This window comes from Paenibacillus xylanilyticus (assembly GCF_013359935.1).
GTDB classification, from domain to species: Bacteria; Bacillota; Bacilli; order Paenibacillales; family Paenibacillaceae; genus Paenibacillus; species Paenibacillus xylanilyticus.
This window is the reverse complement of record NZ_JABMCB010000173.1, coordinates 57,672-115,132: the sequence shown is the minus strand read 5'-3', so window position 1 is coordinate 115,132 and position 57,461 is coordinate 57,672. Positions and strand designations below refer to the sequence as shown.

The following is a 57,461-nucleotide window of genomic DNA, read 5'->3' as shown; positions in this document are numbered from 1 at the left end:
CTCCATGAACCTGCTCTGCAAAAGGCCGGATCTCCACGAAAAGTTCAATTTCCGAAATACCGTGAACATTCTCAGGCGCAACGTAGGAGGCCGTATATGTACTGAACTCCGGATGACCATAGGAACGTGGGACATAGGCAGGATCAAATTCCCCAAATTCGGCGGCTACCTTGCCGTTAATGGTGACCCGGGAGGCAGATTGAATCTTGTTGAACCAAAATGTGTATACCTCATCTGGCTTAAGATTAACAAGCATTCGCAATCTATAAGTACCCGGCTCGGAGGCACTTCCTTCCTTGTAGACATCTTGCTTTTTCCAGTCCCCTGGTACTTGTATGGATTGCGGTTTTTTGAATAATTCCGGGGAGGTTCCTATGTCCGCTTGTCCCGGATAAAAATCCCATTCTCCATCCAGGGTAATAGGTTTCGAAGAACTAAGATCCAATGAAGACAGATCCAAAACGCCTTTATCAATCATCGGCCGCTCAGCGGGCTGTGAGTAGTCAAACCACACTAGTCTGAGGGCGGTGAGGATAACGATAAAAGAAATCAGGAGCATTATACTTTTCGGTTTTAAAACAAATGTTGTCCTTTTCATAACTTCTCATATTCGACAAATTTCCCGAAAAACCTTTATAAAAACATGTATTGCATTCGGTAACCTTTCAGTTGAATTTAACGGTATGAACGCTGCCACGCCAAAGGAAATTGCCAAAGCAACGACGGGCAGTAATGGTCGATTCGATATTTGAATATAATGGTTAGTATTGTCTTTGTGCGACCATTTCCTTTCGCAAATTGAGGGGATATAAAAAAACCTCCCGGATCCTTAACAAGGGGTCCAGCAGGTTTTTTAGGTTGTTGATGCTAGGCTTTATTCAAGGGTTAAACCATGTCTCCTCTCCGAAACGGCACGTTTCCTATAGTAGACCGCAATAGTCATGAGGACAAGCATCTCAGAGAGCGGTACAGCAAGCCATACACCAGTTACACCCCAGAATGATGGAAGGACTGCGATTAATGCAATCATGATGATCATTTCACGTGCAGCTGTAATCCAGATTGCCATTTTAGCATTTCCAACCGATTGGAAGTAGGTGCTCATAACAAAGTTAATCCCCATAAACAAGTAGGCAAAAGTAAATATTTTTAACCTGTATACAGCGCTATCGGTGACACTGGTACTAAAGTTTCCGAAGATTTGCACAAAATAAGGCGCTCCCCATTGGACGACAAGCAGCAGAATGACACCACAGGCCAGAGCCGTTCGGGAGGCTATGCGAATGGTTTGTTTTTCTCGCACCAGCTGTTTCGCCCCGTGATAGTAACTGATCAGCGGCTGTGCAGCAGATGCCAGACCCAGAAATGCCAGCAACACTACTCCGTGGATATAATTCAGTACTGTAAAGGATGCCACGCCATCCGTACCCGCAATGCGGTCCAGTGAAATGTTGTGTGAAACGGAGAAGACAGACATGCCGAGTTCGGCAAGAAAGCTGGGAAAACCAATAAGAACAATGGTGCCCAGCAGTTTGGTATTCCAATTGAACCGGGCGAAGGTAAGGTTATTCGATTTTTTGAAAAAGTGAGACAGCAGGACAAGCAGGGCAAGAGACGCCGAGACAATTGTACCGATGGCAACACCTTGCACTCCCCATTCGAGCACATATAGAGTCACATAATTGAGAACGATATTGGCTACAGCAAATGTAATCTGTGCGTACATGGAGGTATTGGGATCACCGTCGTTACGAACAAAAATGGTAAGTGCATTCTCAATGGTGAAAACAAAACCGAACAGCAGCAAGATATTCATATAGTCAGCAGCAAAAGGGAATGTTTCGGCATTCGCGCCCAGGGCATAGACCAATTGATCCTTGAAGGTAAACGCAGCATATCCTATAGCCATCGTTATCAGCAGAATAATTGTTATGGATTTCGTAAATATTTGTTTGGCCGTGGTGATATCCCTTTTGCCCATATAGGTTGAATACAGGGTTGCCCCGCCCATGCCAATCCACAGCGACATGGCAACGAAGAGGGTGTATACCGGTGAAGCAATGCCAATTCCGGCGAGCGCTGTAGATCCAAGTTTGTGTCCAACCATGATGCCATCGATAATAAAGTTAAAAGCTACGACCAGCATCCCCAGTATGGATGGCACAAGATAACTTACAAAAGCTTTTCCAACGGATTGCTTTTCCAGGGGATGCGTCCAATTCGTATTCATAATGACCTCCGTTTAGTAAACTGAATGTTCGTTTTGTAATAAATAATACTGAACGTTCGTTCTGTATAATAACACGGCTTGAATTTGCTTGGCAACTTTTCCAGAGAACCATCGTTTAGATAATAGAGTTAATCAGCGTTAATGCAATTTTATCGACAAAGAAAAGAGGGAACTGTGATATGAAGCAAAATAAATATGATGAAGCTGAGTTTTTCAGCGAATATAGCCAGATGGCTCGTTCCACTCAAGGGCTGAAGGCCGCAGGTGAGTGGCATGAGCTTCAAACGATGCTGCCCGAGCTGAAGAACAAAAACGTGTTGGATCTGGGATGCGGCTTCGGATGGCACTGTCGGTACGCACGAGAGCAGCAGGCAAAATCAGTTATTGGGGTAGATTTGTCTGAGAAGATGCTGGATCGTGCACGGGAGATGACGGATGACCCGCAGATCGAGTTTAGGCAAATGGCGATTGAGGATATTGCGTTTGAGCCTGAACAATTTGATGTGGTGATTAGCTCACTTGCACTGCACTACCTTGAACGTTTGGACCAGGTATATGCTCAAATCAATACATCCCTCGTCCAGGGTGGTACATTTGTATGTTCAGTGGAACATCCGATCTTTACGGCCCGTGCTGCTCAAGACTGGCATTATGGTCCCCAAGGCGAAATTATGCACTGGCCCGTGGATGACTATCATCAGGAAGGCAAGCGCGTTGCCAATTTTCTGAATCATGACGTGGTTAAATACCACAGAACATTGGCGACCCACCTGAATGAACTGATTAAGGCAGGATTTGTGATTCAACAGGTGGCCGAATCCAAACCTTCACCTGAGATGATGAACCAATATCCTGGCATGCGAGACGAGAATCGTCGCCCCATGTTTCTTATGATTGCTGCGGTCAAGGCTTGAGATGTCTGCACGATTGATTCGAAAAGTTAGTCCCAAGCGGCATCGCTTGGATATGGATTGACCAGTATGGTTCGGCTCGTTGGAACCCTGCTGGTTTATTTTTATTTAGAAAGAGAAATGAGAAAATGATCAGACCGGGAACCAAACTGGAAATGAACCAGTCTTATTAAGTGAGGTGAACATCCGTTGGACTATCAATTTCTGGCCCAGGCCCAGACGATCGACAATTACACACTCAGCAGCATGATGGATGACTATGGGAATGATGTGTGGAACTATGCTTACTTTTTGACCAGAAGTACAGAGCAGGCAGACGAAATATCACAGCAAGTATTTATTCAGGCATATTCCGGGATTAAACACTTTCGCGGGGAGTGTTCCCTGAAAACCTGGTTGCTCACCATTACCAGAAATACGACATTTACATACCGGAAATCGAGGTTTTTTCGCAGCAGTTTATGGGGGGAGACACTACCGATTGAATCAGAACAGGGTCCTTCACATATTCGTGAGATGACGCCTGCACAATATGCCCATCCCTCAGCTGAAGCCGAGGTAATAAGTAGGGAGCATGTACATGAAATATGGGACATCGTCATGGCTCTGCCGGATAAGTTTCGTGAGATCTTGTTGCTGCATCTAAAATACGAGCTCACCATGAACGAAATTGCTGAAATGCTGAGAATCAGTACAGGCACGGTGAAATCGAGGTTATCACGGGGCAAAGATAAAGTGCGGAAGCAATGGGAGGAGAGAAATAGATGAGGTTCAAGGATGAGGACTGGGAAAAAGAAATCCGCAAGGAGCCATTTGCATCGTCTCCTTTTCAAGACCAGCACAAGCAGAATGTACTTCGTCAGGTGGAATGGATGAAAACGGGTGAGGAACATGTCAATGATGCTCCAGATCACAAACAGAAACAACATATTATGAAGCGGAACCGTCGAACTGCTCGTTCACGTCCCCGGAAAGTTGTTGTAGTGACGACAGTTGCGGCAGTAGCTGCAGCAGCTATCTTATGGAATGGACAGGTTCTGGAACCCATTGTAGAGAGGGTGTATCCTCTATCTGCTCTGCAGCTCTCGGATGACCCTAGCATGAACCTGCTAACAAGTGAGATGAAGCAAACTGTGGCTATGTCGATGAGAGACTATCTAGGTAAACAACTGGAAGTCCATTATGCTAAGAAAGGGCCAATTACCGGCTGGGTATATATCGAGGCTGGCGACGTGAATAAATCAGAGTATGCCAAGATGTGGCTGGATGGGAAGACTGGAGCACTGGTGGAAGCCGATATGCGAAGTGAGATGTCTGGCAACGAGCTGGAGCACCGATTTTTGCGTCAAGTCCCTGGTCTTCTTAAAGGAATTAACAGTGATCCAACGTTGAAGCCGATCTCAGCCAGACGTTATGTGAAGATGAAGCAGGGTCAGGAGAAGCCTGTATGGTTCACCACATTATTTTTGGAGAACGGGAAGGGCAGTGGCAGCATTGAGTGGACACGGGATGAAGCAGTTTCGGTTTCTGGTACGGTGAGTAGCGACACAGTATCCACAGATCTGATAACCAATGCGAGAAGCTCGATTGAAGCCTTGTCTGGTGAGCCAGCACCAGCTTTGAAAAGTGTAACGTTTACTCAAAATGATAAGCAGCTTGAAGAAACAACGGCCCTCTATTTTGGTGATCGGTATTTGGTAAGGAGTGTTGGTGGGAGATATAGCAATGAATATACTGTAATGGATTTTCAGAGGGGCGTTCCAGAACTAGTCACCATAGAGGATCAAGAGCAATATATTGAGAAATTACTTACCTTGGACGAAAAAATAATCAGGCAGAATGCAGAACCCATAATCCAAAAAATGTTCGGTATTGATCTTGATAAATATGTCTTTGAGCGGAATACAAACAATATTGGCATGGCAACATTCCGCTTGGAAGAGATGGCCAATACGATTCAAGTTCGTTATGAAGAAGATGCACGCATTACCATGATTACAATATCAGATCTATAAGTTTAATCCGTATGGTACAATCCTAATAGCTGAGGAATTGAACATAAGGAGAGCATAATGAAATATTTGGTGAGTTCATGTCTGGCAGGAGTAGCTTGCCGTTACAACGGAACAGCGAGTCTGGATAAGAAGATTCAGGAGCTCGTAGCGCAAGAGCAGGCCATGATGGTCTGTCCGGAACTGCTCGGTGGATTCTCCACCCCGCGGGAACCGGCAGAAATTATCGGAGGTACAGGTAAGGATGTGCTCGCAGGCACAGCCCAGGTGATTGAGAGAGGTGGCAGGGACGTTACAGATCTGTATATTAAGGGAGCCTATCAAACGCTGGAATGGGCCAAAAGACTGGATGTTACTTGTGTAGTGTTGAAGGAATTCAGTCCTTCCTGCGGCACACAAGCCATCTATGATGGTAACTTCGCTAATCACAAGGTACAAGGTGAAGGCGTCACATCCGCTCTGCTTCGGCAAGAAGGCTATGAAGTCATTTCGGAAATTGAATTCATGGAACAATTATAAAAGCATTCACATATTTACTATGCCGCTTAGCCAGAACATTCAGTTTCTCAAGCGGCTATTTTCTTTATAACTACACATTGCTTACTTTTAGGAACTGAGGAACAATAATGTGCGTACTTTTATTTTGTGGATATAGATACTAAACTAATACTCAAGCAAATGAAATAAGGCAGCCCCCGTTGGTGCAGCATACAACCCCAAAATAGAAGAGAAGGGTGTGGAGTTTCGTGGAACCTACAATAAAAGCAATGACAAAGGAAGACATTTTAAAAGCATATCATTTCCGGCATGCGACAAAAGTATTTGATGACTCACGCAAAATTTCGGATGAGGATTTTGAATTTATTTTGGAAACAGGAAGATTATCACCAAGCTCAATCGGATTCGAACCATGGAAGTTTTTGATTGTGCAAAAACCGGAGCTCCGCCAGCGCTTGTCTGAAGTATCCTCTGGAGCGCAGAAGCAATTGGCGACGGCGAGCCATTTCGTGGTCATCCTGGCCCGGACCGATGCAAGTTATAATTCCCCTTATGCGGAGTACATGCTCAAAGAGATTAAGGGTATGCCGGATGATGTGTTTGAGTTAACAAGTGCGGCATATGGAAATTTTCAAAACAACCAGCATCTGCTTGAGAACCCAAAAACTCTATTCGATTGGGCATCCAAACAGACTTACATTGCACTCGGCAACATGATGACCTCGGCAGCTCTTATTGGCATCGATTCTTGCCCGATCGAAGGATTCAGCTACCAGGATGTACATCGCATTCTGGAAGAGGAAGGTTTGCTGGAAGATGGGGCATGGGACATCTCCATGATGGCGGCCTTTGGCTATCGAGCAGAGGATCCCAAACGTGAGAAGTCTCGGCAGCCCCTGGACAAGATTACACAATGGATTGAGTAAATAACTTCGTATAAAGTAGGCCTCTGTTGCCTCCCGTCACGTCAAGGAGAGGTATCAGGGGCCACTTTTGTAATGGCCAACGATTAGATAAAGCTCTACACTTAAAAAAATCTTGTATATACATAGATGTCTATGTATAATGAGGGCATGCCTAAATACAATGCTTTCGCACTAATCGCAAGGATCAGGGATCATGTGAACAAACGAATTATTCAGGAACTGGAGCAACACGATATTACAGGCATTGTTCCATCCCACGGAGATATTCTGATGTTCCTGTACCTTGAAGATTCACTATCCATCAAGATGGTGGCTGAACGCGTTCATCGGACACAGCCAACGGTGACTGTCCTGGTGAACAAGCTGGAGAAGCTCGGCTATGTGGAACGCAGCAAGAGTCCCGAAGACAGCCGGGTGACGTTTATTCGTCTCACAGAGCAAGGACGGCAGTTAAAGCCCATTTTTGAACAAGTATCGGAGACGATTCGTGACATGGTCTATGGCGATATGACGGATGAACAAGCAGAACAGCTGGAGAGTCTGTTGATTGGAATTGTTCATAGGCTATAAAAAAAAGAAAAATTTTTTTAGTTTAAAAACATAGATATCTATGTATAAAGTTGTGTACTATTGGGTCCAAATGCAGCAACATAATATAACACCAATCTGGAGGGATTTTATTCATGAAACATCTTATCGTATATGCACATCCACACGCAGACAGCTTCAATCGCGCCATTCTGAATACAGCAGTAGAGGCACTTGAAGGCCAAGGCCATGATGTTGTTGTTCGTGATCTGTACGCCATGGAATTTCAGCCGGTATTAAGCGCAGCCGATACGGCTTCCATGCGTGCGGGACAGATTCCACAGGATATTGCTGCTGAACAGCAGTATGTCACGGATGCTGATGCCATTACGTTTATTTATCCGATCTGGTGGACAGGTCTGCCAGCGATTATGAAAGGATACGTTGACCGGGTGTTTGCGTATGGTTTTGCTTATGCTGCAGGGGAAGCGGGGATCGAGAAATTGTTGAAAGGCAAAAAAGGACTGATTATCAACACTCACGGAACGCCTAGTGACATTTATGACCAGATCGGCATGACTGCGGGCATGAAAATGACCTCTGACATCGGTATCTTTGATTTTGTAGGCATTGAAGCGGTGGATCATCTGTTCTTTGGCAGTATCGGCTATCTGGATGCCGCAGCCTATCAGTCCATGCTGGAGCAAGTGAAGCAAACGGTAAGCACCAAGTTCTAAAGGGTAACCATACATTAATTGGCAGGTCGATTCGCGTGATGAATCGACCTGTTTGGTTTGCAAAATAGAAGAAAGGGGGTATAATCGTACGCATGGAACCTATACTCATATTTAAAGCCTTATCCAACGAGACACGCAGGCAGATACTGTCATGGCTCAAAGATCCAGAGCAGCATTTCTCACCTCTGGAATTGTCCCAGCATCCCGATGGAGGGAAGAGCGGGATCTGTGTCGGAACCATTCAGATGAAGGCTGGATTGGCTCAATCCGTCATATCCAGTTATTTGCTGACCATGCTCAAAGCCGGGCTGCTGCTCTCCGAGCGCAGGGGCCAGTGGACGTATTATCGCCGCAACGAAGAAACCATTCGTCAATTTGCCGAGTATGTACAGCACGAGTTATAAAGCCGGACGCCAGGACGGAAGCAAGAATGCAGCAGCAGGCGGGGATTCCGTCCGGATGTAAACGGCGAAGAACAATGCTGTTACTCCTATTTTTATGTGTTTTTACATCTATATATCTGGATATACAAAAATATATCTCACCAAAGGAGAACTTTCCATAATGACTACTGATAACCAAGTTTCATCCCCTAAACAACATATTGGCGACGTTAAGCTGTCCATCCTGGATCTGGCTCCTGTCGTTGTAGGTGCAACGCCTGCCGATGCGCTCCGTAACAGTCTGGATTTGGCGCAGCACGCCGAACGTTGGGGATACCATCGCTACTGGGTGGCTGAGCATCATAATATGCCCGGTATTGCCTCTTCCGCTACATCGGTAGTCATTGGATACCTGGCAAGTGGCACGAACACCATTCGTCTTGGTTCCGGTGGCATCATGCTGCCGAACCATGCCCCACTCGTTATTGCCGAGCAGTTCGGTACACTGGAATCGCTGTACCCGGGCCGCATCGATCTGGGACTGGGGCGTGCACCAGGGAGTGACCGCCGCACATCACTAGCATTGCGCAAAGACCTTAACAGCGGAGAAGATTTCCCGGAATTGCTGGCTGAGCTTAGAGCATACTTTGATGCTTCTGCCACTTCCTATCATGCACCTGTTCGCGCGGTGCCAGGTGAAGGGCTGAACATCCCGATCTACCTGCTCGGTTCCAGTGATTTCAGTGCACGTTTGGCAGGGCAGCTCGGATTGCCATTTGCTTTTGCCAGCCACTTCTCGCCGGATTACACCCGCATAGCGCTTGAAACATATCGAAGCAGTTTCCAGCCTTCTGACACGTTGAAGGAGCCGCACGTTATTGTGGGCGTAAATGCAGTTGTTGCTGATACGGACGAAGAAGCCGCATGGCTGGGTACAACCATGCAGCAGCAGTTCCTGAACATCATCCGCGGGACGACAGGACTGGTGCAGCCACCAGCCGACATGGAAGGTAAATGGACTGACCGGGAGAAAGCCGGAGTGGAGCAGACGCTGAAAGCAGCCGTCAAGGGCTCGCCTGAAACGGTACGTAGACAGCTTGAATCGTTCATTTCCCAGACACAAGCGGATGAGCTTATTATTACATCCATGATCTATGAACATCAGGCACGTCTGCATTCTTATGAATTGATCGCGCAATTGGCGGGCAAAGCTTAAGTTTGGCAGCATCTGTACAGAGGCTGAAATAACGGATTCATGAACGGTTCGTCTCGCAAGGAGGCGGGCCGTTTTTATATATAATGGGTACATTCCAATAGATATATGAGGCAGTCCTGATTTTTTAGGGTAAAATGACATTACGGTCTATTTTGAAACGGTTAAAAGAGCCGTACGTATAAACCAAGAGCATTATACATATGTTGGCTGTACAAGCTGCTTTATTCGCCATACGAATGAGGAAGGCAGTTGGACTGCTTATTTTTTTATGATCATGATACATAAGAGAGGAAGACATGCCATGGAGCAACCCGAACAACCCCGCATTTGGCCGGATCGGTTTAAGCGGTTTTTTCTAAACAACAAGTTTGTCCTGTTTTTGCTCATTCTGCTGCTGGTCGGATTGAACGTGATGGTGCTAACGAAGATATCCTTTGTTCTGCATCCGTTAGCAGTGCTGATCAAGACAATAGTACTGCCGATCATCCTGTCCGGTATCCTGTACTACCTGCTGAATCCGCTGGTTGATGTAATGGAAAAGTGGAAGATCAAGCGCGGGTGGTCGATTTTGATCCTTTACCTCGCGATTGGCGGCATTTTGACGGTTGTGGTACTGGCAGTCATTCCGGTGCTTCGCAATCAGATTATGGGACTTATCGCCAATTTCCCGATGTACAGTGAGAATGTCAGACAGCAGTTCGAGGAGCTGACAGGCAGTCAGCTGTTCGGTCAGGTCCAGGAAACGGTGAATCTGAACTGGCAGGATTGGTGGGGAACAATCTCCGAGAAAGCAACGGAAATTCTGAATACCACCTGGAACAAACTTGGCGGTTTTCTTGGTGCCTTTACCGAGACGGTGTTATCCATTGTAACGGTTCCGTTTATTCTGTTTTACCTGCTTAAGGACGGCAAGAAGCTTCCGGAGAAAATCCTGTCGTTTTTGCCGATCAAGAGCCGTACCGGTGCCATGGACGTACTTCACGATATTAACCACCAGATCAGCTCGTTCATCCGTGGACAAATTATTGTAAGCTTCTGTATCGGTATCCTGCTCTATATCGGCTATATGATCATCGGTCTGGATTATGCACTGATCCTGGCGATTATCGCATCCTTTACCAGCGTGGTACCGTATTTGGGGCCTGCAATCGCCATTACGCCTGCACTGATTGTGGCTCTGGTCACTTCTCCAGTTATGCTGCTGAAAATGGTGGCTGTATGGACGATTGTGCAGCTGATTGAAGGAAAATTCATCTCTCCGCAGATTATGGGCAAAACGCTCAAAATCCATCCGATCACGATTATCTTTGTCATTCTGACATCAGGCAATCTGTTTGGTGTGGTGGGCATTCTGCTGGCCGTTCCGGGTTATGCGGTGCTCAAGGTTTGCGTATCCCATATCTTCAACTGGTTCAAAAGCCGTTCCGGCCTGTATGATCCGAATAACAACAACCTGCTGTAAGTGCGCTTATATGTGGAAAACGGTGCCCTTATTTAAACAAAACCCCCGCCTATCGGCTAAAAGCCGATGGGACGGGGGTTTTGTTTGATGAACAGGCTGGCCATAGCCTAGCCATGTTTAATATGCTGGAGCGTTTGCAGGAAGATCTGCTCAATATGCGTATCATCCAGGGAGTAATACACCGTCTTGCCTTCCTTGCGCCGCTTGACGATCCGCATGTTACGAAGTGATCGCAGCTGGTGTGAAATGGCCGACTGTCCCATATCGAGCAGCACCGTCAGATCATGAACACATAATTCCTTTTGCAGCAGCGCATCAATAATACGTAGACGTGTTGGGTCGCTGAACGCCTTGAACCAATCTGCCATCTCGGAAGAAGTCTCCCGATCTATAAGTGAAGTGCGAATGGACTGCACGTCCGCTTCCGTTCCCGAGCAGGCTGCATCACATTCACCTGGCGCTTTAACCGGTTGTTCCATTTCCTATCACCGCCTATGTTAACTCAACATTTTTTGCATATCAGGAACTGATGCATGATTGCAACTATACGCCTATTATATCCAAAAACCGTCTAAAGCGAAATGATTACTATTAGCATATTCTGTATGAAAAATATCACCCTCCATTGTTGACACTAAAGTTTTAAGGTGCATATAATAGGGGTAACAACACATATGAATGAATGCTCATATATTAACTTTATCCAATACGAGTCAGTTATAATCTTGTTTTCGTACTGCAAAGGGGAGAATTCACATGGGAACCGGACAGGAACAAGTGAAAAGGGAACTGCTGCTGGATGGATTGGACTGTGCCAATTGTGCGCTGAAGATTGAAAATGGTGTCAAAAAAATCAAGGGAATAACGGATTGCTCCGTTAATTTCGTAACCAAAACCTTGTCGATGCATACAACTTCCGATATGGATGAGCAGGTTGTGGAAGAAGCTAAGCGCAAGGTCCTGCGGCTGGAGCCGCATATTCGCATCTCGGAAAAGGGGAAACCATCGATTGGCAATCATGCTTCTGCCGAGGCGGTAAGCCGTTTAAACGGCCATAGGCACGCACAGGCAGGCACCGAAACCGAAGCCGATGGACAGGATCACGATCATGCGGGTCATTCTCACGACCATGAACATCATCATGGAACACATTATCATGGCGTTCAGGATCACGCGCATGACCCTGGCAAGCATGAAGGTCATACCCACAGCCATTCACACGGTCATGAACATGACGCGCATGCAGGGCACTCGCATGAACATGGTTCAGGACAGACGAAAGTACTGCTTGCACGGCTTGCTGCAGGTTCCGCACTGGTTGCTGCTGCGATCTGGTCCCCGCTGGAAGGTTGGGCACAGCTCGCGCTCTATGTGGTCGCTTATCTGATCGCAGGGGGAGATATCGTTCTCCAGGCGTTTAAAAATATCATCAGAGGCCAGGTATTTGATGAATACTTCCTGATGTCGGTGGCCACGATTGGTGCCTTTGCCATTGGGGAATATCCGGAAGGGGTAGCGGTCATGCTCTTCTATCAGCTCGGGGAGCTGTTTCAGGGTATGGCGGTTAACCGCTCACGCAAGTCGATTGAGTCACTTATGGATATTCGTCCGGACTATGCCAATATTCTGACCGGATCTGGCGACGAGACCAAACGCGTCTCTCCGGAAGAAGTGCGCATCGGTGATCGAATTGTTGTCCGAGCAGGCGAGAAGGTTCCACTCGATGGAATCGTGAAGGCAGGTCGGTCCATGGTGGACACGTCTGCTCTGACTGGTGAATCTGTGCCTCGTGAATTGGAACCCGGAAGCGATGTATTGAGCGGGTTTGTGAATAAGAACGGTATGCTGACGATTGAAGTGACCAAAACATTTGATGAATCGACGGTATCCAAAATTCTGGACCTGGTGCAAAATGCAAGCAGCCGCAAGGCAAAGACGGAGCATTTTATAAGTAAGTTCGCCCGTTACTACACGCCAGTTGTTGTTATTCTTGCAGCATTGATTGCATTCGTTCCGCCGCTGGTGCTTAGTGGTGCAACGTTTGCCGATTGGATCTATCGTGCACTGGTCTTTCTGGTCATTTCCTGTCCGTGTGCGCTGGTGGTCTCCATTCCGCTTGGATTCTTCGGCGGGATCGGGGCGGCTTCACGTAACGGGATTCTCGTGAAGGGCAGCAACTACCTTGAAGCATTGAATGATGTGAAAGTGGTTGTTTTCGATAAAACGGGTACACTAACCAAAGGTGTATTTAAAGTCACAGCTATTCGCCCTGAGGGCGGTCGTACGGAAGATGAATTGATGGAGCTTGCCGCAATGGCCGAAGCCCAGTCCAATCATCCAATTGCTGAATCCATTCGCGCAGCCTGGGCGAAAGATATTCGTACACAGGGTGTAGAAGATTATGACGAAGTTGCCGGACACGGGATCAGAGTCAGTGTGGATGGCCGTGAAGTACTTGCGGGTAATGCCAAAATGATGGATCAGGCGGGTATTCTCTACACCAAGCCAGAAACGGTGGGCACCGTCATACATGTTGCTGAAGCAGGTGTATATGCCGGTCATCTGATCATTTCGGATGAAGTGAAGGAGGACGCAGCAGCAGCCATTCAGGCACTGAAGAAACTTGGCATCCGCAAAACAGTGATGTTAACGGGTGACGCCAAAGCTGTTGGGGAGGCTGTTGGTCGTGAGCTGGGTGTGGATGAAGTCTACGCTGAACTACTGCCGCAGCACAAAGTCGAACGGTTGGAACAATTGGAAGCTGCCAAGTCTCCGAAGGAGAAGATGGTTTTTGTCGGGGATGGCATTAATGATACACCGGTGCTGGCACGTGCGGATGTAGGTGTGGCAATGGGTGGACTCGGTTCGGATGCGGCCATTGAAGCAGCAGATGTGGTCATCATGACCGATGAACCATCCAGACTGGCAAGTGCGATACGCATTGCGAAGCGTACACGAAGAATTGTATGGCAAAATATCGGGTTCGCATTGGGTGTCAAAGCCATCTTCCTGCTGCTGGGTGTGTTCGGCATTGCTACCATGTGGGAAGCGGTATTCTCCGATGTGGGTGTTACGGTCCTGGCAGTACTGAACGCCATGCGTGTGCTGCGTGTGAAGAACATCTAAGTTTCCGAAACGAACGACACGGCTCTTCGTATATACGTAGAGCCGTTTTTTTATTTTTATGGCTGCATGAGGTTTACAGGGAAGTTTGATGAGAAGGGGAGAGCATTTTGGCAGGAGCAATTGTAGGATTAATTTGCGGAGTATGCTATTTCGTGCTGGGCATCATGTTGTTTAAGAAACCACCGAAAAAGATTAATGGCATATATGGTTATCGTACCCCGCGCGCAATGAGTGATCCTGAATTATGGGACGAAGCGCAGCGTTATAGTGCCAATCTGATGATGCAGTTTGGTGTCATTATTACGGTGTTTGGAATTCTCGGGTTCTGGTTTACGGACGTGCAGGCACTGGTACTCAGTCTGTTTGCAGTGGCATTCTATACCATCAGACTGTTTACCAAAGTTGAAGGACGCTTAAAGGAATTGCAGCATGCTCAGCAGCGGAAGCAGAGTGAGCAAGGCGTGTAAAGGGATGCCGACATATTTTATATGATCTGAACCGAAGATCCGCGAAAGCGGGTCTTTTTGCGTTCGGGTAAAATGTGTTGATTTTCCATGTATAAAATCTAACGTTGACGTTAACGTTATAATTATATATAATTATGTACATAACATTATAGACATATAAAAGTGAGGTGAAGGAAATGAGTTTGTACAAAATCGACGACGTGGCCAAGGAATGTGGTTTGACGAAGCGCACCATTCGGTATTACGAGGAGATTGGTGTCATGCCTTCACCTCAGCGGACGGACGGTGGCACGCGGCTGTATACGAGAGAGGATATTGATTATCTGAAAAAGGTCGTGCGTGCCAAGGAAGTACTTGGCTTCTCGCTTCAGGAACTGCATACGTATATTGCAACGGCAGATGTACTAAATGAGCAGCGGTTTGATTACCAGCAGACAACCGAAGTCAGGGAACGGATTGAGAAACTCACCAGGATGGAAGACACGCTGGATGGTCAGCTTCAGCTGATCGAACAGAAACTCCAGAGCATTCACGCCGTACAGGAGGAACTGAAAGAACTGCGTGAACGGGTACAGAGCGGGATTCAGCGATTACAGAGTCATGAAGCTGCAGGCCAACCGGAAGGCGGATAAGGAAGTGGGTCAGCGTATAACTTAATAAAACAAATCGTACATGCACCGGAGATCCGGTGTCATTTTGTACCGTTTTGTTTCATCCACTTTTGAAAATGAAATGAAAATTTCATTGTTTACAATTCAAGCTGATAATTAACCAGGAGGTATCATGTATGAAAAGAGAACCATCATTACCTGACGAACTGCCGTCATCACGTGGAGGCTTACTGTCCCAACCAAGAGCCGTATGGGCTGTAGCCTTCGCGTGTATTATTTCGTTTATGGGACTGGGATTGGTTGACCCCATCCTGCCAGCCATTGCAGATCAGCTGCATGCATCCAAAAGCCAGGTTTCATTGCTGTTTACAAGCTATAACGCCGTTACGGGGATTGCCATGTTGATTACAGGCGTTGTATCCAGCCGGATCGGCGTCAAATGGACTTTGTTAAGCGGGATATTGCTTATCATTATTTTCTCCTTTCTGGGCGGGACCTCAGACACCGTAGGTGCACTGGTGGGTTACCGTGGCGGTTGGGGGCTGGGTAATGCCCTGTTTATCGCAACGGCGTTGTCAGCCATTGTTGGTTTGTCCACTTCAGGGACAGCCAAAGCAATTATTTTGTACGAAGCAGCGCTTGGTCTTGGTATCGCCGTAGGTCCATTGCTTGGTGGTGAACTGGGTTCCATCTCATGGCGCGGCCCGTTCTACGGTGTTGCTGTTCTGATGGCAATTGCCTTCATCAGCATTACGTTTATGCTGCCCAAAATGGCCAAACCGAAAACGCGCAGTTCCTTGTCCGATCCGTTTAAGGCGCTGAGTTATCCATCCCTGAAAACACTGGCGATTACCGCCTTCCTGTATAACTTTGGATTCTTCACATTGATGGCTTATTCACCTTATGTTATGGACCTGGATGAGCACGGACTCGGTTATGTGTTCTTCGGCTGGGGTCTGATGCTGGCAATTACATCCGTATTTGTAGCTCCAAGACTGCAGCGCCGATTTGGATCAGTACCTTCCATGAGTGTTATGCTTACTCTGTTTGCCATTGACCTGGTTGTCATGGCTGTGGGTACCGTGATGGGATCATCCACTACGGTTATTGTTGCGGTTATCGTTGCAGGGATATTCCTCGGAATCAACAACACGTTAATTACGACAGCCGTCATGGAAGCTGCGCCTGTAGAGCGCTCAGTAGCTTCGGCTGCTTACAGCTTCGTTCGTTTCCTTGGCGGTGCGCTGGCACCGTGGCTTGCAGGTAAATTGTCGGAATGGTTCCTGCCGGAAACTCCATTTTATTTTGGCGCATTGATGGTAATTATTGGTGTTATCGTTCTATTGGTACGTCGAAGACATTTGCGTGATATCGATGCAGCCATTACACATTAATATATGGGGGGAATTAAAATGCTGGAACAAATACTAGTCGCTGTCGATGGGTCGGATCATGCACATAAGGCGCTGCAAACCGCTGTTGAATTAGCTGAAAGTTTGAAGCATTCCGCCAAGTTAATTATCGTGCATGTGAATCCTTCCATATCACTGAATGAGCCGGCTTTGGGAGTGGATCTCGAGGCACGAATTGCAGAAGAAGGGCAGCATATTATCGCACCCGTAACAGAGCTGATGTCCGGACGTTCAATCCCTTATGAGACGCTGTTGATTGCAGGAGATCCGGTGAATGAGATCTGCCGCGTCTCGCGGGACAGGAAATGCAACCTGATTGTCATGGGGACAGGCGGTAAAAGCGTGCTGGCGGAAATCGCCGCTCCCAGTGTCAGCCATGGTGTATTGAAACATGCAGAGTGCTCAGTATTAACAGTTAAATAAGAACTCTACAGAATATGGGCTGGGTTGATGACATCACTGTAGTGTATAAATAGATGAGGGATGAAAGCGATTTGGAAGGTTGTTTCCTATCGTCATGACGACCCATTGAATTCATTAGTCAGTTCGCAGCAATTGTGGAATGGGAGGATCAATAATGAAAAAACAGCATCTGTTTATTGGTGGCAAACCCACAGCATCATTAGAATATAAAGCCCTTCAGGCTCCGTACTCCGGAGAAACCTTGGCAGACGTGTCATCCGCTTCAGCAGAGGAAGCGAAGACTGCAATTGAAGCTGCTGTTCAGGCTGGCAAGGAGATGCGCTTCATGCCTGCTCACCGCCGTGCAGACATCTTGTACAAGCTCTCCACCCTGCTGGAAGAGCGGAAGGAAGAAGCGGGACGGGTCATTGCGCTGGAGGCGGCCAAGCCGATTACGGCTGCACTTGCGGAAGTGGATCGTACAGTGGAAACATACCGTTTTGCCGCAGAAGAAGCGAAGCGATTGACAGGGGAGACCGTTCCCCTGGATGCAGCCAAGGGGGGTGAGGGACGCATCGGGTATACCATGCGCCAGCCTCTGGGCGTCATTGGGGCGATAACTCCATTTAATTTCCCGATGAATCTGGTGGCCCATAAGGTTGGACCTGCACTGGCAGCAGGCAATACCATTGTGCTGAAACCAGCTGAGCAGACGCCGTTGTCTGCCTACTATATTGCCAGTCTGCTTCAGGAAGCCGGATTACCGGATGGTGCATTGAACGTAGTGAGCGGGGATGGCAAAACGATTGGTGATGTGCTCGTGGCTGACCCGCACGTAGCCCATATTACATTTACGGGCAGTCCGGCAGTAGGGACGAGCATTCGCAGTAAGGCCGGATTGAAACGGGTGACCTTGGAACTCGGATCGAATGCTGCTGTTATTGTGGACCGGGATGCAGATCTCGACAAAGTGATCCCTCGGTGTGTGACCGGAGCATTTACGTATCAGGGACAGGTATGTATCTCTCTGCAGCGTATTTATGTGCACAGCGCTATTGCAGATGAGTTTACACGCCGCTTCGCTGAAGCCGCAAAACAGGTTGTGACAGGAGATCCAATGAACCCGGAAACCGTTGTTTCTGCACTCATTACAGCCAAGGATGTACAGCGGACACTGGAGTGGATTGATGAAGCGAAGCAGGCAGGCGCTGCGGTGGCAGCAGGCGGAGAAGCAGAAGGAGGCGTGCTGCGTCCAACCGTGCTCGTTAACGTGCCGCATGATGCCAAGGTGTCTTGTCAGGAGGTCTTTGCTCCCATCGTCGTGATTAACACCATAGATTCGGCCCAAGAAGGCATTGAGCGCGTGAATGATTCCATCTACGGCCTTCAGGCGGGTGTGTTTACGAACGATATTCATACGGCACTCCATGCAGCTGATCACATTGAAGCCGGAGGCGTAATGATTAACGACATTCCCACGTTCCGTGTGGATCACATGCCGTACGGTGGCGTAAAGCAGAGCGGAATGGGCCGTGAAGGTGTTAAATATGCAGTCGAAGAAATGACGGAACTCAAGTTTGTTATGTTTAATAAAAATTAAAGATGTTTCTGAAAGTCAGCTGATATCTGATCTAACATATTTAACATGCAGTAATTAAAAAGGGTCCTGTACCAATGAAAATTGGTGCAGGATTCTTTCTTATCATTATCAAAAAAAATTGAAGGAATGTCTTTAAATTCTCTACTGACCCCAGGTTCACTTTGAATGAGAAGGGTATAAATACTTTACATACCGCAAATCTAACCAATATTGCTGTTTATAGTACAAAAGCATGTGTCTCCTTCTCCCTTAGACGAAGGGGCATAGCATTGCTGAATGTATATTGTCACTAACTTATTTCACATAAAAAGCAGTATGAATAAGCCTGGATTAAAACTTAGCAGGCCAGACAGGAGGTGTTTCGAATGGCGTATACAATGGCTGATGTATCCGGCATGTCCGGTATAAGCTTGAATGAGCTGGGCCAGTATGTGAAATCGGGTTGGCTGACGCCTGCATTTGTGGGTAAAGACACGAATGACATTTATGTTGAGCAACCGGAACTGTTGAAACTCCAGCAGATTTTGTTCTGTAAGGAACTGGGGGTAGAGCAGGAAGAAATCGGTTCAATGCTTCAGGAGGATCCTCGTGATATCATTCATATGATGCAGCAGCAGCGCATTCAATTGCTGGAGAAGACGCTCCATCTTCATGGTTTGATCCAGACTCTGGACAAAACGATCTCCCATTTGCAGGGAGAGCAGGAGCTTGAGGTTTATGATCTATATCAGGGTTTTGTTAAAAAAGGACATCACAGCATGCTGCCGGAGTCACCAACCAATGAGTCGGTTGCCACTCACGGATGGCATCGTGCAGAATCCGAGTCAGCCATGTCGTATGATGGTGAAATCAAAACAAAAGAAGATTACCTGGATTCTCAGGAGAAAATAGACCGAATCAACCGTGACTTGCAGCAGGCGATTGAAGATGGCCTGAGACCTGAAAGTCCGGAGGTCCAGCAGATTATTGGCAGACATCTGGAATGGATTAAGGATTATTACACACCTACTGCCGAGATTTATCGGGATTTGGGCAATCTGTATGTTGAGCATCAAAATTTTCGCCAGATGTACGATGGTTACCATCCGAAGCTGGCCGAATTTCTGCGAGATGGAATGATGATCAAAGCGGAACAGGATTTAGCCTGATTGCATAAAGTAACCATGGGCGAGCAGAACATGGATGTGTATGGCATAACGAAAAGCACAGACCTATTAGGTCTGTGCTTTTCGTTATAAGCAGGCCCGGATTGTTGTAACATCCTGTTTATTTGGATACGAGACCTCTGGCAAGTGTTTATAGCTGCTCGGTGAGCAGTTTCACTGCCTGTTCCAGGAAGAGGCGGTCTTCGTCATCGAAACGGTTCTTGATCGGGCTGTCGATATCGAGCACCCCGTACAATTCGCCGTTTTTGATTATGGGCACGACAATTTCACTGTTCGATGCGGCATCACAGGCGATATGGCCTGGGAAGGCATGAACATCGTCAACAACGAGCGTACGCCGCTCCGCAGCAGAAGTGCCGCATACTCCGCGTCCAAGCGGAATACGGATGCAGGCAGGCAGTCCCTGGAACGGACCAAGTACAAGTTCTTTTCCATCATACAGATAGAAGCCGACCCAATTGGTATCGGTCAAAAATACGTTGAGCAGCGCCGCAGCGTTTGCCAGATTGGCAATGGCGCTTGGTTCATCGCGGATCAGAGCACTTAACTGTCCCAGGACGGCGGTGTGCTGCTCGCTTCGTGTTCCTTCATAGGAAACAGCTTGAAACATGATGAATCACCCTCCCGAGCAAAAATGGTACTTATTTTTTAAGATAGTGCAGTGCTTGCCTTTAGTCAAGCGGAGGAATTCGGCAAAATTTTTACTTATAAAAGAAAACCCATGTAAATACATCCTGTTTCTCAGCTTCTCGCACGGGGTAATTACTTAGCAATCACGGAGGGCTATAACCCTGGAAGGAGCTTGGATTATGCACGCAGAGGTACAGAATCTTTTTGTACGGATTCATCTTCTCTATTTGGCCCAAAATCAGGATTTAACCGTTGGTGACGCACTGCCTTTATTGGAAGAGCGCGGTTATCGCGTCGGCGAGCGAGAGATCAAGCAGGAGCTTGAGCATCTGACTCAGGAGAACTTCCTGACCGCCCATGGGGACCAGTGGAGCCTGACAGGGACAGGCATTGAGGAGTTTAAGGAGATTACGGCTGTACTGGGCCGGGTTAGCGATGAGCTGCTGGCGGTGGATGAGAAGGCTTCAACCGCCTGAGGATGATTCTCTGGCAGGACAAGCTATGGCTGGACATGCTCGATTGAATCATACGTACAACAAGACCGGGACCCCATGCGGCCCGGTTTTTTTGACGTCAAACGGATGATTGAATGGTTGCCATTCGGCGCAGGTTATGTTTAGATGACTATTGAATCTTATGGTCTGCAGAGATGGATCGGATCGGAGTGTCTTTTCATGTATAAATCCAAAGGGAGAATTCCCGAACTCGAGACAACACGTCTCCGTTTGCGCAAGATGCGCCGCCGGGATGCGGCTCAGATGTTCGCATACTGGTCAGACCGGGAGGTGACCCGCTATATGAATCTGGCACCGATGATCGGGACAAGTGAAGCTGCGGATATGATTGGATTGCTTAACCATATGGCAGGGGAAGAGGAGGCGATTCGCTGGGGCATTGAACTTAAGGAAACAGGCCGGCTCATAGGAAGCTGTGGGTACAATACCTGGCAGCTTGAAGGCGCATTCCGCGGGGAGATCGGTTATGAGCTGGGGCGTGATTATTGGCGGCATGGCTATATGACTGAGGTTTTTTCGGTGATGCTGCCCTTCGGGTATGAGACCATGGGGCTCAATCGGATTGAGGCGCTGGTGGATCCACGGAATGCCGCTTCAGGAGAGTTCCTGATCAACAACGGCTTCACGCAGGAAGGTCTGCTTCGTCAGGTACAGCATACGTCTACCGGATTTAAGGATATGGTGATGTATTCCCTGCTGTACGATGAGTGGCAGCGCAAGCATCGTAAATAAACAGAGAACGAAGAGAGAAGGGTTTGTGTGAATACAACCGGAGGTTTGAAACGCAGTTTCATCTTGGCGGGATTGTTGCTGGCAACCTTTTTGTCAGCGATAGAAGGTACGGTCATTGGTCCAGCGGGACCGACCATTGTCAGTGAACTGGGAAGTGTTCAGCTGCTTAGCTGGATCTTTACCGCGTATCTGCTCACGATGGCTGTCAGCACACCGATTTTTGGCAAAATCAGTGACCTGTACGGCCGAAAGCCTGTGTTCCTGATTGGCTGCGCGCTGTTTTTGCTCGGCTCACTGCTCTGCTGTTTGTCACAGAACATGGAGCAGCTGATTATTTACCGTGCAATTCAGGGGATTGGGGCAGGGGCGGTAGTGCCTGTTACATTTACGATTATTGGAGACATCTACCGTATTGAAGAACGAGGCAAGATTCAAGGCTGGATCAGTTCGGTATGGGGCATATCTTCCCTGGCAGGGCCGCTGCTTGGCGGTTACTTCGTCGATAATCTCGGCTGGCAGTGGATTTTTGGATTCAATGTGCCATTTGGCTTGCTTGCCATGTGGTTTGTGTTTCGTTATTTGAAAGAGGACGTATCCCCACGTACCGCCAAAATCGACTATGTGGGTGCGTTAACATTTACTGTTGGCATAACCGCATTGCTCTTTGTATTGTCGGCAGGTGGACAGTATTACGCATGGAGTTCTCCGCTCATTATGGGACTGAGTGCGGTGGCCGTTGTGTTCATGATCTTGTTTTTCGTTGTGGAAAAAAGAGCCCAGGCTCCGATGGTTCCCCTGCATCTGTTCCGTATTCGGGATATCCGTGTCGCTAATATTGCCGGACTGCTGACCAGTACGTTAATGATCGGCCTGACCAGTTATTTGCCGCTATGGGTGCAGGGGGTTCGGGGAGGCAATGCAACTGAATCCGGGCTGCTGCTGGCACCGATGTCTGTAGGCTGGTTAATCGGAAGCGTGCTGGCGGGTCGTCTCCTCATGAAGATTGGTTCACGCTTAACTGCTCTCATTGGATTAACCGGAATTGCCATCGGCTCAGGAGGACTTTTCCTGGTAGGAGGAACATCGCCGCAGGCCGTGCTGTTTATTTTAACCTTTATCTATGGGCTTGGCTTTGGCTTTGCGTTTACGATATTCACCATTATTGCACAGTCCTCCGTCGGATATCAGGAACGTGGTTCTTCAACAGCACTGCATACGTTCATGCGTACACTGGGCCAAACCATTGGTGCAGCCGTTTTCGGCACATGGTTGAATTACCGAATTTCGAAGTTGTCCAGTGAACAGAACTTGGCTGATGCCGGCATTTCTGATCGTGACCTGAATGAGCTGCTCGCACCGCATACGGATGCCGCCCTGTCTGGTGAAAAGTGGGCACTGCTCCGAAATGTGTTGGAAGGCAGTCTGCATTCCCTGTTTGTCATCATGTTTGTCATCGCAATTGTATCGTGGTTAACGACAGTAGCATTACGCAAACGTCTCATTGTACCGGAAGAGGGAGAGGTAAATATGCCGAAGCCGAAGCAGGCCCAGGTTGCTGGAAAATGAGCGTACAACACCGTGCGGTACATATCAAAGTTCTATCAACTGGTTAAATCATCTAGATAACAGAATGAATTTTCACGTCAAAGCAGCTGGTAATCAGCTGCTTTTTTGGTTATTTCCAGAAATGAATTTGATATAATTACAAGAAGTTATTATGTATTAATGAATTTATTTAAAATACTCATTTCTATAGATGGGGGGCCGGTATATTGAATAAGCCATGGACTCGATCTGTTTGGTTCGTTCCATTTCCCATTAAAATACTCGCAGCGATGCTGAGCGGAATATCCATTTCCCTGTATGTTGGAATCTCAAGATATGTAAAATTGGCGGACCGGGTTGAAGATACATATTACTATCCATTGTGGTATACATCGGTCATAAGCCTGCTTATTAACGCAGCCACAATTCTATTCCTGATTATGCCGTTCTCCTTGTTCGTAGACGGTTTGCTTGCTGCAAGAAAGAAGAGGGGACTGGAGATAAGGGCGATGGATGTGATCGTTTCTTATTTTCTGCTGGGTGTGGGATGTGGACTTGTATTTTCGATATTTGTATATAAGATGAGTGCTTTTCAGTATTTCGGTCCGTATTTATATGTACTGACCACTACGTTTGTCTTTTTGGTGTGGCAAACCAGTCTAGGATGGATATTCAAGCCCCGGAAGCACGGAAGAGAATAATACAGGATATGATGTTAAAATATAGGATATCAATTGGTGAAGGAGGTGGGGATTTTGTTTCCCAATAATCTGAATTCGGCCAAGGAAGATGAAGCCAGGCATAAGTACGAAGAGACGCTTAGGGAGATTGAAGGCCACAGTGAGTCCAGCATGTCCAGATACATTGTACATTTGCTGATTGCAGGAGGACTTGTCATTGCAGCCCTCGCGGTATTGATGTGGATTCTATATAGTTGATTCAACAGGAATAACCGGTTGCGCCGCAGGATGGCGAACCGGTTATTTTACTTTCCATATTCATCAAGGTGTCCTTCAACCATTCGCAGATAAACGGTCTGCGCTATGCGCGAGCCTTTCCAACAACTCAGACAGCAACGTTTTGTCCCCCTCGCTCAGATCACTGACTGCACGATCAATCTTGTGTGCATACCCAGGGTAGATATCATCCATGGTTCGGTGGCCTTCCTCTGTCAGTTCCACAAATATAATCCGTCTGTCCTGTGGACAGTGTTTGCGATGTAAAAGTCCTTTTTGTTCCAGCTTATCAATGACATAGGTCACATTCCCACTCTGCAGCAGAAGCTGTGCGCCTACCTGTTGAATCGGCTGTGCTCCCTTGATATACAGTACTTCCAATACTCCGTATGCTGTTGGGTTGAAGCCATGCACTTTGCTACCGGATACAGCGTGTTCATTCACGCTCTTGAATGTTTTGGCCAAGGTGCGGTACAGATGAAGTGAACGTTCGGTTCCGATTTCTTGTAATTCCAGCATGCTGATCCCGCCTTTTCAGATTAGTGATATAAGTTGAAATGAGTAGGGTTACGTTTGACGATTCAGAATGTCGCCATGTCCTTATTGTAAGCCTCTGTTTCCACGAAAAACATGCGATATGTCACAAGATTTGCATTTTTAGCATTTAAAATTTAATCATTTGCCTCCGGCCCAGGCAGCCTGTCCTGGAAATATCATCCTTCAGATACGGCCTCCTCTCCGTCTCTGGAAGGAGGTTGGGACAAGTACTGCCTTCTATAATTAAATACATATCAATATTCCGGTAAGGGTGGAGGAGAAGCAAAATGGAAATGACAATAAAGGGACAACATGAATTGAAGAATAACCGTCCTTTTGTAACACTGATGGTGGCACAGGCCGTCTCCAATCTGGGCGATTGGTTGCATCTGTTGGCCATTTTGACGTTGGTTGGCATCCGTTGGAATGCAACGCCATGGGAAATTACATTTACAACACTTTGTGCGGCTTTACCTGTACTGCTTACGGGTCCTTTTGCAGGTGCGCTGGCGGATCGGCTAAACCGAAAATGGTTGATGATTGTTGCGGACGGCGCACGAATTGTTATTGTAGCCGGGTTTATTTTTGCCGATCAGATCTGGCATGTGTATGTGCTGCTGATTCTCAAATCCTTGTTCGACGTTGTATTCTCACCCGCGAAGAACGGGAAGCTGAAGGAGATCGTGCCGCATGGCCAGCTGGCTCAAGCTGTTTCCATTAGTTCGGTTATCGAACAGATGTCCAAAATTATCGGCCCTGCGCTTGGAGGGCTGCTGGTAGCGGCCTTTGGGATCACCTGGTGTTTTGTTCTGGATTCAGTCTCGTTCCTGCTTTCGGGTATTATTCTGCTGTGGATTCCTGGCTCGCGGATGATCCAATCGGCCACACAGATCGTACAAGAAGGTAAGGATGATTCAGAAGGGGATATTGAGACCCGCCAAAATGGTACATTTTTAAACGATACATTGGAAGGCATTCGTATGCTTGCTTCTCTTCCACAGGTAGGCACTACTCTCGTTCTGCTTGCATCTGCCATTCTGTTTCTGCAATTTGCGGACTCCCAGACGGTTGTCCTGTTCAGGCAGCTTCCCGGGATTTCAAGTGATTTACTGGGATGGTGCGTTGCAGCCAGTGGTGTTGGGACGTTAATCGCTGCGATGAGTGTGCGGAAATGGAAAAGAGCAGGACATGTGCTCAAAATGGGGCTCGGTACGTCGGTAACGGGGCTCGTTATTGGCGTAGCAGGAATGGTTGTCGGATTTTGGCCGCATGCTGGTCTGGCTGCTAATCTGCTGCTGGTGTCACTGTTTGCTCTAGCGGGGATCGGAATTGGGTTCGCTGTGGTACCCTTCCAGATTCTGCTGCAGGAACGGACTCCTGAAGCGATGACAGGACGTGTGTTTGGGACTGTAGGCAGCGTCATGACAGCAAGCAATATTATGGGCCCGGTTGTCGGTGGTTTTCTGGTCTCCTCTTTTGGTGTTATCCCGGCTTTTGTATGCTCTGGCATTTTGCTGACACTGCTCGGATTGATTTATGTATTGAAACGCAAACAGAGTAAGATCGATGGAAAGCTGGTGACTGAAGCGGTAACTGCAGGAGAATAATTAATGAGGAGCAGGCAAAAATTCCCTTAATTTTTACTAATCCGAAGGGGGAAATCATGAGATTTCACTCTAATTATAAAAAGCAGGGGCTTCGGAACCCCTGCTTTTTTGTGTGTAGTTATAGATATTTTTTTACCTTTCTAAATGTTCCCATAAAAACTTATCTATAATTCGATAGAAATGCTTAAATTGATCAAACCATTCAGCCAGCAACTCGATTACAATAAATGAAACAAACCAAAACAAGTGACCTGATCGGACAGGGAGTGAAAAATATGGAAATGGAAAACGAGGATACCGCATTGAAGCAGTCCATATTGGACGTACATATAACAGAGGCTGGATATGAATCCGGTCATTCGACGATACAAAGCATCCGAATCCAGGTGTACCCAGGTGAACTGGTGGGGATTATTGGTCCGAATGGTGCGGGCAAAAGCACGACCATCAAAACAATGCTTGGCTTGCTGGAGCACGCCGAGTATGAGATTGAAATCGGTGGAAAGGGCAGATATGCCTATATCCCTGAGCAACCGGTCTTTTACGAATATATGACGCTATGGGAACATCTTGATCTGGCCGCAGCCGCGTATGAAATGGAGGAAGAGGACTTTGTCGCGAGAGCGGAGGAGTTACTGGTTCGTTTCGGCATGGATCATGTGCGCGATGATCTTCCGGCCAGTTTTTCCAAAGGCATGCGTCAGAAAATGATGCTGATGATCGGATTTCTAGCCTCACCTGATGTCTATATTGTAGACGAGCCGTTTATTGGACTGGATCCGCGGGCAACCAAGGATTTTCTGCAGCTGCTCGATGATGAACGCCGGCACGGGGCGGGTGTATTAATGTCCACGCATGTGCTCGATACGGCGGAACGAATCTGTGACCGATTTATATTGATTGCCGCCGGCAGATCCGCCGCTGAAGGGACACTGGAAGAGATCCGTGCTGTGGCCGAACTGCCCAATGCATCCTTATTCGACTGTTTTGATATATTGACATCCTGATCGGAGAGGAGAGAGAACATGGGAAAGGCCGATAGATATACGCCACTTGGTTTATATAGACGCAGGAGCAGAGAACATTTTAACGAGCAGTTGAAGAATTTGAAACTGGCGGTTGACTGGACAGTATGGGTGTATCTGCTCGTTCCAGGACTGCTGTATCTCAGCGGGTGGTATTTGAGTTTATGGACCAAATCGCTGCCAACATGGGCGACTGAACTATCTTTGCCTATGCTGACAGGTCTGATTGACATCGTTATGCTTTCAGGCGGTGTACTGATCTTTGTGGAGGAAGCGGATGTACTGTTTTTGAAATCGAGACCGTTATGGATGCGGACTTTGATGAAGCAGGGGATTATCCGGGCTTGTATACAGCATCTGGGCAAAATGATTGTGATTACGGCCTTGATCGCTCCCCTGTTGTCACGTGTTTACGGTATGTCGCTCACCAATATGGTGCTCATTGCGCTCTGGTTCGGCGTGGTTGCTTCATTACAAGCTATGGCGCTGCACATAGTCAAGGTTCGATATACCGGATGGAGACGCTGGATTCAATTAACCTCTGCCGCAATTGCTATGGGGCTGTTTACAATTCATGCAACGACCTGGATGCACGGGGATATCTGGAGACAGCTTGCGGGAATCTTTGCCGCAATCCTTCTGCTTGTAACTTTGGCTCAAATGAGGTTAGTAATGAAAGGGACATTTGAAGGGGATGTACGAGAGGATTTACGTGGCAGATTGAAACTGACAGCACTTATGCTAAGTCGGTCTGTTTCCAAGCCAAAGGCGCCTCAAACACGAACGTTGATTTTCCGAAAACGGCGCAGACTGCTGCGTAATCGTTCCATCTCCAATCGGACAGCCGAAACAGCTTTCAAGGCCTTCTTTCGAGATTCATCCACGATGAAATTGTATTTACAGCTCGGTAGTCTCTCCACGGTAGCCGTAATGCTACCCCCTTTTCCCGTCAATGTTATTGTTTGCGGCTTATTGATCGTAATGCTGACCTTGCTGTTCTTCCGTTCATGGGATATTTTTGCGACTTCGGAATATGTTCAGCTCGTATCCTATGACCCGACAGCTTTGCACCGTGCAGGGTTGATGATGGTTCGGATGCTGTTTATCCCGCTGGGCATGCTCATGGGTCTTGCATTGGGAATAACCTGGCTCGGCTGGTTGGCAAGTGTCGTTGTTGCGGCAGCTGTTGTGGTCTTCGGACTCTTTTGTCTATATGTGGGGGGCTGGATTCGATTGACCCGTTCGGCTTGAAGTATTTCCTTTCAGAAGTTATCGCATATCGTTTCTCATAACTGACCATGCTATAGAAGATAGATCTCATGGATAAGAAAGCCAGGGATCAGCTGTAGCGAGGAGGAAGAGAACGAATGATGGATGATAGTGAACTGCAGGTACATTTTTCAGACGCTTCAGCATTGCTTGCTGCCGAAGACACGCTGAAGGAGCTCGGATATAAGCCGTATCAATCCGGGCCGCTGGAACTCTACATTCCGACCGATCGCCAGGACACACAGTCCGCGGTGGAGATTGTACAGTCACACGGAGGTAGCGCCGTATTCCTGTCGGAAACAGACGGGCTGGATCAATTTCAGGATATATCCATACCGGCTCATATTGTGAATGAGGACTGGCAGGAAGGTTATGCGAACGGAAACCAGGGTGGTGGGCTCCAACAGGGATTGCATAATCGGGATGATGACCCCACATTTGATGATTCAGTCGATGGATTTTCCGGCAGTGTCAAAGCGTAATCAAGAAGAAGAAAAACCTCGAGTTCCATATCACGTGGATTCGAGGTTTTTTGCTGATTATGGTCCGGTGCGGACGCTATATACTGTCATTTTTGTACTCAGCCGCGTGCATGCCAGCCGTGTATCCGGTAGAGAATGCAGCCGTGATGTTATATCCTCCCGTGTAACCATGAATGTCCAAAACCTCTCCGCAAAAGAATAGACCATGCAGCAGCTTGGATTCCATTGTTTTTGGGTATATTTCCTTTAAGTGCACACCTCCGCCAGTGACGAAAGCTTCTTTGAGAGAACGTGTCCCATCCACGCGGAAGGTAAAAGCCTTCATTAGTCCGCACAGCGTGCTGAGCATGCCTTTGGGAAAATGGTGGAACGTCAGATCTTCGCTAATCTCGGCACGTTTCATCAATAATGGAATCATGCGTTCAGGCACCCATGTTTTCAAAATATTCTTAACCGCCTTGCGTGACTCCTGTTCCAGCACCTGCTGAACCTTTGTTTCCAGTGCAGCTGGTGACAGGTCAGGAAACAGATCAATACTCATCATGACCTGCGAGTTGCCTGATTTCATCTGTACCTTGCGAATGAACTGGCTGCAGCGCAGCGCAATGGGCCCGGATACACCGAAATGCGTGAAGATCATGTCGCCACGATGCGAAATCACGGTTTTGCCTTTGGCGTCCAGTACGGATAACCCCACATCCCGCAAAGACAACCCCTGCAGTTCTCTGGATTGGATCCAGCTCTCACCGGAAACAATAGGTACCTCCGTCGGGTACAGTTCCGTAATCGTATGCCCGGCTGATTCAGCCCAAGGATAACCATCCCCAGTTGAGCCGGTTTGAGGTACGGATTTGCCTCCGGTAGCTATAATGACCGCATGCGCCATAACGGTTTTCCCCGAAGCGAGTTTAACACCCTGAACGTGCTGCCCATTATGAATGAGCTGTTTCACGGGCTCTTTGGTTCGAATCTCCACACCAAGGGAAACCACCTTGCCTACCAGAGCATCAACCACCGTTTTGGCTTTATCTGTAACAGGGAACATTCTTCCGTTATCTTCTTCTTTCAGGGCAATTCCCAGGTTTTCAAAAAAACGCATGATGCCCTGATTGTCCAGGTTTTGAAAGGAGCTATATAAGAAACGCCCATTACCGGGAATATGCCTAATCAATTCATCCGTTTCTTTGGCATTGGTCACATTGCAGCGACCACCACCGGAAATCCCGAGTTTGCGGCCGAGTTGATCTCCTTTATCCAGCAGAAGCACAGAGGCTCCATGCTCGGCAGCAGCAACACAGGCCATCAATCCTGCGGAACCGCCACCAATTACAATGACATCATACATATTTTATTACCCTCTTTTTTTATTGATTTTGTCTGTTTAATTATTCTACATCCAACCCTGACAAATGGGACTAAATAAACCATATATAGATACCCAGGATAGTGCTTCTCTATATGTTGTACATAAAATCGAAATATGCAGGATTATGGCTTAAATGGTCCATATTTTTGACCATTTATGATGAAGCAACTGTTCTATTATGCGGTCTCAAGGGATATATTGTAATATACTGTCGCCTATGTTTTAATCAGAAATACATGAGGGAATGTGCGGGCGAGGAGGGAGATGGCATGGTGGTTGCATTGAAGGACATTCTTTTACAGGTACTGCTTGCAGGTTCTGCGGTATTCCTGATTCCCTTATTTTATCTGGGGCTCAGTAGACAGGCAGCTGCCAAGGTTGAACGTAATGGCGTAATGCTCACCAGCCTAGCATTGACCAGTGCGGCGAGCATGCTGCTTTGTTTGCTGTTTGTCCATTATGCAGGTCCTGTGGATGTTCCCATATCTTTAGGGATTGTACCGCTTACGCTCGTCATACTGTACTGCAGGCCCGTCATAGGCCTTACGCTTACCCTTCTCCATGTGCTATTCTATTTTCTCTTAGCGCACCCCTACAACATGTACGAATTTCTCCTTCAAACTGGCATTCTTCTCTATCCTATTGTATGGTTGTCGGCCAGTCGATTCAAGCATTATACGCGTTCACGCAAAACAACAGTCGTCATCTCACTGATTACAGCGGAATTGATGCTTTCCGGTCTGCTATGCATTCCCTTATTGGATGATGGTACCGCACTCTCCTTATTTCAATGGATTACCCTCACACTGGGATACACGATCGGTGCAATCTTCGCAGGCAGTTTTAGTATGCTCTGGATTGAGCATATGCATCATCATCAGGGGCTTGAACAACATTTGTCTGAAGTCCACCACAGATACATAACCGAGACGGAAAAACTTCATCAGATCCTGAACGCAGTTCCGCTATCCATTGCTACGGTGGACCCTGAAGGGACGGTGCAGTTTGTTAATGATACGATGGAACAAACGGCAAGAAATCAATTGCCTTGTACGACCACTTCCAATCTGATCGGTCTTCCTGCCAGCCAGTTTGTCGAACAAGGTCAGGCAGACAAGCTGGAGAACAGTATCCGCAGGGCTGTTGTCCATGGGGAGATCAACGGCATGACCGTACGCTACGGCTCCTATGTGTTTCAATCGCGGACCGTGCCGATCTACTCGCTTTCACTCGACCAGACAAGAGAGGTCACGGGAGCGATGCTGATTATTCAGGATATTACTGAGCTGGAAATGCTGCGAAGCGAACTGGACAATGTGGATCGTCTTAGCCTGGTGGGGCAAATGGCTGCTAGCATAACCCACGAAGTGCGAAATCCGATGGCCGTTGTACGTGGTTTTCTTCAATTGATGCAAGAGAAGAGTCCGCAGTCGCTGGATCACTATTATCGCATCGTACTGGAGGAGCTCGACCGGGCAAACAGCATCATCAATGATTTTCTCTCCCTCGCCCAGAACCGAATCTCAGAGAAAGAGGAGTCCCAGCTGCATGACATTATCCATGAACTGAGCCCCTTGTTATGGGCGGATGCGAATCTGCGTGGACAGAGCATTGAGCTCATGCTGGACCATAATGTGCCGAAGCTGCACCTGAATTCGAAAGAAATCAAGCAGGTGGTGCTCAATCTGGCTCGCAACGGTATGGAAGCCATGCCGGAGAAAGGGGTGCTGACGCTTGAAACGCGGATGGTGGATGATAAGGTAGAGCTATGTGTGCACGATACGGGTTTGGGCATACCTCGTTTGAAGCAGGAGAAATTGTTCGAACCTTTTTATACGACCAAGGCCAAAGGAACCGGGCTGGGCTTATCCATGTGTCGCAGCATTGTGGAACGGCACAACGGAACTATTACGGTAGAGTCACAAGAAGGTGAGGGAACGACCTTCAAAGTTTCGTTTCCGCGATAAGCGTTCAGCATATTTTGCCAGGGTACAAGACATACTATTATGAAAGAAGCCTTACCGCAGGCGGTGTCTCATCCTTGCTTTCATTGCTTGGGGATGTATAATAGGGATAGCAACATCATCAAAATCCATGTTTTGTATGCTGGTAGCGATGATGAATGCGGATTACCCAGGTCTTTACATTTTCCCCGAAATAATAGAACAACCATTCATAAGGAGTGAAACAAATGTCGATGTCATTTGATCAATACATGAAAGATATGGTTCAACCGATGCGGGATGAGCTGACTCGTCTGGGTATTCAGGAATTGCGTACCCCTGAGGAAGTTGAGGCAAGTCTGCCGGATGCAAAAGGTACAGCACTGGTTGTCATTAACTCGGTGTGTGGATGCGCAGCAGGGCAATGTCGTCCAGGTGTATCCCAAGCACTTCAGCACGATATTACACCGGATCACCTGTACACGGTATTTGCCGGACAGGACAAAGAAGCTACAGCAAAAGCGCGCGAGTATTTTGCACCGTATCCTCCATCTTCACCTTCCATCGCTCTGATGAAAGACGGTGAACTCGTTCACTTTATCGAGCGTCACCAAGTGGAAGATCGTTCTGCGGAGGAAATCGCGGCTGAGCTCACCAATGCGTTTGACCGTTACTGCCGTTAAGCAGCTCAAAAAGCGCCCCGCCCTTCGGATGACCGATGCCGGGGCGTTTCATTTTGAAAAAATAAGGTTATTGAACCATTCGGACCTTTCAAGCTGGACATCAAATTTCATTATTATTAGAAACGGGGTGTGTTGAACGATGAGTTTGCAACAACAGATCATCGCTGAGTTGAAGGTTAAGCCAAGCATTAATGAAGAAGAGGAAGTCCGCAAACGCGTTGACTTTCTGAAATCGTATGTGAAAAACTCGGGCACCAAGGGACTGCTCATTGCCATCAGTGGCGGAATTGATAGTGCGGTAGCTGCAGCGCTGTGTAAAAAGGCAACAGACGAGCTTACGGCCGAGAATAACCAGGAATACAAAACACTGGGTGTGTTCCAGCCATACGGTGAACAATCCGATATTGATCACAGCTATGCAGTAGCAAAAGCGTTCGACCTGAAACATGTGGTGGAAACCAACATTGAAGATGCGGTTAACGAGATCGCACTGGAAGTGGAACAGGGCTTCAAATCGATGGGCAGCCCCCGTCATATGACTCCGCAGGGTAAAGGGAACGTCAAAGCAAGAACACGCATGGTAATGCAATATGCCCTTTCTTTTGAAGAAAACCTCTTGGTAGTGGGCACGGATCATGCATCTGAAGCAATCACTGGCTTTTACACGAAGTGGGGCGATGGAGCCGTTGACATTACACCGCTGAGCAGCCTGAACAAACGTCAGGTTCGTCAGCTTGCTGCTTATTTAGGTGTGCCACAGGAGATTTTGGACAAAGCACCATCGGCAGGATTATGGGAAGGCCAAACAGATGAGAAGGAACTGGGCATTTCCTATGACGATAACAGTGACTATCTGGAAGGCAAGCAAATTAACCCTGCTGCGCAGGAACGTCTTGAAGCTTTCTATACACGCACTCACCACAAACGTAATGCCATCCCAGGCATCTAAAATGTGGTTGCTAAATTTACATGATGAATGGTTAAATATGTGAACGAAAAAGAGTCACTGCGTCAGGCAGCGACTCTTTTTGCTGTATTATAAACGGCATTCATACAAGATGTGCTCCGGATTCTTATTTTAACATAAATGGTAATGTCGGCGAGGTACTCGCTTCTGGATGCACCTCCTGCTACAATAGAATACGTGTTCGGATTAGCAGCGGATCATAGAGACAATTAAAGATTCAATACAGCATAAAAGATTAAGCGGGTGAATCGTTAATGATATATGGAATTGGAAACGATGTGCTGGAGATTGGACGCATGCACAAGCTGCTGTCCGGTCGTCATGCCGAAGCATTTTTGAATCGAATTTTGACTCCGGCTGAGCGGAAACTGGCAGCTGAACGAGGGAGAAGGATAACTGAATTTGTGTCTGGCCGGTTTGCAGCAAAAGAAGCCGTATCCAAGGCATTTGGCTGCGGCATCGGTAGTGTTATGAGTTTTACGGACATCGAAGTGCTGCCTGACGAAAAGGGCCGTCCGGTTGCCACGTTGTCGAGCCAGGCATGGGAACGGCTTCAATTACCGTATGATCAACAGTATGACATTCATCTCAGCATTACGCATCAGACAGAGCTTGCAGCGGCGTTTGCCATTGTGGAGAAGACGGACAAGTAGACCGGAAGACGGGAGTTTCATGAATAGGTAGGTAACAGGAGAGGACGGAAATATGGGTTTAATGGAACAAAAGCAACATTTCAGTGTAAATTTGCTGGATTGGTACATGATCAATAGACGGGACTTGCCTTGGCGTCGTCATCATAATCCCTATTTTACGTGGGTATCGGAAATTATGCTTCAGCAGACTCGGGTGGATACAGTTATACCGTACTTTAACCGTTTTATCGCCAATTTCCCGGCAGTTCAGGCATTGGCTGAAGCGCCGGAAGAGGATGTATTGAAAAACTGGGAGGGCCTGGGCTATTATTCCCGTGCACGCAATCTTCAGGCGGCTGCTAGACAGGTAATGGAGCTGCATGGGGGAGAAATGCCGCAGGACAAACAGGCGGTATTTGCGTTAAAAGGAGTGGGCCCGTACACAGCCGGGGCCATTCTCAGCATTGCCTTCAACCAGCCGCAGCCTGCGGTAGATGGCAATGTCATGCGGGTACTGTCCCGATACTTCCTCATTGATGAGGACATTATGAAGGGCAGCACCCGGGTGTTGATGGAAGAGCTCGCAGGGGAGCTCATTCCGGAAGGGCGGGCGCGTGATTTCAATCAGGCGCTGATGGAACTTGGTGCGCTGGTGTGCACGCCAAAAGCGCCGCACTGCCTGACTTGCCCGGTCATGGAGCAATGTTCCGGACGCATCGCCGGACGGGAGCTTACGCTGCCGGTCAAGACCAAGGCGAAGCCGCCGCGCCCTGAGCAGCGGCTGGTCGCCCTGGTGGAGGGCCGCGGCAAGCATCGCGGCCAAGTGCTTGTGCGCCAGCGCCCAGCGACGGGCTTGTTAGCCCGCATGTGGGAGCTGCCGCATGTGCTGGCGGCGCCCGCCGCAGCCGGCAAGGTGGCGGGGCCGCTGGCCGATGAGCCGGCCATGGCATTGCTGGCCGGCAGTCTGTGGGCGGAGGGCTTCGCCGCCCGCCCGGAGGGGCTGGCTACTCATGCGGAGCATGTGTTCAGCCACATTGTATGGAACCTGCAGGTGTACAAGTGCACCGAGCAGGACCAGGGCAGTGACGAGCTTCCGCTGATCGCTGCGGAAGCCAGAGCCGCCTACGAGGTACAGGCGGCAACCAAGGAGATGGCTGCTTCCGTGCTTGATGCTGCTCGTTCAGCATCGGATCTGGACGGGGAAATGCTTCCGGAAGCTGCCGAAGCATCCATTAACTCTGCCCTGACTCAGACGGGCAAGGGGGACGGGCTCATCTATCGCTGGATTGGGCCCAAGGATATGGAGAAGCTGGCATTTCCTAATGTCTTTCTGAAGCTGCTCAGCAGTTATTTTGCTGGCGCCTATGATGAAGTGAGTGAATGATTGCTTCACTTAACTTAACTTAACTTAACTTAACTTGCCTCAACTACAACAAGAAATATATAGATCGTAAACTATAAAAGCAAACCACAAAACAGAAGAGCCTGATTCAGTCGCAATGACTGAATCAGGCTCTTCTTATAGGCAGGCAGTCTTATTTCGCTGCTGCGTAACGTTTGTTTACTTCATCCCAGTTGATTACATTCCAGAAAGCGCCAATGTAGTCAGGGCGTTTGTTTTGATATTTCAGGTAGTAAGCGTGCTCCCATACGTCCAGACCCAGAACCGGAGTCAGACCTTCGAAGAGCGGGCTGTCTTGGTTAGGTGTGCTGGTGATGGACAGTTTGCCGTCTTTACCAACAACGAGCCAAGCCCAACCGGAACCGAAACGAGTTGTAGCTGCTTTTGCAAAGTCTTCTTTGAATTTGTCAAAGCCGCCCAGTTCGCTGTCAATTGCAGCAGCGATCTCGCCAGTAGGAGCGCCGCCACCGTTAGGTCCGATGATTTCCCAGAACAGGCTGTGGTTAGCATGCCCACCACCATTGTTGCGAACCGCTGTGCGGATGCTTTCTGGTACGCTGTCAAGGTTAGCAATCAGATCTTCCAAGCTTTTTTCTTGCAGTTCAGGAGCGCTTTCCAGAGCTGCGTTAAGGTTAGTTACATAAGTATTGTGATGGCGATCGTGGTGGATTTCCATCGTTTGTGCATCGATATGTGGTTCCAGTGCGTCGTTAGCGTAAGGAAGTGCCGGTAATTGAAAAGCCATAGTGAAAATACCTCCTGAGATTTTAAATTTTTAAGTCAGCATTTTGCATAATTCGTTTCAAACCGCTCCCGGGTACAAGATGGAGACAAATAGAATCATTTCGATCTATATCTTGCTGATTGGAAGTCGCTCATTTGGATTTATGCAAATTGCCCAGGTACATATGTAATAATACCCTTGCCACTAATATTAAACCGCATTCGGGCTAATTAAGCAACATTTTTGTTTATTAAGTCCCCTGAGGCGTTGATCAAATGCATGACTCGAGATAACAAACATATTTTACCCATTATGAATATATTTATGTGGTTTCCAGTGAATTAATAGGCAAAAAGATTAATATTCGGATGTAAACGGTTACAATTAAGCGCTTTCAAAAGAAAATGCGTGTTTTATGGCGGAAAGTATGGTTTAATTGACGGAGAAGCGGTATTTTCTCGTTTTTTGTCATTATTCGAACATTGGGTTTTTGGTAAAAAGGGGTTCCCCTTTTTGTAAAACCTCATCTAAGCTAACGAAAAGGGAGATTTAAGACATGCACGTTCGTTCCTTTCAGTTGAGTGATGCAAGCCAGATGACGGAGCTTCTCCAGGTTGCACTATCGGAAGAGTGTTATGAGAACACGATGGGCCCGTTTGCCCGTCAATTGTCATGGGATTCTGACCTGATTATGGTTGCGGAAGAAGAGGGAGACCTCGTCGGCGCCTTGATCGGTACGATTGATCACAACCAGGGATGCATCTACCGTATTGCGGTCCATCCAGACTATCGTCGCCGTGGAGTCGGTAAAAAACTTGTCGAGGCCATGGAGCAACGTTTCCAGCAACGGAAAGTCAGCCAAATATGGGTCGCGGGTGATGAGCACAACAAAGCAGCCATGCCTCTGTATGAAGCTATGGGTTACGGTGCCAATCGGATATTAAGTGCTTTTCAGAAGCTTAGTATTTTGTCCAAAGCTTAGGTTTGAATGATTAAAAAAAGAAATAAAACAGATTTTCATTTTATATTAGGCATATCCTTTCAACGTAACCACGTGGGGATATGCCTTTCTATTTGTATGATGGTACTCTGCCAATTATGACTCAGGTATTGGTCTTCATAACCAATTGTTTCACTCTCGCAAATGAGATAGACTTAGAGGGAGTATTTTCGCCTTATTTGGAACAAAATTGATAAACGAGGTGTCCCTTTTGAACTCCAATATACCTTCTACAGAGCATATGAATGTCGAAGACCGCAGCGATAAGACAGGGTCTGAACAGCCGGGCAAGTCCTGGGCAGCAGAGCTGTGGGACTGGGTGAAGACCATCGTTATTGCTTTTGTGATTATGATGCTGCTCAATCTGTTTGTGTTTAATCTGTCGATGGTCAAGGGTCAGTCCATGCAGCCGACACTGGTCGAGCGTGACCGTTTGTTTGTGAACAAGATTGTATATGACTTTGGAAAACCATCCCGGTTTGATGTCATTGTGCTGCGGGACCCCAGTGAGGGTGTGGAGAAAAAGGATTTTTTGGTCAAAAGAATTGTTGGACTTCCGGGGGATACGGTTGAAGTTCGTGATCACCATTTGTACGTGAATGGAGAACAGCAGGCAGAGACGTATACGGATACCGAGGTGCAGGACCCTGATTTTGGACCGATCACGCTTGAGGACGATCATTATTTTGTGATGGGGGATAACCGTCATGAAGGCAAAAGCAAGGACAGTCGTGTATTTGGGAGTATCACGTCCAGTGAGATTGTTGGGAGAGCCGAGTTTATTTTCTGGCCGTTTTCTGAAATCAAGAAACTGTAAAATGTTGGGATGAGGAAACTTTGGACTGCATTTTGCGTCAAATATATTGCCCCTTATCCATTTAAATAGGGTATACGCGGATCGTATATCGATATAAACGCCTGTCCTCCCGAGTGAGGCGGGCGTTCACTGTTTAGTAAATAAGAGTGGAGAAGAAGAGAGGGAAGAGAACATGACGAGCGTACAGACCGGGGCGGCTCAGGCTGGTTCTGTGTGGGAACAGTTGAAACAGGAGATCAAGGCAGCTGCTCCCGGACTGGGCATTGATGATGTCGGTTTTGCTTCAGCAGAGCCCTTTGTGTCATTAAAATCACTGCTGGAGCAGCATCGGGCTAACGGTTATGAGTCTGGATTTGAAGAGCCGGATATTGAGAAAAGGGTGCGTCCTGCTTTGAAGGAAGGCGAGCCGGCCTCACTCATTGCGATAGCTGTGGCATATCCATCGAAGATGATCAATCCACCGAAGTCGGAGCCTGGCGCGTATCGTGGCATTTTGGCCCGTTCGGCATGGGGGCGGGATTATCACCATGTGCTGCGCGAAGCGATGGACAAGCTGGTGAACTTTATACGTGAACGGGTACCAGAGGCCATGATTGAGAGCATGGTGGATACAGGTGCACTTGTTGACCGTGCAGTCTCCCAGCGGGCTGGCATTGGTTTCAGCGCCAAAAACTGTTCCATCATTTCACCCAAGTTTGGGTCATGGATCTATCTTGGTGAACTGGTGACGAACATTCCCTTTCAGCCGGATACACCGGTGACGGAAGATTGCGGAGAATGTACGAAATGCATTGATGCCTGTCCGACTGGAGCTTTGGTGGGTCCGGGGCAATTGAATGCTCAGCGGTGTATTTCTTTTGTAACCCAGACGAAAGGGTTCGTGGATGAAGAGTTTATGTTAAAAATAGGCAACCGTCTGTACGGTTGTGATACATGTCAGATCGTCTGTCCGAAGAATCGGGGCAAAAACTGGGATCACCATCCCGACCTGCAGCCCGATCCGGAGATTGTGAAGCCGCTGCTGCTGCCGCTGCTGGATATCGGCAACCGTGAGTTCAAGGAACGATTCGGTCAGAGCTCCGCCGCCTGGCGGGGCAAGAAGCCGATTCAACGCAACGCGGTCATCGCACTTGGTAATTTCAAAGACAAAAGCGCTGTGCCGAAGCTGACGGAGGTACTGAAGCGTGATCCGCGTCCTGAGCTGCGGGGAACCGCAGCCTGGGCGCTGAGCAGAATTGGAGGAGAAGACGCAATGAGAGCAATTGGGGAAGCTGCCGCTAACGAACAAGATGGGAACGTGCTAAGTATGCTGCAGAAGGCCAAGGAGCGACTCCGTTCGTCCGGGTCCTTACCCGATAAGCCCCAGGTTGGGCTAGTAAGTGACAAGCAGCAAGAAGAACAGAAGAATGAACCGGCTGATACGAATTTCAATCCGCCCGGGCAACCGAAAAAACAGGAGGCCGCTGCGTGGAAGCCTTCAGCCGTCACCGGACTTCATGGCACGCCGGTATATTATGATGAAGTGCTGACACCGATTGGTACACTTACTCTGTGTGCTACGGATAAAGGCCTGTGTCATATTGATTTTGGAGCGTTCCATGTGCGTGAGGCTCACCTGCAGCAATGGGCCCGAACCTGGATTGGCGAATATCGGTATGAGAAAAATGAAGAGAAGCTGAGCGAAGCTGCCAAGCAGCTGCAGCAGTATTTTGCCGGAGAACGAAAATCCTTCGAATTACAGCTGGATTTGCTTGGAACACCGTTCCAGCTACAAGTCTGGCAAGTCCTGTCCGATATATCTTATGGAGAGGCCTCATCACACCAGCAGGTTGCGGAAACGATCGGAAGGCCCAAAGCTGTTCGCGCAGTTCTGGATGCCATTAGCAAAAATCCGATTCCGATTATTATTCCCTGTCACCGCATCAGCGGAAAAGACGGTACCCTGGTAGGTTATGTAGGCGGTCTGCAAACCAAGGAGCAATTGCTCGCATTGGAGCAGCAATCGTAAGAGCGGGGGACGTTCATGAAGTATGTAAACGTGGAAAGTGTGGAGGCGGGTGAGTGTCTGGGCAAAACCGTGTATTCAGGCAATGGAACAGTCTTGTTGTCTGCGGGAGTCCAGCTCACCGTATTTATGGTTAATACGTTGAAGCGTATTGGCGTAACCATGCTGTACATCCAGGATGAAACGTATAAAGATGTGGAGACAGAAGATATTCTGGATGAAGCCACGAAGCGGGCCATTATCAACGAAATGAGCGTGACGCTGGAAGCGGTACGTTCCGGGAAGGACTGGAGCCCGAAAAAGGTTACCCTTAGCATAGACAAGCTGCTGAACGATGTTTTAAACGGGCGGGAACTGCTTGTCCAACTGACGGATATTCGAACTAAGGATAACGCCCAGTATGTACATGCCATGAATGTATGCTTGCTGTCCTCTGTCATAGGGCTGAATTTGGGCTTGAACTACAATCAGCTGAAGGATCTGGCGGTGGGTGCACTGCTTCATGATATCGGCAAAGTTGGAGAGCCTCCGGGCAGCGTATCTGCAGCCAATGCTTCTCTTCACCATACGTGGCGGGGGTTTGAAGTGATCAAGTCCAAACGGGAATTCAGTCTTTTGGTGGCACATACCGCCCTTCAGCATCACGAGCATATGGACGGCACAGGTCTGCCAAGAGGTATTATGGGCAAGGACATTCATTTATTTGCCAAAATTGTTGCCGCCGCCAATATATATGACAATCTGATCAACGGCTCAGCCGGCCGAAGCATGCTGCCGCATGAGGCTTGTGAAGAGATGATGGCGATGTCTGGTACGAAGCTGGATCGGGAAATTCTGATTGAATTTAACCGGAGCGTGTCCGTGTATCCGAATGGAACAGCTGTCCGGCTGTCCACCAAAGAGACTGGCGTAATTGTTCGGCAGCATCGGGGATTACCGGGCAGGCCTGTCATTCGGGTTGCCCGCGGCAGCACGCGTTATGATCTGGATGTTATCGAAGTGGATCTTGCCAAGGAAACAACCGTTTTCATCGAGACTGTAATGACCTAGGTGTCCATGGATCTTCCTGAAAGGCATAATCGATGTTGAGCTAAAGTTTTTGTCATCACAAATTTAACTATTAGCTGGAAAATCCGTTTGCTCCATTCGTGCGGAAATGCTATGATAATTTTCAGGAAATCCGGTCCGTGACACGTGTACAACCAGGCAAGTGAACATCAGGGGCTGACACGGATTATTAGGCTTTTTAGATTGCATACAGAGGTGTCTAAGAGATGGAAATAGCAATACCGATTATTACATTGATTGTAGGTCTGGTCGGGGGATTTTTCATCGGGGTGTACTACTTGCGTAAACAACTCGAGAAAATGCAAAGTGATCCCGATATGCTTCAGAAAATGGCGAAGCAAATGGGTTATAACCTGAATGGCAAGCAAATGCAGCGCGCCCAGCAGATGATGAAGAACCAGCAGCCTGGCGCGAAGATGCCTCAGCCGCAGCAGCATCCTGCGCGTAAAAACTCGGGCCGCCGAAAATAATAGTTGTAAGCAAGCAATTTGCATAATCGAATTATGCATAATGCTGTGGTGTAGAATGCTTACACCAAGGGGTTCGAAAGGAGGCGTTCGGCAGTGGCTGGCGTTAAAGATTATTTGAATTCAAAAGTATCCGACAATCGGGAGAAGATCGAGTACCATGTGGAACAGATCCTCAAGCTGATCGGAGAAGATAGCACGCGGGAAGGGCTGCTTGAGACGCCTGCACGCGTAACCCGGATGTATGAAGAGATTTTTGGCGGGTATGAAGTGGACCCGCGCGATGTACTCGGTGTGACGTTTGACGAGAATCATGAAGAGCTAGTCATTGTGAAGGACATTGTCTACTACAGCCAGTGTGAACATCACATGGCACCCTTCTTCGGCAAAGTACACATTGGTTATGTACCCAGCGGCAAGATTGTCGGTTTGAGCAAGATGGCCCGTTTGGTGGAGGCAGTTACCCGTCGTCTGCAGGTTCAGGAGCGTATTACTTCACAGATTGCCGACATTTTGAATGAGGCCGTTGAACCGCATGGTGTCATGGTTGTCGTGGAAGGTGAGCATTTGTGCATGTGTTCCCGCGGCGTGAAGAAGCCTGGCAGCAAAACGGTAACCTCCGCGGTCCGCGGCTCTTTCCGGGACAATACGGCACAGCGTGCCGAGTTTCTGTCACTGGTTAAGGACTAAGATTCAAACTGGACAAGCGATGTCCAATCATTGAAAATGGTTACCAATAAGCCGTGTTCCCTGGGAACCGGCTTATTTATATGAGCATGTTAAATAGATTCAATGAGTTGAAACGAATCATGCAGCATGCTGATATAATAATTGTAAGTAAAGATGTATGGCAGAAGAGACGTACATACAAATGACAACGATAGTTTGAACTCATCCTGTTTCAGATTCGGTTAGTCGGAGGCTATCTTATATGAGTGTACCGTTCAATTCAGAACAACCTGGGCAGTCGGGAGCAGTGCAACCGATTCATTCCGATCCGTCATCTGGGCTGCATCGTTTACAGATTTGGGAAACGCCATTATTGCGGCACGGAAGCAGTGTGCTAGAAGCATTTGCATGGGAAGAGGTGATGTGCCGCCGAGTGGGCGAAGGCCATTTGCCGGTAGCTCATATTTGGCGCCATCCAGATGCCTTTGTAGCGGGTCTGCGGGATCGACGGCTGCCAGAGGCCGTGGAGGCGATGGAACGCATGAGAGGACGGGGAACAGCTGTCTGTGTTCGTCCCTCGGGTGGTGCTGCTGTTCCTCTTCATCCGGGCGTGGTTAACGTTTCTTTGATTTTGCCTAATCCGGGTCGGGCTATCAATATTCACGATGATTTTCGCGAGATGGCCTCGCTTATTGCCGAGTCGTTAACGCCGTGGTCGACTAAAGCACAGACTGGAGAGATCGAAGGAGCATTTTGTCCGGGGGATTATGATGTCAGTGTCGGCGGACTGAAATTTTGCGGAATTGCCCAGCGCAGACAGGCGAAGGCTTACATCATTACAGCTTTTATCATTGTGGAAGGGAACGGGGATAAACTGGCAGCGGATGTACGCAAGTTTTATCAGGATGCAGCAGGCGATTTGAAGGAAGGTTATCCCGATGTCCGGCCAGGCACGATGGCTAGTCTGCAGGAGCTGGCAGGCGTTCCTTCTGCCGCGGCTTATACCGCTTCCCTGGTTCGTACACTTCGTAATCGGTATCCCCTGGCGGAAACTGGACGGGTGTTGTCCCTGGACCGTGAGACAGTAAGGCAGACGGCAGAACAGATGAAGCTCCGCTACGATTAGTATCGTGCGAGGACACTTGGAATTGGTTAATAGAGATGATATGATGTGATTTCGGAAGGAGAGTGCCAAGATGGAAACATTAAGATATACATTCGAATATGAGGTTGTATCTTCAGGCGAAAAGTCTGAATTCAGCCAAATGGCAACAAGCAAGGAAGAGGCTGCAGCGCTGATCGTTGCGCGGATTGCCGACCTGGAGTTCACAGGCGAAGAAGATATCAAACTGGGCGATCTGATCGCTATCAGCAAACAGGTTGGGGACAACTATGTTGCATGCGAGGGCTGTGCTTCCTAGTAGAGCGCGTCGGTAACCGTTCCAAATACAAGCAAGTCTTCTTGAGTAGAGGGGCTTGCTTTTTTTGTGCAGATCAAAGAGATATCTGGCCATCTTTCGGCTGGAGATATCTCTTTTTTTATCTTTCCAAGCTCGATTTAGTAAGGCGGCCATAACAGCTTGCGCGCCGTTTCGTAACGCTCGGCTACAGCAGGCCAGTAGACCACATTCCACCAGTCCTCAATATATTTCTTGCGCTCATTCTGATGTTTCAGATAGTAGGCATGCTCCCATACATCCAGCGGCAGGAGCGGCACGATGTCGGACTGGGACAGGTTCTGGTGCTTCTCTGCCTGTAAGATCTCCAAACGATGTGCCCGCGGGCTCCAGACAAGTAAGGCCCAGCCACCGCCCTCCACTTTGTTGGCGGCTTCGGTGAACTGATTTTTGAACGCCTCGTAACTGCCGAAATCCCGTTTGATCTGTTCCGCAAGCATGCCTGAAGGTTTGCCGCCGCCCCTAGGATTCATGATCGTCCAAAAGATGGTATGCAGGTAATGACCTGCACCGTTGAAGGCCAGTTCGCGTTCCCAATGTTTGACGAGTTCAAAGTTATTCTTTTTCCGCGATTCAGCCAGTTTCTTCTCGGCCACATTAAGTCCGTCTACATAGGATTGATGGTGCTTGTCATGATGAATGCGCATCGTCATTTCGTCAATATGCGGCTCGAGTGCATTGTATGCATAGGGAAGAGGCGGCAGGGTGTGTCCTCCAATGGGGACGGGCTTCTCTTTCACAGGAGGCGCAGACGGTAAAGTCATGCTCTCTGTGGCGCCGGAAGAAGGCGATTGAACAGGGACGGCTGAAGACTGTGCCTGTGATGGAGGCGATGAAGGATTGGCTTTACCGGCTACGGAAGCCGGCTCTTCCGCTGTTTCTTCCTCGGACCGTCCTGTCCATTGAAGATGCTGTTCCAGCGAGAAGGTCTCTTCATTTGCCGCATCCCGAATGACACCTGGCTGATTCAACGTATCCAGCACGCCGAGGAAATACTCCGATTCGCGGATAAAGTGCAGAATGACCGCCTTGGCAAGCGGTACAGCCTGCACAGCAGCACTTTGCTCGAGCAGCACATACAACTGTCTGATGAACTCCCGCGATTGGGAACGTGCAGAGGCCACAAGCTGTTCCACACAGCGGATCATATAAGGGGCAGGTGGGTGGGTTCCGGGCAAAAGCTGTTTCAACAGCTGATTGGCCACTTTCTCACTATTTTCAAAAGTCGCCGCCCATTCCTCAAGCAGCTTTACATAAGAGGGCTCAAGTTCGGGAACCAGTGCCCGAATGACGAGCGTATGCTCTTTCTCCTGCTCTTTCCAGAATCGAATCTCCTCCAGAATACGCAGAGGCAGCAAGGGTCCATATTTTGACCAATTCATATACGGTGGACCTCCTTCAACTACAATTTTAGAAATTAGCCCATCAAGGGAATGTCAGGCTCAAACCATTTATAATCGTCCCAAAAGTATATTCTTCAGCCATGTTGTCCTATGTGTATACAAAAAAAAGAGCCCCGCTGGGGGCTCTTGAATCACCGGAAGGTAACTATTCTCCGGTATTGGTATTCTCCACATCATCGCTGCTTGTCTTCGTCACATGACTCAGGAACGTAGAGACACGGCGAAGGTATTCCTTCGGATGTTCCCGGAAGATCAACTCATGATGCGCATCCTGCACAATCCATTCTTCCGAGTAGGTGTTGGTTTGGTTGGCGGCGAGCAGCTCCGCGATTGGATAGGGAGCCTTCTCATCTTCCGTACCATGAATGAAGAAGATCGGGAACGGATAGTCTTTCTTTTTGACTTCCTGATACGGGATTTGCTGCAATCCGGTGCCGTTCAGAACCGGGAATAACAGATTCATGATCTGCAGGGTCGGTTGACGCGGCAGATCGATCTGGTTATGGATGTTGTGATACAGCGTATCCGGCTCCAGCAGGAAGGTGCTGTCGAGAATCATGGCATCCACGTTCTCCGTCAACAGACCAGTCTGTAATGCGGTACCTGCGCCCATGGAGAAGCCCCAGACGACAAGTTCCTGAGCACCGCGCTGCTTGGCAAACTGAATCGCACCAAGCAATTGCTGGGACTCGGCTTTGCCGCCCGTGGCGACCGCCTTGTTCACCTGTGAGGCGAATCCGTAATCAAACATCACTACATTGAAACCGAGCTGGTGGGCGTAATGAGCCAGGTCATACATCGGTACCCAGGTTTCCTCCCGGTTGGCACCATATCCGTGACTGAAGATGATGGTTTTGTTGACTTCGGTGTCTGCGGGAATGTACCAGCCCTGCATCGTCCGGCTGCCGTCTGCTGCCGGGAACGTGATGTCTTCGTACTTCATATTCTTGGCCTGCATCGGGTTGGAGAATACAGGGGCTACGGTTGGATTGGATAAGACCCAGGCGATATAGCCGTGTAGTGCAATAAAACAAAAGAGCAGAAAAAATACAACGGAGAGCAGCAACGCTACGATAATATGTTTGAACCGGATCAGCCTCGGTGATAACGAAGAAGGCAGATCGGACACTTTCGTTTGCAGCGGGGCTTCGCTCTGGGATGTCGGAAACATGATTGCCCCTCCTTATTAAGATCAATTGAAGATAACAACGAGTTCAGATCGGGTAAAATGACTTTTTATCCTTGCTAGCATGTGCAGCAAAATCTTGTCTTTATATATCTTTATCGTATGTTTCCCTATAGTTAAAGTCAATTGATTGGAGGCATTTGTTACGCAATTGTTATATAGTTCGAAAGATATATGGGTAACATTTCCTGATGGTGCAGATTGCAGGGGATTTAGGCTTATAAAAAGAAAATATTTACACCTTATCCGGTAGTGATTTGGCGCTTTTTGGTTTACAGATGAGATTGTTTCTCATATAATTTATGTAACCAAGTTTCATGTGATGAAACATGAGGAGGGCATTATGCCATGGAAGACCGCAAATTAACCGTCCGTGCTGTGGAACGGGCGCTGGATATATTATTGTGTTTTACCACCCGCAGTGATCTGGGACTCACGGAAATTGCCAGCCAGATTGGTTTGCACAAAAGTACAGTTCACCGTCTGATGGCTACACTGGAGGAGCGGGGATTCGTTATTCGTGATGCTGCCACAGAGAAATACCGACTCGGTATTCGAATCTGGGAGCTGTCTGCCCATATGTCCCGCAGTGATGATCCGGCCATATTGCTGCTTCCTGCGATGGAGCGGCTCAGAGATCGTCTGGGAGAGACCGTCAGTCTGTATCTTCGGGATGGCAGTGAACGGATCCGAATTCAGGCCGTCCAGAGTGATCAGGCAATCCGCCGTGTGGCTCCGGTCGGCGTGCGGCTTCCCTTATCTGTAGGAGCATCCAGCAAGGTGCTGATGGCATTCGCGACGGAGGAGGACCGGGAGGAATTGATGAATGGGCCGGAATGGCCGGTATTTATCGATCCTGAGGTTTATCTGGCCCAGATGGGGGATATTCGGGAGAATGGATATGCAACCAGCTACGAGGAACGGGAGCCTGGAGCGGCTGCAGTATCCGTACCGATTATGGACCGTAAGGGAAATATCGCTGCTGCACTTTCGGTATCCGGACCCGTTAGCCGTCTGTCCCAGGAAACTTTGCATGAATATGCACCTGTGCTGAAGGAAGCGGCTGCGCAGATGGGCCTCATGTTGTCCTGATTTTGAATACAGTGGAAGATAAAGGGTTGTTTTTCTGATGGACTTGCGCTAGTCTGTAAAGGACGGCCCGGCGGGGCTGGAATGAATTGAATATGGAACTGCGGTACGTGTACCGCAACTTGTTAACGTTACTGGGGGAGTCCGAATTGTCCGGACTGAGACGGAATCGCATGAGATTCCGGACCCTTTGCACCTGATCTGGATCATACCAGCGTAGGGAAGTAATCGGCGATATAACCACGAACACCTGCATAATACTGCCTTTGGCATGTCTCCACTTGGGGGAGCATGGCATCAGGCTTGTTATGGGTGATGGACATGAGCCGGTTCCCTCGGGAACCGGCTTTTTTATCTGAACAGGCGAACGTCCGCTGCAGAGGAGGAGTACATCTCCTGATGTGCGGGCCTGCGAGAATGGGGTTTAGCCCAATCATTCTGTAACCTGTCAGCTTAATCTGCTGTAATGTCCTCTTTTCCGAAGTGTGGTCGCTCTTTCTTACCTATGCGTGGATGATTGGGCTGGGTGCGCAAGCCAACAAACGGACTAATCAATCCATGGGACCACCAACGAGGAGGAAGAGGTAGCGATGAGTACGGACAACAGAACAACGGGACAGAACCATTCAGAGCATATGTTGGAAAAGGAAAAAGGGGCGGCCGGGCGGGTTCAGCCATTTCCCGGCAGCCGCAAAGTGTATATTCAGGGCTCACGTCCGGACATTGCTGTACCGGAGCGTGAAATTGCCCTTCATGACACGAATACTCCCCAAGGGGTGGAGCATAACGAGCCGCTGCGTGTCTATGATACGAGCGGCCCGATGACCGATCCCGGATTCCATGCGGATATCCGGGCAGGTCTGCCAGCTCTGCGTACACGCTGGATTACAGAGCGGAATGACGTTGAGGCATACCAGGGACGCACCGTCAAACCGGAGGATAACGGTTTGAAGCCTGGAGGGAAGAGAGCCGGAGCTGAAGAGTACCCGGGCTTGCACGGCAAACCGCTGCGCGCACAATCCGGACGATGTGTCACCCAGATGCACTATGCGAGAAAGGGCATCATTACACCGGAGATGGAATTTGCAGCCATTCGTGAGGGTGTCGAACCGGAATTTGTGCGGCAGGAGCTGGCGAGCGGCAGAGCCATTTTGCCGTCAAATATTAATCATCCCGAGAGTGAGCCGATGCTGATCGGGCGCCATTTTCACGTAAAGATCAACGCGAATATCGGCAATTCGGCCGTTTCCTCTTCGATCGAAGAAGAGGTGGAGAAGATGACCTGGGCGGTTCGCTGGGGATCGGACACGGTGATGGATCTCTCTACGGGCAAGGACATTCATACCACCCGGGAATGGATCATCCGGAATTCGCCTGTACCGATTGGAACAGTGCCGCTCTATCAGGCGCTGGAGAAGGTGAATGGCGAAGCCGAGGCCCTGACCTGGGAACTTTATCGTGACACGCTTATTGAGCAGGCAGAGCAGGGTGTGGATTACTTTACGATCCATGCAGGCGTGCTGCTGCGTTATATCCCGATGACGGCCAAACGGATGACAGGGATTGTTTCCAGAGGCGGCTCCATTATGGCGGCATGGTGCCTTGCACATCATCAGGAGAATTTTTTGTACACCCATTTTGAAGAAATCTGTGAAATCATGAAAAGGTATGATGTGGCCTTCTCTCTCGGAGATGGACTCCGCCCAGGCAGCATTTATGATGCCAATGATGAAGCGCAGATGGCTGAACTTGCTACGCTCGGTGAACTGACGCAGATCGCGTGGAAGCATGATGTGCAGGTGATGATTGAAGGGCCGGGACATGTGCCGATGCACAAGATTAAGGAGAATGTCGACCTCCAGATGGAGATCTGCAAGGAGGCGCCGTTCTATACACTCGGACCGCTGACGACAGATATCGCACCTGGCTATGACCATATTACCTCAGCCATTGGGGCGGCGATGATCGGCTGGTTCGGAACGTCCATGCTCTGCTATGTGACGCCCAAGGAACATCTGGGTTTGCCGAACAAGGATGATGTGCGGGAGGGCGTTATTGCCTATAAGATCGCAGCCCATGCAGCCGATCTGGCAAAAGGCCATCCCCGTGCCCAGCGCCGAGATGACGCGCTGTCGAAGGCACGCTTTGAGTTCCGCTGGCGGGACCAGTTCAACCTGTCACTGGACCCGGAGCGTGCGCTGTCCTACCATGATGAGACGCTGCCGGCTGAAGGGGCCAAGGAAGCCCATTTCTGTTCCATGTGTGGACCTAAGTTTTGCAGCATGCGCATCACCCAGGATATTCGTGCCTTTGCCGCAGACAAAGGGCTGTCCGAAAATGAGGCTGTAGCGGCCGGAATGCAGGAGAAGGCCGAGGAATACCGAACCCGATCCTAGGCGACGTTACAGCTTAATCTGAGCGGTCTGAAATGTTATAAAAGCCGTTCTCTCCGCATTGGGAGAAGAACGGCTTTTAGTTATGGAACCAGTTTGCCTCGCTGAAGATGTAAATAGAGTGTTAGATTCCTGGAAAGCTTCACAGCTGAAGCTCTACATGTCAAAACTAACGATGAACGATGTTCAGGTGCTGCTCCAAATAGGTTGCAAGCGATGCCAGGGGACTGTAAATCTCCGTACCTGCATTTGCTGTTGCGCGAGCTGCTGCGGGAGCCATGGACAACTGAGCGGCAACCACCATTTTGTCTGGCGACTGAGCAGCCAATTGCTGCAAGCCCGTACTGACTGCCTCAAGATAGCCGTCCTTATCGCCCCGCATAATCAACTCAAATGTACCGGGAATTAATACGGCCTCTATTCTTGATGTATCCGCAACCTGCTGCCCGCTTGTTTCACCTTGCTGCAATGCTTTATTCACCCGCGTCATCGTTCCTTCAACGGTTGCCGGGTTGGTAAAAGCAAGGATGTATTCTTGGGAAGTCTGCTGCAGCTTCTGCAACAGTGGATCATCGATGCCGATGACGGGTATGGAAACATGCTGTGCTGCCTGCGCCAGTTCCGCAGCAAATAGGGTACAAGTGACCAGGATGGCATCTGCATGGCATTGGGCAATCCATTGTAACGTCTGGGATACCTTCTCTTGCGTGACAGCTTCAGAGAAGTTGGCATCATGTTTGCGGCGATCCAGACCCGGATCGACATAATGCACAAGTTCTACTTCATAGGAGGCGAGCGTCTCTTCAATCAGTGCGATGTTGGAATAGTGAGCGTGAAAACAGCCGATCGTGATCATGGTGACATCCCCTTTACCAATGCTTTTAACCTGTGAGTACTACAGATATTTAACCCATTATAGGAATGCAACTGGAAACTGTACAGAAGTTTATACCAAACGCCAATAACCGTCTCCCCGCCAAACGGCGAAGGACGGTTCTATAATCAGGTTCGAATATGATCAGATGTACATTTTAGCGCATGGAAGGCGATGCATTCTTTTGTGCCATTTTTTGCTGCAAAATCTCATGAAAGGATAGACCTTGAGTGTTCTCATTCTCCTTTTTGGGAGCAGTGGTCGCCGTGTTGCGCGGATATTGGTGGTGGTACGGGATCATTTGCTGAATAGGCATGCGGATCATCTTGGTTCCTCCTTTGGTGCATGTTCGAATATGCACTCGTTATTGTTTTCTTATTTAAGGTTATGTATTTCCGATAGGCCCAGTTCCTCGTGCACAAATAGGTATATGTGACTTGTTAGACGAAACCGGGAAGTTATGACGTAATTCCAATTGGATTGTAGTGATTTTACCCCGTATTGAGAAGATGTAAACGGTTTGAGGGAAATTCAGGAATAAAGGACCTGATATAAATGGTTTGATATGGGAGGATGGAATCGGTTGTTAAGTGAATAGTCCCAGTTTCTCGAATGTCAATTGGGCTCTCAAATAAGACAAATTGTCCGGGAGAGTAGGTATCATTGAAGCTAACTAACTTGGTACCATAGTCGGTTGTCTTGGGTGTAAAGGGGAATGTTTTAAACGTTTTCACACGTGAGACAAGGGAGATATACCGAACAAGCCGTCCGGAGAACCGGACGGCTTGTTGTTCATCAAACAGGAAGAGAAATAATGTTCATTACTGATCTGCACTTGGTTTAGCTTGTTTTACTGCAATATAGAGATCTACTTGGACATTGGCAGGGTCCATACTCCGCTCATCGTATAACTCGAAATCACCGGTAAACGTTCGCTCGTGCTGATGGTTCCAGGCCCATACGGCGCCCCATGCTTCACCTACAACTTCTGCCATTGGACCCTTTCTGGAGGTGAACACGGCGTATGTCGCAGGAGGCAATTCGACCGAGTTCATACCATCAGGCAGCGTTTCATCTGCAGCCACCTCATGACCTACGAGTATGGTGTATTCCCCGTGTATACCATCGGTATAATCCGCATAACAGCCATATCGGGCTGCCTCCGGAGCGGGGAGCTGCCCTGACGTGAAGTAACGGTCCCACAATCCCTGAATGCAGCCTTTACCGCTCATCTCATTGGCATTTGTCGTTCTGGCCGAAACACCAGCCAGGCGTTTCCCAGGAAGCGTAACATATCGAACAGGTTGAACGGAGTTCGTTTTTTCGTTCCTTTCAGAAGTGGATCTATTCCATCGTTTCAAAAAAGGAAGCTGATTGCGCAGCATCGAGCGGGCCGATTCCTCGTCCGTACCTTCTTCCTTGAGGATTGCGGTGCACATCTCAATCATGCCTTCCAGCGTAATGTTGGGCTGTTGGAACACGCCTTCTTTATAACAATAGATGCAGTATTCACGGGTTGCATTTCCATCTGCTTCCGTTCCGAATTGGGCAGGGGTGGTTAGCGGCATTCCGCAGCTCTGGCATACAGTGACGTTCATTAACAATTCCTCCTCGTTATGTACAGCTTGAATATAAATGAAGTATAACGGGAGGAACTGGACAGCTGTCTGTCAGGTTTGCGAAGGGGCTGTATAATTTTGCACGATTTGTTCTGCGATTTGGCGGATCTCGTCACGAATATGAAGAGGCTCCAATACTTCGGCATCTGCACCAAAGCCAAGAATGAATCCGTACAGCCAGCTATCCTCCGGAAATGCCACCTGGCTAATGTAATATCCCTGGCCATCGGGGATCACATTCTCTATGCCAAACCACTCCTCGGCAATATGACGGACACGGGCGTGGAATCTCATCGTCATGGCAACCGTGTTCCCGGGAGTTGCCCATTCCTGCTGCCAGGGCTTGTCCTGCGGATTGACCGGTTTGCGTTCGAAGTGACCTTCGGCAAGCGTAACGTCCTGCATCCGGACCAGCTTGAACATCCGAAATTCATTGCGCGCATGACAGAACGCATAGAGGTACCAGGAGTGCTTTTTAAGAACAAGGGTATGAGGATCGACAGTTCTGTGAGTGTGGGCTCCTTCGGCACTGCAATAGGTAAAGGTGACAGGGCGCAGCTGATCCAGTCCCTGTTCGATGATTTGCAGTTTGTTCTGCAGCGCTTCAGGATGGGTCCACAACGAGTAATCAACAATAAAGCGGTTTGTGTCAGCCTGAAAGTCCTCGTTTTTCGCTTCCGGCACGATGCTGCTAAGTTTCTCCATCAGCAGCTCCCGTGCTACATTGGTATGAGAAGTGGAGACGCTGCGCAGTGCGGTGACGATGGAGGCCAAATCCCGGTCAGTCAGCACATTTCGGTCCAGACGATAACCCTCTGCAAGGCCAATGCCGCCGCTCATGCCCTGGTATGTCACCACAGGAATGCCTGCCTGGCCCAGGGTGTCAATGTCACGGTAGATTGTACGAATGGAAACTTCAAACGTATCTGCCAGATCCTTGGCCTGCACACGGCCGCGATTGATCAGCAGCACAACGATGGCTAATAAACGGTCCAGTTTCATATATTGGATTCCTTTCAATCATTTATAAGTTGGATTCAGATATGTTATATTGTTGAGCATCACATATAGGAGTGGAATAAGCAATGAAGCGAATTACCATTTTGATCGCGGACGATGAAGTTGAGATCGCTGATCTGGTTGCATTGCATTTACAAAAGGAAGGGTATCACACCGTTAAGGCATTCGATGGAAAATCGGCGCTGCAAGCTGTTCAGACGCAAGCCATAGACTTGGCGATCCTGGACATTATGATGCCTGGGATGGATGGGTACGAGGTGACTCGCAAAATTCGGGAGCAGCATCATTTGCCGATTATTTTTCTTAGTGCCAAAACGTCGGACATGGATAAAATTACGGGCCTTGTGATGGGAGCGGACGATTATATGACCAAGCCGTTCAATCCGATGGAGCTTGTTGCCCGGGTGAACTCCCAGCTGCGCCGTTCATTGCAATTCAGCCAGTCTGCGCCAGTCCAGCGCTCCATTCTGGAGAAGGGCGGACTTATCATCTCGCCAGACCAACATAGCGTTACACTCTACGGCAAACCAGTGGAACTAACACCGAAGGAGTTCGATATTCTGTATCTGCTCGCCAGCCACCCCAAGCAGGTGTTCAGTGCGGAAAGCATTTTTGAACAGGTTTGGGGAGAGGCCTATTATGAGAGCGGCAATACAGTCATGGTCCATATTCGCACCCTGCGCAAAAAGCTCGGTGAAGATGTGGACAAGAACAAGTTTATCAAAACGATCTGGGGTGTGGGGTACACGTTTAATGACTAAACGAAGAAGTTTTCGGACGACCATGATTATGCTGCTGGGATTAAGCATGCTTGCCTCTGGTGCGATCACCTATGGGGTTTACAAACTTTTGCAATATTACTATTCGGGTGTCCGTGCAGAAGATCAGCTCGCTGAATATCGTCATTTTATGAAAAGCATTGGAGATATCTATTTCTTCCTGCTCCTGTTCATCCCGCTCGCCATTTTATTCTTCTTTTGGTTTACCAAGCCCTACGTGACCTATTTCAAAGACATTTCTACAGGAATCAGTCATTTGGCCAATGGCGACTTTCAGCATCGTGTGCAGATTTCCTCGAAGGATGAATTAGGTACGATCGCGGAGGATGTGAATCTGGCGAGTGAGAAGCTGAGGGAGGCGGTGAAACGGGGGGACTTTGCCGAAAATAGCAAGGACCAGCTTGTCGTGAATCTGGCGCATGACCTGCGGACGCCGCTCACCTCTGTACTTGGGTATTTGGATCTGCTCATGAAGGATGATCAGCTGACGGAGGAGCAGGTACGACACTTTACGTCGATTGCATTCACCAAATCGCAGCGTTTGGAGAAGCTGGTTGATGATTTGTTTGAAATTACCCGGATGAACTATGGCATGCTGCCCTTACAGAAAGCACGGCTCGATCTTAGCGAGCTGCTGAAGCAGATGAATGAAGAGCTCTATCCTGTGTTTGAGAAAAATCGTCTGGTCACCCGATTAAATATTGACCCTGAGCTCACCATCTCTGGAGATGGCGAGCTGCTGGCCCGTGTGTTTGAGAACCTGCTGATTAACGCTGCACGTCATGGCAAGGATGGCATCTACGTGGATATTAACGGCTATTGCGAAGCGGAGCAGGTCATCATTCAGGTGACCAACTATGGGGGACATATTCATCCAGAGGATTTGCCGCATATCTTCGATATGTATTACACCGGAGATCGTGCCCGGACCCAACAGGAGGGTGGGACAGGCCTTGGCCTGTTTATTGCCCGGAATATTGTGGAGCAGCATGAAGGCACCATCTCTGCCCAGAGTGATGTGGTACGGACCATATTTGAGGTTCGCCTGCCGGTTCTCCAATGAGGTTTGTATTTAAATTTAAGAAAAACTTTAATTTTGCCCTGCTTTTTCTTTAACTAGTTTTCTCTATCCTTGATGTTAAGAGGTAAAGGAGGAACAAGGATGAAGAAGTGGGGCTTTTTGATTTGCATCATCTTGCTTGGATATGTGGTTACGAGATCGCCGGGATCTTTTCAGCAAAAGGATGAGATGATTATCGAAATTCAGGATACGCGTGAAAACCGTGCAGCAAATACCGTATCCATTACCGGAAATATCCGGGATCAGGTACATAAGGGCAACTTGCTGCTTGTTAATTCAACATATCCAATTCATCCGGAAGGCGTTCAAACCGATATTGTAAATGTGGCCGAGCAGGACGATTTGGTTCGTGGATACGGTTTGCTGGATCAGAATATCATGCTGTCACGGCAGGTAGCGCAAGCGTTTCAGAAGATGGTCGAAGCAGCGGGGGAAGAGGGAGTACGATATTTTCTCATTAGCAGCGGATACCGGGACTTGGCGAAACAGGAGGAACTTTATCAGGAAAAAGGGTCAGACTACGCACTTCCTGCGGGTCACAGTGAGCATAATCTAGGATTATCCATGGATATCGGTTCCTCGCTGACCACCATGAATGAAGCGCCAGAGGGTGCCTGGCTGGAGAAAAATGCATGGAAATACGGATTCATTCTACGTTACCCGAAGGACAAGGTGAGCATCACGGGTATTCAATATGAACCATGGCATTTTCGATATGTGGGCCTGCCGCATAGTGCTGTCATGTATAAGAACAATCTGGTGCTGGAGCAGTATCTGGATTTGCTAAAAGAGAAGGAGAACATTACTGTTGAGGTGGAGGGTGAGAAATATCATATTCGCTATTATCAGGCCACCCGAGATACGACCGTTTACATACCTGAGCATGGCCAATATGAAATATCAGGAGATAATATGGATGGAGTCATTGTCACAGTAAAGGAATAACAGGGCTGCACAAAGGAGGTTCATCAACATGAGGCAGAGAAAGTTCACGCATAAAATCCTTTGGATTGCCACGTTAATGATTTATCTGTATCTACTAACCAAGCTGATTCTGTTTAAAGGAGGTTCAGTCGACTTCGAAATCGTGAGGGTCCAGTTCATGGCTTTTCTTCACCAACCGGATCTGATTCATACGCGGACTGTCAATCTGACGCCATTTCAGGAAATTTCAAGAGATTGGAACAGCCTATCTTTACATCGTCCGGGGACTGCAATTCATCTGGTGGGCAACGTATTGGCCTTTATCCCAATGGGTGTGTTCATTCCCGTGCTTATGGGCTACAAATGGTTGTCAGGGGCAAACGTATTCCTGCTGTCTCTGCTTTTAAGCCTTGGCTATGAAGTGACACAGCTGTTAACTGGCATGGGCATATTCGATGTGGACGATCTGATGTTGAATACCTTAGGTGGGTTGATTGGATATATTATGTTCACCATGGTTATCGGCATGAAACAGTTGTTGGTGGGAGGAGAATCCCGCGTGGCGAAGAAAAATTATAATGCTAAGGAGAGTCACGTTTAAGGGGGAGATTGCATGATTTTCGTGACAGCTGTAATGATAGGTACAGGCATCATGTTTTTGGTTGGTCCACGGTATGTAACACATTCTTCGCATAGACAGATTACCAATCGAGAAACCTCAAGGTGGATTGGGTACTCGCTGCTCACGATGTCAGCCCTCTTTCTTTTTATGGGTGCATTGCAGCTGCTGGATGAAGCTTCACATCATATTGGACATTAGAGAAAGGTATCACTATCAAGTGAAACACATTCTTCACAAACCATCAAAAAAAGCTCCCCATCACGTGTTGAGTACACATGGCGGGGAT

The 57,461-nt window shown here is 48.4% G+C and carries 59 protein-coding genes and 1 riboswitch (1 of these 60 only partly in view); of the genes, 46 read left to right on the top strand and 13 right to left on the bottom strand.

Translation table 11 applies throughout. From position 1 onward, the window contains the following. Positions 1-598: the beginning of a hybrid sensor histidine kinase/response regulator gene (locus HP552_RS10545; protein ID WP_175395474.1), read on the bottom strand. It extends 2,543 nt beyond the left edge of the window; 598 of the gene's 3,141 nt are visible here — the first part of the coding sequence; its start codon is at positions 596-598; the stop codon falls past the left edge of the window. Positions 599-874: 276 nt separating this feature from the next. Further along, complete coding sequence (locus HP552_RS10540) at positions 875-2,230, bottom strand: MATE family efflux transporter (RefSeq protein ID WP_175395473.1); 1,356 nt, start codon at positions 2,228-2,230, stop codon at positions 875-877. Positions 2,231-2,409: 179 nt separating this feature from the next. Here HP552_RS10540 and HP552_RS10535 point away from each other — a divergent pair, with 179 nt between their 5' ends. The 10 genes from HP552_RS10535 to HP552_RS10490 all read left to right on the top strand — a co-directional run bounded on the left by HP552_RS10535 (position 2,410) and on the right by HP552_RS10490 (position 10,903). Then, positions 2,410-3,144 (top strand): class I SAM-dependent methyltransferase, encoded by a 735-nt coding sequence (locus tag HP552_RS10535; RefSeq protein WP_175395472.1) that lies wholly within the window; start codon positions 2,410-2,412, stop codon positions 3,142-3,144. Between the two features lie 186 nt (positions 3,145-3,330). After that, positions 3,331-3,909 (top strand): RNA polymerase sigma factor, encoded by a 579-nt coding sequence (locus HP552_RS10530; protein WP_175395471.1) that lies wholly within the window; start codon positions 3,331-3,333, stop codon positions 3,907-3,909. After that, positions 3,906-5,156: a hypothetical protein gene (locus tag HP552_RS10525; protein ID WP_175395470.1), complete on the top strand. Its 1,251-nt coding sequence runs from the start codon at positions 3,906-3,908 to the stop codon at positions 5,154-5,156. The genes HP552_RS10530 and HP552_RS10525 overlap by 4 nt, the downstream gene beginning before the upstream one ends. A gap of 57 nt (positions 5,157-5,213) precedes the next feature. After that, entirely contained in the window at positions 5,214-5,672 is a 459-nt protein-coding gene (locus HP552_RS10520; RefSeq protein WP_175395469.1) for a 2-thiouracil desulfurase family protein, read from the top strand. 248 nt (positions 5,673-5,920) lie between these two features. Then, entirely contained in the window at positions 5,921-6,577 is a 657-nt protein-coding gene (locus HP552_RS10515) for an NAD(P)H-dependent oxidoreductase (RefSeq protein WP_175395481.1), read from the top strand. 195 nt (positions 6,578-6,772) lie between these two features. Continuing rightward, complete coding sequence (locus tag HP552_RS10510) at positions 6,773-7,147, top strand: MarR family winged helix-turn-helix transcriptional regulator (RefSeq protein WP_312884268.1); 375 nt, start codon at positions 6,773-6,775, stop codon at positions 7,145-7,147. A 113-nt stretch (positions 7,148-7,260) separates the two neighbouring features. After that, the gene (locus HP552_RS10505; protein ID WP_175395467.1) at positions 7,261-7,842 is read left to right on the top strand and encodes an NAD(P)H-dependent oxidoreductase; all 582 of its coding nucleotides are present in this window, start codon (positions 7,261-7,263) and stop codon (positions 7,840-7,842) included. 92 nt (positions 7,843-7,934) lie between these two features. Further along, positions 7,935-8,246, top strand: a complete 312-nt coding sequence (locus tag HP552_RS10500) for an ArsR/SmtB family transcription factor (protein WP_175395466.1) — start codon at positions 7,935-7,937, stop codon at positions 8,244-8,246. 160 nt (positions 8,247-8,406) lie between these two features. Continuing rightward, positions 8,407-9,441 carry an LLM class flavin-dependent oxidoreductase gene (locus tag HP552_RS10495; RefSeq protein ID WP_175395465.1) on the top strand — a complete coding sequence of 345 codons (1,035 nt, stop codon included), beginning with the start codon at positions 8,407-8,409 and terminating at the stop codon, positions 9,439-9,441. 301 nt (positions 9,442-9,742) lie between these two features. Then, positions 9,743-10,903, top strand: a complete 1,161-nt coding sequence (locus tag HP552_RS10490; protein WP_175395464.1) for an AI-2E family transporter — start codon at positions 9,743-9,745, stop codon at positions 10,901-10,903. Between the two features lie 107 nt (positions 10,904-11,010). Here HP552_RS10490 and HP552_RS10485 read toward each other — a convergent pair whose 3' ends face one another. After that, on the bottom strand, positions 11,011-11,382 hold the full coding sequence (locus HP552_RS10485; protein ID WP_175395463.1) for an ArsR/SmtB family transcription factor: 372 nt from the start codon (positions 11,380-11,382) through the stop codon (positions 11,011-11,013). A 277-nt stretch (positions 11,383-11,659) separates the two neighbouring features. On the opposite strand from HP552_RS10485, the gene HP552_RS10480 reads away from it, so the two are divergent. The 7 genes from HP552_RS10480 to HP552_RS10450 all read left to right on the top strand — a co-directional run bounded on the left by HP552_RS10480 (position 11,660) and on the right by HP552_RS10450 (position 19,669). Beyond that, the gene (locus tag HP552_RS10480; protein WP_175395462.1) at positions 11,660-14,029 is read left to right on the top strand and encodes a heavy metal translocating P-type ATPase; all 2,370 of its coding nucleotides are present in this window, start codon (positions 11,660-11,662) and stop codon (positions 14,027-14,029) included. A gap of 107 nt (positions 14,030-14,136) precedes the next feature. Then, positions 14,137-14,496, top strand: a complete 360-nt coding sequence (locus tag HP552_RS10475) for an SdpI family protein (RefSeq protein ID WP_175395461.1) — start codon at positions 14,137-14,139, stop codon at positions 14,494-14,496. 176 nt (positions 14,497-14,672) lie between these two features. After that, positions 14,673-15,128 carry a MerR family transcriptional regulator gene (locus HP552_RS10470; RefSeq protein WP_175395460.1) on the top strand — a complete coding sequence of 152 codons (456 nt, stop codon included), beginning with the start codon at positions 14,673-14,675 and terminating at the stop codon, positions 15,126-15,128. Between the two features lie 155 nt (positions 15,129-15,283). Next, positions 15,284-16,501 (top strand): MFS transporter, encoded by a 1,218-nt coding sequence (locus HP552_RS10465; RefSeq protein WP_175395459.1) that lies wholly within the window; start codon positions 15,284-15,286, stop codon positions 16,499-16,501. Positions 16,502-16,519: 18 nt separating this feature from the next. Continuing rightward, on the top strand, positions 16,520-16,942 hold the full coding sequence (locus tag HP552_RS10460) for a universal stress protein (protein ID WP_175395458.1): 423 nt from the start codon (positions 16,520-16,522) through the stop codon (positions 16,940-16,942). A gap of 154 nt (positions 16,943-17,096) precedes the next feature. Then, positions 17,097-18,521: an aldehyde dehydrogenase family protein gene (locus tag HP552_RS10455; protein WP_175395457.1), complete on the top strand. Its 1,425-nt coding sequence runs from the start codon at positions 17,097-17,099 to the stop codon at positions 18,519-18,521. Between the two features lie 365 nt (positions 18,522-18,886). Then, entirely contained in the window at positions 18,887-19,669 is a 783-nt protein-coding gene (locus tag HP552_RS10450) for a MerR family transcriptional regulator (RefSeq protein WP_175395456.1), read from the top strand. 148 nt (positions 19,670-19,817) lie between these two features. Here the strand turns inward: HP552_RS10450 and msrC are convergent, their stop codons facing one another. Next, positions 19,818-20,297 carry a free L-methionine (R)-S-oxide reductase MsrC gene (gene msrC, locus HP552_RS10445; protein ID WP_175395455.1) on the bottom strand — a complete coding sequence of 160 codons (480 nt, stop codon included), beginning with the start codon at positions 20,295-20,297 and terminating at the stop codon, positions 19,818-19,820. A 199-nt stretch (positions 20,298-20,496) separates the two neighbouring features. Here msrC and HP552_RS10440 point away from each other — a divergent pair, with 199 nt between their 5' ends. From HP552_RS10440 to HP552_RS10420, 5 genes are all read left to right on the top strand, one after another. Next, positions 20,497-20,793 (top strand): hypothetical protein, encoded by a 297-nt coding sequence (locus HP552_RS10440; protein WP_175395454.1) that lies wholly within the window; start codon positions 20,497-20,499, stop codon positions 20,791-20,793. Positions 20,794-20,991: 198 nt separating this feature from the next. Further along, positions 20,992-21,564: a GNAT family N-acetyltransferase gene (locus HP552_RS10435; protein ID WP_175395453.1), complete on the top strand. Its 573-nt coding sequence runs from the start codon at positions 20,992-20,994 to the stop codon at positions 21,562-21,564. Positions 21,565-21,609: 45 nt separating this feature from the next. Beyond that, entirely contained in the window at positions 21,610-23,130 is a 1,521-nt protein-coding gene (locus HP552_RS10430; protein WP_217506378.1) for an MDR family MFS transporter, read from the top strand. Between the two features lie 206 nt (positions 23,131-23,336). After that, entirely contained in the window at positions 23,337-23,810 is a 474-nt protein-coding gene (locus HP552_RS10425; protein WP_175395451.1) for a hypothetical protein, read from the top strand. A gap of 54 nt (positions 23,811-23,864) precedes the next feature. Then, positions 23,865-24,047 carry a hypothetical protein gene (locus HP552_RS10420; protein ID WP_175395450.1) on the top strand — a complete coding sequence of 61 codons (183 nt, stop codon included), beginning with the start codon at positions 23,865-23,867 and terminating at the stop codon, positions 24,045-24,047. A 75-nt stretch (positions 24,048-24,122) separates the two neighbouring features. Here HP552_RS10420 and HP552_RS10415 read toward each other — a convergent pair whose 3' ends face one another. Then, complete coding sequence (locus HP552_RS10415; protein WP_175395449.1) at positions 24,123-24,584, bottom strand: MarR family winged helix-turn-helix transcriptional regulator; 462 nt, start codon at positions 24,582-24,584, stop codon at positions 24,123-24,125. Positions 24,585-24,889: 305 nt separating this feature from the next. Here HP552_RS10415 and HP552_RS10410 point away from each other — a divergent pair, with 305 nt between their 5' ends. From HP552_RS10410 to HP552_RS10395, 4 genes are all read left to right on the top strand, one after another. Then, positions 24,890-26,209, top strand: coding sequence for an MFS transporter (locus tag HP552_RS10410; RefSeq protein ID WP_175395448.1), 1,320 nt, complete (start codon positions 24,890-24,892; stop codon positions 26,207-26,209). Positions 26,210-26,484: 275 nt separating this feature from the next. Continuing rightward, a complete protein-coding gene (locus tag HP552_RS10405) occupies positions 26,485-27,216 on the top strand; it encodes an ABC transporter ATP-binding protein (protein ID WP_175395447.1) in 732 nt (243 codons plus the stop codon). An 18-nt stretch (positions 27,217-27,234) separates the two neighbouring features. Continuing rightward, on the top strand, positions 27,235-28,485 hold the full coding sequence (locus HP552_RS10400) for an ABC transporter permease (protein ID WP_175395446.1): 1,251 nt from the start codon (positions 27,235-27,237) through the stop codon (positions 28,483-28,485). Positions 28,486-28,601: 116 nt separating this feature from the next. Beyond that, positions 28,602-28,985: a hypothetical protein gene (locus HP552_RS10395; RefSeq protein WP_175395445.1), complete on the top strand. Its 384-nt coding sequence runs from the start codon at positions 28,602-28,604 to the stop codon at positions 28,983-28,985. Positions 28,986-29,061: 76 nt separating this feature from the next. Here HP552_RS10395 and HP552_RS10390 read toward each other — a convergent pair whose 3' ends face one another. After that, positions 29,062-30,330 (bottom strand): BaiN/RdsA family NAD(P)/FAD-dependent oxidoreductase, encoded by a 1,269-nt coding sequence (locus HP552_RS10390; RefSeq protein WP_175395444.1) that lies wholly within the window; start codon positions 30,328-30,330, stop codon positions 29,062-29,064. A gap of 290 nt (positions 30,331-30,620) precedes the next feature. On the opposite strand from HP552_RS10390, the gene HP552_RS10385 reads away from it, so the two are divergent. From HP552_RS10385 to mutY, 5 genes are all read left to right on the top strand, one after another. After that, positions 30,621-32,318 (top strand): two-component system sensor histidine kinase NtrB, encoded by a 1,698-nt coding sequence (locus HP552_RS10385; protein ID WP_175395443.1) that lies wholly within the window; start codon positions 30,621-30,623, stop codon positions 32,316-32,318. A gap of 224 nt (positions 32,319-32,542) precedes the next feature. Continuing rightward, the gene (locus HP552_RS10380) at positions 32,543-32,977 is read left to right on the top strand and encodes a BrxA/BrxB family bacilliredoxin (RefSeq protein WP_175395442.1); all 435 of its coding nucleotides are present in this window, start codon (positions 32,543-32,545) and stop codon (positions 32,975-32,977) included. A 139-nt stretch (positions 32,978-33,116) separates the two neighbouring features. Then, the gene (gene nadE, locus HP552_RS10375; RefSeq protein ID WP_175395441.1) at positions 33,117-33,926 is read left to right on the top strand and encodes an NAD(+) synthase; all 810 of its coding nucleotides are present in this window, start codon (positions 33,117-33,119) and stop codon (positions 33,924-33,926) included. 272 nt (positions 33,927-34,198) lie between these two features. Then, entirely contained in the window at positions 34,199-34,597 is a 399-nt protein-coding gene (gene acpS / locus HP552_RS10370; RefSeq protein ID WP_175395440.1) for a holo-ACP synthase, read from the top strand. Positions 34,598-34,649: 52 nt separating this feature from the next. After that, positions 34,650-35,960, top strand: coding sequence for an A/G-specific adenine glycosylase (gene mutY / locus HP552_RS10365; protein ID WP_175395439.1), 1,311 nt, complete (start codon positions 34,650-34,652; stop codon positions 35,958-35,960). Between the two features lie 151 nt (positions 35,961-36,111). Here the strand turns inward: mutY and HP552_RS10360 are convergent, their stop codons facing one another. Beyond that, positions 36,112-36,723, bottom strand: a complete 612-nt coding sequence (locus HP552_RS10360; protein WP_175395438.1) for a superoxide dismutase — start codon at positions 36,721-36,723, stop codon at positions 36,112-36,114. Positions 36,724-37,258: 535 nt separating this feature from the next. Between HP552_RS10360 and HP552_RS10355 the strand changes: the two genes are divergently transcribed. The 8 genes from HP552_RS10355 (at position 37,259) to HP552_RS10320 (ending at position 44,149) form a co-directional block, all read left to right on the top strand. Beyond that, positions 37,259-37,684 (top strand): GNAT family N-acetyltransferase, encoded by a 426-nt coding sequence (locus HP552_RS10355; RefSeq protein WP_175395437.1) that lies wholly within the window; start codon positions 37,259-37,261, stop codon positions 37,682-37,684. Positions 37,685-37,943: 259 nt separating this feature from the next. Next, positions 37,944-38,519 (top strand): signal peptidase I, encoded by a 576-nt coding sequence (gene lepB, locus HP552_RS10350; RefSeq protein ID WP_175395480.1) that lies wholly within the window; start codon positions 37,944-37,946, stop codon positions 38,517-38,519. A gap of 172 nt (positions 38,520-38,691) precedes the next feature. After that, positions 38,692-40,527, top strand: coding sequence for a tRNA epoxyqueuosine(34) reductase QueG (gene queG / locus HP552_RS10345; RefSeq protein WP_175395436.1), 1,836 nt, complete (start codon positions 38,692-38,694; stop codon positions 40,525-40,527). Between the two features lie 15 nt (positions 40,528-40,542). Further along, complete coding sequence (locus HP552_RS10340; RefSeq protein ID WP_175395435.1) at positions 40,543-41,574, top strand: HD-GYP domain-containing protein; 1,032 nt, start codon at positions 40,543-40,545, stop codon at positions 41,572-41,574. 224 nt (positions 41,575-41,798) lie between these two features. After that, on the top strand, positions 41,799-42,062 hold the full coding sequence (locus tag HP552_RS10335; RefSeq protein WP_076290490.1) for a YneF family protein: 264 nt from the start codon (positions 41,799-41,801) through the stop codon (positions 42,060-42,062). 93 nt (positions 42,063-42,155) lie between these two features. Next, on the top strand, positions 42,156-42,749 hold the full coding sequence (gene folE, locus HP552_RS10330) for a GTP cyclohydrolase I FolE (RefSeq protein WP_095293209.1): 594 nt from the start codon (positions 42,156-42,158) through the stop codon (positions 42,747-42,749). A gap of 241 nt (positions 42,750-42,990) precedes the next feature. Further along, positions 42,991-43,854, top strand: coding sequence for a lipoate--protein ligase family protein (locus HP552_RS10325; RefSeq protein ID WP_217506376.1), 864 nt, complete (start codon positions 42,991-42,993; stop codon positions 43,852-43,854). A gap of 70 nt (positions 43,855-43,924) precedes the next feature. Next, positions 43,925-44,149 carry a hypothetical protein gene (locus HP552_RS10320; protein ID WP_095293207.1) on the top strand — a complete coding sequence of 75 codons (225 nt, stop codon included), beginning with the start codon at positions 43,925-43,927 and terminating at the stop codon, positions 44,147-44,149. A gap of 137 nt (positions 44,150-44,286) precedes the next feature. On the opposite strand, the gene HP552_RS10315 is transcribed toward HP552_RS10320, so the two are convergent. Both HP552_RS10315 and HP552_RS10310 read right to left on the bottom strand, forming a co-directional pair. Further along, positions 44,287-45,567 (bottom strand): Fe-Mn family superoxide dismutase, encoded by a 1,281-nt coding sequence (locus tag HP552_RS10315; protein ID WP_175395434.1) that lies wholly within the window; start codon positions 45,565-45,567, stop codon positions 44,287-44,289. 166 nt (positions 45,568-45,733) lie between these two features. Beyond that, positions 45,734-46,759, bottom strand: a complete 1,026-nt coding sequence (locus HP552_RS10310) for an alpha/beta hydrolase (protein WP_095293205.1) — start codon at positions 46,757-46,759, stop codon at positions 45,734-45,736. A 363-nt stretch (positions 46,760-47,122) separates the two neighbouring features. Between HP552_RS10310 and HP552_RS10305 the strand changes: the two genes are divergently transcribed. Beyond that, positions 47,123-47,866, top strand: coding sequence for an IclR family transcriptional regulator (locus HP552_RS10305; protein WP_175395433.1), 744 nt, complete (start codon positions 47,123-47,125; stop codon positions 47,864-47,866). 123 nt (positions 47,867-47,989) lie between these two features. Further along, a riboswitch (TPP riboswitch) is annotated at positions 47,990-48,103 on the top strand. A gap of 395 nt (positions 48,104-48,498) precedes the next feature. After that, complete coding sequence (gene thiC, locus HP552_RS10300) at positions 48,499-50,259, top strand: phosphomethylpyrimidine synthase ThiC (RefSeq protein WP_175395478.1); 1,761 nt, start codon at positions 48,499-48,501, stop codon at positions 50,257-50,259. A 166-nt stretch (positions 50,260-50,425) separates the two neighbouring features. Here the strand turns inward: thiC and HP552_RS10295 are convergent, their stop codons facing one another. The 4 genes from HP552_RS10295 to HP552_RS10280 all read right to left on the bottom strand — a co-directional run bounded on the left by HP552_RS10295 (position 50,426) and on the right by HP552_RS10280 (position 53,751). After that, a complete protein-coding gene (locus HP552_RS10295) occupies positions 50,426-51,112 on the bottom strand; it encodes a hypothetical protein (protein ID WP_175395432.1) in 687 nt (228 codons plus the stop codon). Between the two features lie 175 nt (positions 51,113-51,287). Continuing rightward, on the bottom strand, positions 51,288-51,455 hold the full coding sequence (locus HP552_RS10290) for a hypothetical protein (RefSeq protein WP_164764361.1): 168 nt from the start codon (positions 51,453-51,455) through the stop codon (positions 51,288-51,290). Between the two features lie 496 nt (positions 51,456-51,951). Further along, positions 51,952-52,728, bottom strand: a complete 777-nt coding sequence (locus HP552_RS10285; protein ID WP_175395431.1) for a zinc ribbon domain-containing protein — start codon at positions 52,726-52,728, stop codon at positions 51,952-51,954. A 72-nt stretch (positions 52,729-52,800) separates the two neighbouring features. Then, positions 52,801-53,751: a helix-turn-helix transcriptional regulator gene (locus HP552_RS10280; RefSeq protein WP_175395430.1), complete on the bottom strand. Its 951-nt coding sequence runs from the start codon at positions 53,749-53,751 to the stop codon at positions 52,801-52,803. Between the two features lie 83 nt (positions 53,752-53,834). On the opposite strand from HP552_RS10280, the gene HP552_RS10275 reads away from it, so the two are divergent. The 5 genes from HP552_RS10275 to HP552_RS10255 all read left to right on the top strand — a co-directional run bounded on the left by HP552_RS10275 (position 53,835) and on the right by HP552_RS10255 (position 57,373). Next, positions 53,835-54,530, top strand: coding sequence for a response regulator transcription factor (locus HP552_RS10275; protein ID WP_175395429.1), 696 nt, complete (start codon positions 53,835-53,837; stop codon positions 54,528-54,530). After that, positions 54,523-55,611 carry a HAMP domain-containing sensor histidine kinase gene (locus tag HP552_RS10270; protein WP_175395428.1) on the top strand — a complete coding sequence of 363 codons (1,089 nt, stop codon included), beginning with the start codon at positions 54,523-54,525 and terminating at the stop codon, positions 55,609-55,611. The genes HP552_RS10275 and HP552_RS10270 overlap by 8 nt, the downstream gene beginning before the upstream one ends. A gap of 99 nt (positions 55,612-55,710) precedes the next feature. After that, positions 55,711-56,574, top strand: a complete 864-nt coding sequence (locus HP552_RS10265) for a M15 family metallopeptidase (RefSeq protein WP_175395427.1) — start codon at positions 55,711-55,713, stop codon at positions 56,572-56,574. Positions 56,575-56,602: 28 nt separating this feature from the next. Next, a complete protein-coding gene (locus HP552_RS10260) occupies positions 56,603-57,154 on the top strand; it encodes a VanZ family protein (protein WP_175395426.1) in 552 nt (183 codons plus the stop codon). Between the two features lie 12 nt (positions 57,155-57,166). Further along, positions 57,167-57,373 carry a hypothetical protein gene (locus HP552_RS10255; RefSeq protein WP_175395425.1) on the top strand — a complete coding sequence of 69 codons (207 nt, stop codon included), beginning with the start codon at positions 57,167-57,169 and terminating at the stop codon, positions 57,371-57,373. Positions 57,374-57,461 lie beyond the last annotated feature (88 nt).

What these genes read in the sequence shown, in the direction of transcription:
- HP552_RS10540 (WP_175395473.1), bottom strand. Translation starts at nt 2,230, where the DNA reads ATGAATACGAATTGGACGCATCCCCTGGAAAAGCAATCCGTTGGAAAA.
- HP552_RS10535 (WP_175395472.1), top strand. Translation starts at nt 2,410, where the DNA reads ATGAAGCAAAATAAATATGATGAAGCTGAGTTTTTCAGCGAATATAGC.
- HP552_RS10525 (WP_175395470.1), top strand. Translation starts at nt 3,906, where the DNA reads ATGAGGTTCAAGGATGAGGACTGGGAAAAAGAAATCCGCAAGGAGCCA.
- HP552_RS10520 (WP_175395469.1), top strand. Translation starts at nt 5,214, where the DNA reads ATGAAATATTTGGTGAGTTCATGTCTGGCAGGAGTAGCTTGCCGTTAC.
- HP552_RS10515 (WP_175395481.1), top strand. Translation starts at nt 5,921, where the DNA reads ATGACAAAGGAAGACATTTTAAAAGCATATCATTTCCGGCATGCGACA.
- HP552_RS10505 (WP_175395467.1), top strand. Translation starts at nt 7,261, where the DNA reads ATGAAACATCTTATCGTATATGCACATCCACACGCAGACAGCTTCAAT.
- HP552_RS10500 (WP_175395466.1), top strand. Translation starts at nt 7,935, where the DNA reads ATGGAACCTATACTCATATTTAAAGCCTTATCCAACGAGACACGCAGG.
- HP552_RS10495 (WP_175395465.1), top strand. Translation starts at nt 8,407, where the DNA reads ATGACTACTGATAACCAAGTTTCATCCCCTAAACAACATATTGGCGAC.
- HP552_RS10490 (WP_175395464.1), top strand. Translation starts at nt 9,743, where the DNA reads ATGGAGCAACCCGAACAACCCCGCATTTGGCCGGATCGGTTTAAGCGG.
- HP552_RS10485 (WP_175395463.1), bottom strand. Translation starts at nt 11,382, where the DNA reads ATGGAACAACCGGTTAAAGCGCCAGGTGAATGTGATGCAGCCTGCTCG.
- HP552_RS10480 (WP_175395462.1), top strand. Translation starts at nt 11,660, where the DNA reads ATGGGAACCGGACAGGAACAAGTGAAAAGGGAACTGCTGCTGGATGGA.
- HP552_RS10470 (WP_175395460.1), top strand. Translation starts at nt 14,673, where the DNA reads ATGAGTTTGTACAAAATCGACGACGTGGCCAAGGAATGTGGTTTGACG.
- HP552_RS10465 (WP_175395459.1), top strand. Translation starts at nt 15,284, where the DNA reads ATGAAAAGAGAACCATCATTACCTGACGAACTGCCGTCATCACGTGGA.
- HP552_RS10460 (WP_175395458.1), top strand. Translation starts at nt 16,520, where the DNA reads ATGCTGGAACAAATACTAGTCGCTGTCGATGGGTCGGATCATGCACAT.
- HP552_RS10455 (WP_175395457.1), top strand. Translation starts at nt 17,097, where the DNA reads ATGAAAAAACAGCATCTGTTTATTGGTGGCAAACCCACAGCATCATTA.
- HP552_RS10450 (WP_175395456.1), top strand. Translation starts at nt 18,887, where the DNA reads ATGGCGTATACAATGGCTGATGTATCCGGCATGTCCGGTATAAGCTTG.
- msrC (WP_175395455.1), bottom strand. Translation starts at nt 20,297, where the DNA reads ATGTTTCAAGCTGTTTCCTATGAAGGAACACGAAGCGAGCAGCACACC.
- HP552_RS10440 (WP_175395454.1), top strand. Translation starts at nt 20,497, where the DNA reads ATGCACGCAGAGGTACAGAATCTTTTTGTACGGATTCATCTTCTCTAT.
- HP552_RS10435 (WP_175395453.1), top strand. Translation starts at nt 20,992, where the DNA reads ATGTATAAATCCAAAGGGAGAATTCCCGAACTCGAGACAACACGTCTC.
- HP552_RS10415 (WP_175395449.1), bottom strand. Translation starts at nt 24,584, where the DNA reads ATGCTGGAATTACAAGAAATCGGAACCGAACGTTCACTTCATCTGTAC.
- HP552_RS10410 (WP_175395448.1), top strand. Translation starts at nt 24,890, where the DNA reads ATGGAAATGACAATAAAGGGACAACATGAATTGAAGAATAACCGTCCT.
- HP552_RS10405 (WP_175395447.1), top strand. Translation starts at nt 26,485, where the DNA reads ATGGAAATGGAAAACGAGGATACCGCATTGAAGCAGTCCATATTGGAC.
- HP552_RS10400 (WP_175395446.1), top strand. Translation starts at nt 27,235, where the DNA reads ATGGGAAAGGCCGATAGATATACGCCACTTGGTTTATATAGACGCAGG.
- HP552_RS10395 (WP_175395445.1), top strand. Translation starts at nt 28,602, where the DNA reads ATGATGGATGATAGTGAACTGCAGGTACATTTTTCAGACGCTTCAGCA.
- HP552_RS10390 (WP_175395444.1), bottom strand. Translation starts at nt 30,330, where the DNA reads ATGTATGATGTCATTGTAATTGGTGGCGGTTCCGCAGGATTGATGGCC.
- HP552_RS10385 (WP_175395443.1), top strand. Translation starts at nt 30,621, where the DNA reads ATGGTGGTTGCATTGAAGGACATTCTTTTACAGGTACTGCTTGCAGGT.
- HP552_RS10380 (WP_175395442.1), top strand. Translation starts at nt 32,543, where the DNA reads ATGTCGATGTCATTTGATCAATACATGAAAGATATGGTTCAACCGATG.
- nadE (WP_175395441.1), top strand. Translation starts at nt 33,117, where the DNA reads ATGAGTTTGCAACAACAGATCATCGCTGAGTTGAAGGTTAAGCCAAGC.
- acpS (WP_175395440.1), top strand. Translation starts at nt 34,199, where the DNA reads ATGATATATGGAATTGGAAACGATGTGCTGGAGATTGGACGCATGCAC.
- mutY (WP_175395439.1), top strand. Translation starts at nt 34,650, where the DNA reads ATGGGTTTAATGGAACAAAAGCAACATTTCAGTGTAAATTTGCTGGAT.
- HP552_RS10360 (WP_175395438.1), bottom strand. Translation starts at nt 36,723, where the DNA reads ATGGCTTTTCAATTACCGGCACTTCCTTACGCTAACGACGCACTGGAA.
- HP552_RS10355 (WP_175395437.1), top strand. Translation starts at nt 37,259, where the DNA reads ATGCACGTTCGTTCCTTTCAGTTGAGTGATGCAAGCCAGATGACGGAG.
- lepB (WP_175395480.1), top strand. Translation starts at nt 37,944, where the DNA reads ATGAATGTCGAAGACCGCAGCGATAAGACAGGGTCTGAACAGCCGGGC.
- queG (WP_175395436.1), top strand. Translation starts at nt 38,692, where the DNA reads ATGACGAGCGTACAGACCGGGGCGGCTCAGGCTGGTTCTGTGTGGGAA.
- HP552_RS10340 (WP_175395435.1), top strand. Translation starts at nt 40,543, where the DNA reads ATGAAGTATGTAAACGTGGAAAGTGTGGAGGCGGGTGAGTGTCTGGGC.
- HP552_RS10335 (WP_076290490.1), top strand. Translation starts at nt 41,799, where the DNA reads ATGGAAATAGCAATACCGATTATTACATTGATTGTAGGTCTGGTCGGG.
- HP552_RS10325 (WP_217506376.1), top strand. Translation starts at nt 42,991, where the DNA reads ATGAGTGTACCGTTCAATTCAGAACAACCTGGGCAGTCGGGAGCAGTG.
- HP552_RS10320 (WP_095293207.1), top strand. Translation starts at nt 43,925, where the DNA reads ATGGAAACATTAAGATATACATTCGAATATGAGGTTGTATCTTCAGGC.
- HP552_RS10315 (WP_175395434.1), bottom strand. Translation starts at nt 45,567, where the DNA reads ATGAATTGGTCAAAATATGGACCCTTGCTGCCTCTGCGTATTCTGGAG.
- HP552_RS10310 (WP_095293205.1), bottom strand. Translation starts at nt 46,759, where the DNA reads ATGTTTCCGACATCCCAGAGCGAAGCCCCGCTGCAAACGAAAGTGTCC.
- HP552_RS10305 (WP_175395433.1), top strand. Translation starts at nt 47,123, where the DNA reads ATGGAAGACCGCAAATTAACCGTCCGTGCTGTGGAACGGGCGCTGGAT.
- thiC (WP_175395478.1), top strand. Translation starts at nt 48,499, where the DNA reads ATGTTGGAAAAGGAAAAAGGGGCGGCCGGGCGGGTTCAGCCATTTCCC.
- HP552_RS10295 (WP_175395432.1), bottom strand. Translation starts at nt 51,112, where the DNA reads ATGATCACGATCGGCTGTTTTCACGCTCACTATTCCAACATCGCACTG.
- HP552_RS10290 (WP_164764361.1), bottom strand. Translation starts at nt 51,455, where the DNA reads ATGATCCGCATGCCTATTCAGCAAATGATCCCGTACCACCACCAATAT.
- HP552_RS10285 (WP_175395431.1), bottom strand. Translation starts at nt 52,728, where the DNA reads ATGAACGTCACTGTATGCCAGAGCTGCGGAATGCCGCTAACCACCCCT.
- HP552_RS10280 (WP_175395430.1), bottom strand. Translation starts at nt 53,751, where the DNA reads ATGAAACTGGACCGTTTATTAGCCATCGTTGTGCTGCTGATCAATCGC.
- HP552_RS10275 (WP_175395429.1), top strand. Translation starts at nt 53,835, where the DNA reads ATGAAGCGAATTACCATTTTGATCGCGGACGATGAAGTTGAGATCGCT.
- HP552_RS10270 (WP_175395428.1), top strand. Translation starts at nt 54,523, where the DNA reads ATGACTAAACGAAGAAGTTTTCGGACGACCATGATTATGCTGCTGGGA.
- HP552_RS10265 (WP_175395427.1), top strand. Translation starts at nt 55,711, where the DNA reads ATGAAGAAGTGGGGCTTTTTGATTTGCATCATCTTGCTTGGATATGTG.
- HP552_RS10260 (WP_175395426.1), top strand. Translation starts at nt 56,603, where the DNA reads ATGAGGCAGAGAAAGTTCACGCATAAAATCCTTTGGATTGCCACGTTA.
- HP552_RS10255 (WP_175395425.1), top strand. Translation starts at nt 57,167, where the DNA reads ATGATTTTCGTGACAGCTGTAATGATAGGTACAGGCATCATGTTTTTG.